The 55,858-nt window shown below is 49.8% G+C and carries 53 protein-coding genes, 17 tRNA genes and 1 other annotated feature (1 of these 71 cut by a window edge); of the genes, 21 read left to right on the top strand and 49 right to left on the bottom strand.

Annotation, left to right across the window (positions count from 1 at the left end; genetic code table 11):
• Positions 1 to 118: 118 nt before the first annotated feature.
• Positions 119 to 754 carry a ribonuclease H gene (gene rnhA, locus AR333_RS03250; RefSeq protein WP_068773884.1) on the bottom strand — a complete coding sequence of 212 codons (636 nt, stop codon included), beginning with the start codon at positions 752 to 754 and terminating at the stop codon, positions 119 to 121.
• A gap of 280 nt (positions 755 to 1,034) precedes the next feature.
• Here rnhA and AR333_RS03245 point away from each other — a divergent pair, with 280 nt between their 5' ends.
• A complete protein-coding gene (locus tag AR333_RS03245) occupies positions 1,035 to 1,262 on the top strand; it encodes an alpha/beta-type small acid-soluble spore protein (RefSeq protein ID WP_068773883.1) in 228 nt (75 codons plus the stop codon).
• A 159-nt stretch (positions 1,263 to 1,421) separates the two neighbouring features.
• Here AR333_RS03245 and AR333_RS03240 read toward each other — a convergent pair whose 3' ends face one another.
• Entirely contained in the window at positions 1,422 to 1,778 is a 357-nt protein-coding gene (locus AR333_RS03240) for an O-methyltransferase (protein ID WP_068773882.1), read from the bottom strand.
• A gap of 366 nt (positions 1,779 to 2,144) precedes the next feature.
• Between AR333_RS03240 and AR333_RS03235 the strand changes: the two genes are divergently transcribed.
• On the top strand, positions 2,145 to 3,404 hold the full coding sequence (locus tag AR333_RS03235; RefSeq protein ID WP_068773881.1) for a methyl-accepting chemotaxis protein: 1,260 nt from the start codon (positions 2,145 to 2,147) through the stop codon (positions 3,402 to 3,404).
• 114 nt (positions 3,405 to 3,518) lie between these two features.
• On the opposite strand, the gene AR333_RS03230 is transcribed toward AR333_RS03235, so the two are convergent.
• On the bottom strand, positions 3,519 to 5,324 hold the full coding sequence (locus AR333_RS03230; RefSeq protein WP_068773880.1) for a M3 family oligoendopeptidase: 1,806 nt from the start codon (positions 5,322 to 5,324) through the stop codon (positions 3,519 to 3,521).
• A 226-nt stretch (positions 5,325 to 5,550) separates the two neighbouring features.
• Between AR333_RS03230 and AR333_RS24130 the strand changes: the two genes are divergently transcribed.
• From AR333_RS24130 to AR333_RS25255, 4 genes are all read left to right on the top strand, one after another.
• The gene (locus AR333_RS24130; RefSeq protein WP_084783482.1) at positions 5,551 to 5,727 is read left to right on the top strand and encodes a YycC family protein; all 177 of its coding nucleotides are present in this window, start codon (positions 5,551 to 5,553) and stop codon (positions 5,725 to 5,727) included.
• Positions 5,728 to 5,731: 4 nt separating this feature from the next.
• The gene (locus tag AR333_RS03225; RefSeq protein ID WP_068773879.1) at positions 5,732 to 5,968 is read left to right on the top strand and encodes a hypothetical protein; all 237 of its coding nucleotides are present in this window, start codon (positions 5,732 to 5,734) and stop codon (positions 5,966 to 5,968) included.
• A gap of 40 nt (positions 5,969 to 6,008) precedes the next feature.
• The gene (locus AR333_RS25260; protein WP_253735703.1) at positions 6,009 to 6,155 is read left to right on the top strand and encodes a hypothetical protein; all 147 of its coding nucleotides are present in this window, start codon (positions 6,009 to 6,011) and stop codon (positions 6,153 to 6,155) included.
• A gap of 261 nt (positions 6,156 to 6,416) precedes the next feature.
• On the top strand, positions 6,417 to 6,719 hold the full coding sequence (locus tag AR333_RS25255; protein ID WP_301336110.1) for a GGDEF domain-containing protein: 303 nt from the start codon (positions 6,417 to 6,419) through the stop codon (positions 6,717 to 6,719).
• 53 nt (positions 6,720 to 6,772) lie between these two features.
• On the opposite strand, the gene AR333_RS03215 is transcribed toward AR333_RS25255, so the two are convergent.
• On the bottom strand, positions 6,773 to 7,162 hold the full coding sequence (locus AR333_RS03215; protein ID WP_068773877.1) for a globin: 390 nt from the start codon (positions 7,160 to 7,162) through the stop codon (positions 6,773 to 6,775).
• Positions 7,163 to 7,515: 353 nt separating this feature from the next.
• Between AR333_RS03215 and ylbJ the strand changes: the two genes are divergently transcribed.
• The 4 genes from ylbJ to AR333_RS03195 all read left to right on the top strand — a co-directional run bounded on the left by ylbJ (position 7,516) and on the right by AR333_RS03195 (position 11,040).
• The gene (gene ylbJ, locus AR333_RS03210; protein WP_068773876.1) at positions 7,516 to 8,754 is read left to right on the top strand and encodes a sporulation integral membrane protein YlbJ; all 1,239 of its coding nucleotides are present in this window, start codon (positions 7,516 to 7,518) and stop codon (positions 8,752 to 8,754) included.
• 187 nt (positions 8,755 to 8,941) lie between these two features.
• A complete protein-coding gene (locus AR333_RS03205) occupies positions 8,942 to 9,619 on the top strand; it encodes a PilZ domain-containing protein (protein ID WP_253735702.1) in 678 nt (225 codons plus the stop codon).
• Positions 9,620 to 9,630: 11 nt separating this feature from the next.
• Positions 9,631 to 10,443 carry an NAD kinase gene (locus tag AR333_RS03200; RefSeq protein WP_068773874.1) on the top strand — a complete coding sequence of 271 codons (813 nt, stop codon included), beginning with the start codon at positions 9,631 to 9,633 and terminating at the stop codon, positions 10,441 to 10,443.
• A gap of 240 nt (positions 10,444 to 10,683) precedes the next feature.
• On the top strand, positions 10,684 to 11,040 hold the full coding sequence (locus AR333_RS03195; RefSeq protein ID WP_068773873.1) for a DUF3243 domain-containing protein: 357 nt from the start codon (positions 10,684 to 10,686) through the stop codon (positions 11,038 to 11,040).
• Between the two features lie 145 nt (positions 11,041 to 11,185).
• On the opposite strand, the gene AR333_RS03190 is transcribed toward AR333_RS03195, so the two are convergent.
• Both AR333_RS03190 and lipA read right to left on the bottom strand, forming a co-directional pair.
• On the bottom strand, positions 11,186 to 12,004 hold the full coding sequence (locus AR333_RS03190; RefSeq protein ID WP_068773872.1) for a YutD family protein: 819 nt from the start codon (positions 12,002 to 12,004) through the stop codon (positions 11,186 to 11,188).
• Positions 12,005 to 12,034: 30 nt separating this feature from the next.
• Positions 12,035 to 12,919, bottom strand: a complete 885-nt coding sequence (gene lipA / locus AR333_RS03185; RefSeq protein ID WP_068773871.1) for a lipoyl synthase — start codon at positions 12,917 to 12,919, stop codon at positions 12,035 to 12,037.
• 271 nt (positions 12,920 to 13,190) lie between these two features.
• On the opposite strand from lipA, the gene AR333_RS03180 reads away from it, so the two are divergent.
• Positions 13,191 to 14,231, top strand: a complete 1,041-nt coding sequence (locus AR333_RS03180; RefSeq protein WP_068773870.1) for a M23 family metallopeptidase — start codon at positions 13,191 to 13,193, stop codon at positions 14,229 to 14,231.
• A 197-nt stretch (positions 14,232 to 14,428) separates the two neighbouring features.
• On the opposite strand, the gene yunB is transcribed toward AR333_RS03180, so the two are convergent.
• On the bottom strand, positions 14,429 to 15,244 hold the full coding sequence (gene yunB / locus AR333_RS03175; RefSeq protein WP_068773869.1) for a sporulation protein YunB: 816 nt from the start codon (positions 15,242 to 15,244) through the stop codon (positions 14,429 to 14,431).
• Positions 15,245 to 15,433: 189 nt separating this feature from the next.
• On the opposite strand from yunB, the gene AR333_RS03170 reads away from it, so the two are divergent.
• On the top strand, positions 15,434 to 15,931 hold the full coding sequence (locus AR333_RS03170) for a hypothetical protein (RefSeq protein ID WP_068773868.1): 498 nt from the start codon (positions 15,434 to 15,436) through the stop codon (positions 15,929 to 15,931).
• A 139-nt stretch (positions 15,932 to 16,070) separates the two neighbouring features.
• Here the strand turns inward: AR333_RS03170 and AR333_RS03165 are convergent, their stop codons facing one another.
• From AR333_RS03165 to AR333_RS03150, 4 genes are all read right to left on the bottom strand, one after another.
• The gene (locus AR333_RS03165) at positions 16,071 to 17,462 is read right to left on the bottom strand and encodes a DUF5050 domain-containing protein (RefSeq protein WP_068773867.1); all 1,392 of its coding nucleotides are present in this window, start codon (positions 17,460 to 17,462) and stop codon (positions 16,071 to 16,073) included.
• A gap of 234 nt (positions 17,463 to 17,696) precedes the next feature.
• Positions 17,697 to 18,533 carry a carbohydrate ABC transporter permease gene (locus AR333_RS03160; RefSeq protein WP_068773866.1) on the bottom strand — a complete coding sequence of 279 codons (837 nt, stop codon included), beginning with the start codon at positions 18,531 to 18,533 and terminating at the stop codon, positions 17,697 to 17,699.
• A gap of 30 nt (positions 18,534 to 18,563) precedes the next feature.
• Positions 18,564 to 19,505 carry a carbohydrate ABC transporter permease gene (locus AR333_RS03155; protein ID WP_253735701.1) on the bottom strand — a complete coding sequence of 314 codons (942 nt, stop codon included), beginning with the start codon at positions 19,503 to 19,505 and terminating at the stop codon, positions 18,564 to 18,566.
• A gap of 66 nt (positions 19,506 to 19,571) precedes the next feature.
• A complete protein-coding gene (locus AR333_RS03150; RefSeq protein ID WP_068775102.1) occupies positions 19,572 to 21,008 on the bottom strand; it encodes an ABC transporter substrate-binding protein in 1,437 nt (478 codons plus the stop codon).
• A gap of 415 nt (positions 21,009 to 21,423) precedes the next feature.
• Here AR333_RS03150 and AR333_RS03145 point away from each other — a divergent pair, with 415 nt between their 5' ends.
• Positions 21,424 to 22,599 (top strand): ROK family transcriptional regulator, encoded by a 1,176-nt coding sequence (locus AR333_RS03145; RefSeq protein ID WP_068773864.1) that lies wholly within the window; start codon positions 21,424 to 21,426, stop codon positions 22,597 to 22,599.
• Between the two features lie 214 nt (positions 22,600 to 22,813).
• On the opposite strand, the gene AR333_RS03140 is transcribed toward AR333_RS03145, so the two are convergent.
• Positions 22,814 to 23,623, bottom strand: a complete 810-nt coding sequence (locus AR333_RS03140; RefSeq protein ID WP_068773863.1) for an RNA methyltransferase — start codon at positions 23,621 to 23,623, stop codon at positions 22,814 to 22,816.
• A 13-nt stretch (positions 23,624 to 23,636) separates the two neighbouring features.
• On the bottom strand, positions 23,637 to 24,296 hold the full coding sequence (locus AR333_RS03135; RefSeq protein ID WP_068773862.1) for a TrkA family potassium uptake protein: 660 nt from the start codon (positions 24,294 to 24,296) through the stop codon (positions 23,637 to 23,639).
• 113 nt (positions 24,297 to 24,409) lie between these two features.
• On the opposite strand from AR333_RS03135, the gene sspI reads away from it, so the two are divergent.
• Positions 24,410 to 24,613 carry a small acid-soluble spore protein SspI gene (gene sspI / locus AR333_RS03130; protein ID WP_068773861.1) on the top strand — a complete coding sequence of 68 codons (204 nt, stop codon included), beginning with the start codon at positions 24,410 to 24,412 and terminating at the stop codon, positions 24,611 to 24,613.
• A gap of 205 nt (positions 24,614 to 24,818) precedes the next feature.
• On the opposite strand, the gene AR333_RS03125 is transcribed toward sspI, so the two are convergent.
• Positions 24,819 to 25,556: an MtnX-like HAD-IB family phosphatase gene (locus AR333_RS03125; RefSeq protein ID WP_068775101.1), complete on the bottom strand. Its 738-nt coding sequence runs from the start codon at positions 25,554 to 25,556 to the stop codon at positions 24,819 to 24,821.
• Positions 25,557 to 25,689: 133 nt separating this feature from the next.
• Positions 25,690 to 26,736 carry a LacI family DNA-binding transcriptional regulator gene (locus AR333_RS03120; protein ID WP_068773860.1) on the bottom strand — a complete coding sequence of 349 codons (1,047 nt, stop codon included), beginning with the start codon at positions 26,734 to 26,736 and terminating at the stop codon, positions 25,690 to 25,692.
• Between the two features lie 299 nt (positions 26,737 to 27,035).
• Here AR333_RS03120 and AR333_RS03115 point away from each other — a divergent pair, with 299 nt between their 5' ends.
• Positions 27,036 to 27,773 carry a winged helix-turn-helix domain-containing protein gene (locus AR333_RS03115; protein WP_367583803.1) on the top strand — a complete coding sequence of 246 codons (738 nt, stop codon included), beginning with the start codon at positions 27,036 to 27,038 and terminating at the stop codon, positions 27,771 to 27,773.
• Between the two features lie 3 nt (positions 27,774 to 27,776).
• Positions 27,777 to 29,252, top strand: coding sequence for a HAMP domain-containing sensor histidine kinase (locus AR333_RS03110; RefSeq protein ID WP_068773859.1), 1,476 nt, complete (start codon positions 27,777 to 27,779; stop codon positions 29,250 to 29,252).
• Between the two features lie 115 nt (positions 29,253 to 29,367).
• On the opposite strand, the gene AR333_RS03105 is transcribed toward AR333_RS03110, so the two are convergent.
• The 8 genes from AR333_RS03105 to zwf form a co-directional block, all read right to left on the bottom strand.
• Positions 29,368 to 30,114 carry a YheC/YheD family protein gene (locus AR333_RS03105; protein WP_068773858.1) on the bottom strand — a complete coding sequence of 249 codons (747 nt, stop codon included), beginning with the start codon at positions 30,112 to 30,114 and terminating at the stop codon, positions 29,368 to 29,370.
• 369 nt (positions 30,115 to 30,483) lie between these two features.
• Positions 30,484 to 32,073 (bottom strand): peptide chain release factor 3, encoded by a 1,590-nt coding sequence (locus AR333_RS03100; protein ID WP_068773857.1) that lies wholly within the window; start codon positions 32,071 to 32,073, stop codon positions 30,484 to 30,486.
• A 70-nt stretch (positions 32,074 to 32,143) separates the two neighbouring features.
• The gene (locus AR333_RS03095) at positions 32,144 to 33,193 is read right to left on the bottom strand and encodes a metallophosphoesterase (RefSeq protein WP_068773856.1); all 1,050 of its coding nucleotides are present in this window, start codon (positions 33,191 to 33,193) and stop codon (positions 32,144 to 32,146) included.
• Between the two features lie 166 nt (positions 33,194 to 33,359).
• Positions 33,360 to 35,297, bottom strand: a complete 1,938-nt coding sequence (locus tag AR333_RS03090) for an ABC transporter permease (RefSeq protein ID WP_068773855.1) — start codon at positions 35,295 to 35,297, stop codon at positions 33,360 to 33,362.
• Positions 35,272 to 36,048: an ABC transporter ATP-binding protein gene (locus AR333_RS03085; protein WP_068773854.1), complete on the bottom strand. Its 777-nt coding sequence runs from the start codon at positions 36,046 to 36,048 to the stop codon at positions 35,272 to 35,274. The genes AR333_RS03090 and AR333_RS03085 overlap by 26 nt, the downstream gene beginning before the upstream one ends.
• A gap of 116 nt (positions 36,049 to 36,164) precedes the next feature.
• The gene (locus tag AR333_RS03080; RefSeq protein ID WP_068773853.1) at positions 36,165 to 37,268 is read right to left on the bottom strand and encodes a HAMP domain-containing sensor histidine kinase; all 1,104 of its coding nucleotides are present in this window, start codon (positions 37,266 to 37,268) and stop codon (positions 36,165 to 36,167) included.
• Positions 37,261 to 37,971 (bottom strand): response regulator transcription factor, encoded by a 711-nt coding sequence (locus AR333_RS03075; protein ID WP_068773852.1) that lies wholly within the window; start codon positions 37,969 to 37,971, stop codon positions 37,261 to 37,263. Before AR333_RS03075 ends, AR333_RS03080 begins: the two co-directional genes overlap by 8 nt.
• Positions 37,972 to 38,044: 73 nt before the next feature.
• Positions 38,045 to 39,562 carry a glucose-6-phosphate dehydrogenase gene (gene zwf, locus AR333_RS03070; protein WP_068773851.1) on the bottom strand — a complete coding sequence of 506 codons (1,518 nt, stop codon included), beginning with the start codon at positions 39,560 to 39,562 and terminating at the stop codon, positions 38,045 to 38,047.
• A gap of 158 nt (positions 39,563 to 39,720) precedes the next feature.
• Here zwf and AR333_RS03065 point away from each other — a divergent pair, with 158 nt between their 5' ends.
• Complete coding sequence (locus AR333_RS03065) at positions 39,721 to 40,059, top strand: hypothetical protein (protein ID WP_068773850.1); 339 nt, start codon at positions 39,721 to 39,723, stop codon at positions 40,057 to 40,059.
• 101 nt (positions 40,060 to 40,160) lie between these two features.
• Here the strand turns inward: AR333_RS03065 and AR333_RS03060 are convergent, their stop codons facing one another.
• The gene (locus tag AR333_RS03060) at positions 40,161 to 40,601 is read right to left on the bottom strand and encodes an N-acetyltransferase (protein WP_068773849.1); all 441 of its coding nucleotides are present in this window, start codon (positions 40,599 to 40,601) and stop codon (positions 40,161 to 40,163) included.
• A 403-nt stretch (positions 40,602 to 41,004) separates the two neighbouring features.
• Here AR333_RS03060 and AR333_RS03055 point away from each other — a divergent pair, with 403 nt between their 5' ends.
• Positions 41,005 to 41,463: a hypothetical protein gene (locus tag AR333_RS03055; protein ID WP_068773848.1), complete on the top strand. Its 459-nt coding sequence runs from the start codon at positions 41,005 to 41,007 to the stop codon at positions 41,461 to 41,463.
• Positions 41,464 to 41,606: 143 nt separating this feature from the next.
• Here the strand turns inward: AR333_RS03055 and AR333_RS03050 are convergent, their stop codons facing one another.
• The 3 genes from AR333_RS03050 to liaF form a co-directional block, all read right to left on the bottom strand.
• Positions 41,607 to 42,251, bottom strand: coding sequence for a response regulator transcription factor (locus AR333_RS03050; RefSeq protein ID WP_157338239.1), 645 nt, complete (start codon positions 42,249 to 42,251; stop codon positions 41,607 to 41,609).
• Entirely contained in the window at positions 42,251 to 43,309 is a 1,059-nt protein-coding gene (locus tag AR333_RS03045; RefSeq protein WP_068773846.1) for a sensor histidine kinase, read from the bottom strand. The genes AR333_RS03050 and AR333_RS03045 overlap by 1 nt, the downstream gene beginning before the upstream one ends.
• 71 nt (positions 43,310 to 43,380) lie before the next feature.
• On the bottom strand, positions 43,381 to 44,046 hold the full coding sequence (gene liaF / locus AR333_RS03040; RefSeq protein ID WP_068773845.1) for a cell wall-active antibiotics response protein LiaF: 666 nt from the start codon (positions 44,044 to 44,046) through the stop codon (positions 43,381 to 43,383).
• A gap of 420 nt (positions 44,047 to 44,466) precedes the next feature.
• On the opposite strand from liaF, the gene AR333_RS03035 reads away from it, so the two are divergent.
• Positions 44,467 to 45,006 (top strand): hypothetical protein, encoded by a 540-nt coding sequence (locus tag AR333_RS03035; protein ID WP_253735700.1) that lies wholly within the window; start codon positions 44,467 to 44,469, stop codon positions 45,004 to 45,006.
• Positions 45,007 to 45,105: 99 nt separating this feature from the next.
• Positions 45,106 to 46,044 (top strand): hypothetical protein, encoded by a 939-nt coding sequence (locus AR333_RS03030; protein ID WP_068773844.1) that lies wholly within the window; start codon positions 45,106 to 45,108, stop codon positions 46,042 to 46,044.
• 208 nt (positions 46,045 to 46,252) lie between these two features.
• Here AR333_RS03030 and eis read toward each other — a convergent pair whose 3' ends face one another.
• From eis to AR333_RS03005, 5 genes are all read right to left on the bottom strand, one after another.
• Positions 46,253 to 47,452: an enhanced intracellular survival protein Eis gene (eis, locus tag AR333_RS03025; RefSeq protein WP_068775099.1), complete on the bottom strand. Its 1,200-nt coding sequence runs from the start codon at positions 47,450 to 47,452 to the stop codon at positions 46,253 to 46,255.
• Positions 47,453 to 47,492: 40 nt separating this feature from the next.
• On the bottom strand, positions 47,493 to 48,503 hold the full coding sequence (gene moaA / locus AR333_RS03020) for a GTP 3',8-cyclase MoaA (protein WP_068773843.1): 1,011 nt from the start codon (positions 48,501 to 48,503) through the stop codon (positions 47,493 to 47,495).
• The gene (locus AR333_RS03015; protein WP_068773842.1) at positions 48,503 to 49,183 is read right to left on the bottom strand and encodes an MOSC domain-containing protein; all 681 of its coding nucleotides are present in this window, start codon (positions 49,181 to 49,183) and stop codon (positions 48,503 to 48,505) included. Before AR333_RS03015 ends, moaA begins: the two co-directional genes overlap by 1 nt.
• Before the next feature lie 111 nt (positions 49,184 to 49,294).
• A complete protein-coding gene (locus AR333_RS03010; RefSeq protein ID WP_068773841.1) occupies positions 49,295 to 49,666 on the bottom strand; it encodes a hypothetical protein in 372 nt (123 codons plus the stop codon).
• Positions 49,667 to 50,095: 429 nt separating this feature from the next.
• Positions 50,096 to 51,046, bottom strand: a complete 951-nt coding sequence (locus tag AR333_RS03005) for a fumarylacetoacetate hydrolase family protein (RefSeq protein ID WP_068773840.1) — start codon at positions 51,044 to 51,046, stop codon at positions 50,096 to 50,098.
• Between the two features lie 706 nt (positions 51,047 to 51,752).
• On the opposite strand from AR333_RS03005, the gene AR333_RS03000 reads away from it, so the two are divergent.
• A complete protein-coding gene (locus tag AR333_RS03000) occupies positions 51,753 to 52,547 on the top strand; it encodes an alpha/beta fold hydrolase (protein WP_068773839.1) in 795 nt (264 codons plus the stop codon).
• A 220-nt stretch (positions 52,548 to 52,767) separates the two neighbouring features.
• On the opposite strand, the gene AR333_RS02995 is transcribed toward AR333_RS03000, so the two are convergent.
• From AR333_RS02995 to AR333_RS02915, 17 genes are all read right to left on the bottom strand, one after another.
• A tRNA-Leu gene (locus tag AR333_RS02995) sits at positions 52,768 to 52,850 on the bottom strand.
• Between the two features lie 9 nt (positions 52,851 to 52,859).
• A tRNA-Arg gene (locus tag AR333_RS02990) sits at positions 52,860 to 52,936 on the bottom strand.
• 18 nt (positions 52,937 to 52,954) lie between these two features.
• Positions 52,955 to 53,043, bottom strand: a tRNA-Leu gene (locus AR333_RS02985).
• 11 nt (positions 53,044 to 53,054) lie between these two features.
• Positions 53,055 to 53,128, bottom strand: a tRNA-Cys gene (locus AR333_RS02980).
• 10 nt (positions 53,129 to 53,138) lie between these two features.
• Positions 53,139 to 53,213, bottom strand: a tRNA-Gly gene (locus AR333_RS02975).
• Between the two features lie 8 nt (positions 53,214 to 53,221).
• Positions 53,222 to 53,293: transfer RNA gene (locus AR333_RS02970), tRNA-Gln, on the bottom strand.
• Positions 53,294 to 53,323: 30 nt separating this feature from the next.
• Positions 53,324 to 53,399: transfer RNA gene (locus tag AR333_RS02965), tRNA-His, on the bottom strand.
• Between the two features lie 15 nt (positions 53,400 to 53,414).
• Positions 53,415 to 53,488, bottom strand: a tRNA-Trp gene (locus AR333_RS02960).
• A gap of 5 nt (positions 53,489 to 53,493) precedes the next feature.
• Positions 53,494 to 53,579, bottom strand: a tRNA-Tyr gene (locus tag AR333_RS02955).
• A 7-nt stretch (positions 53,580 to 53,586) separates the two neighbouring features.
• A tRNA-Thr gene (locus AR333_RS02950) sits at positions 53,587 to 53,662 on the bottom strand.
• A gap of 16 nt (positions 53,663 to 53,678) precedes the next feature.
• A tRNA-Phe gene (locus AR333_RS02945) sits at positions 53,679 to 53,754 on the bottom strand.
• 46 nt (positions 53,755 to 53,800) lie between these two features.
• Positions 53,801 to 53,877 (bottom strand) — tRNA-Asp (locus AR333_RS02940).
• Between the two features lie 10 nt (positions 53,878 to 53,887).
• A tRNA-Met gene (locus AR333_RS02935) sits at positions 53,888 to 53,961 on the bottom strand.
• Between the two features lie 16 nt (positions 53,962 to 53,977).
• Positions 53,978 to 54,053: transfer RNA gene (locus tag AR333_RS02930), tRNA-Val, on the bottom strand.
• A 54-nt stretch (positions 54,054 to 54,107) separates the two neighbouring features.
• Positions 54,108 to 54,179 (bottom strand) — tRNA-Glu (locus tag AR333_RS02925).
• 9 nt (positions 54,180 to 54,188) lie between these two features.
• Positions 54,189 to 54,278 (bottom strand) — tRNA-Ser (locus tag AR333_RS02920).
• A 3-nt stretch (positions 54,279 to 54,281) separates the two neighbouring features.
• A tRNA-Asn gene (locus tag AR333_RS02915) sits at positions 54,282 to 54,357 on the bottom strand.
• A 129-nt stretch (positions 54,358 to 54,486) separates the two neighbouring features.
• Positions 54,487 to 55,858: a sequence feature (mutual gap in cmsearch alignment for this rRNA model is longer than 100), on the bottom strand; it runs 2,573 nt beyond the window's last position.

Here is a 55,858-nt window from a genome sequence, read left to right as displayed (position 1 = left end):
CCAAGTGATCCAGTTGGATTAAAGCATATGATACTGCTGTTCGCTGTTTTCGTCAATTTATTTTTTTGTACAAAAAAACTCTCCCGCGACGATCATCATCATTCGAGGAGAGTTTCTTTTATTTACGGCCGAAATCTGCTTTGATTTCGCCCCATTTTTTAGTATCCCATTTTACTATTTTATTCGGATATGTATTTGTACGAAGCCACTGCAGCGCCCGGTCCACCAGTGTCCAAATCTCTTCGGTAGAAGAATCTCTAACGAGGTTCGAAGCAACTTCCTTCTTGCGGATCCAGCTGAGAGCCGTTATGGAATCCGTATAGATCGTCTTCGAGCTCCCCTGCTGCTTCAAATAGGCCAGAGCGTGAACGATCGCAAGAAACTCGCCCATATTATTCGTACCTTTGGATATCGGTCCCCGGTAGAAAATTACTTCGCCAGTTTGCGTATCTACACCTTTGTATTCTACAATCCCGGGATTGCCGGAACAGCCGACATCTACGGATAGGCTGTTATAATCGATCTCCGGTACCGCTGCAGGTGTAACCGCCGCTCCCGCACTTTTCTTCTTCGCACCGAAGTTAAGCGACTTTTGCCAGCCCCGTTCATAAGCTGCTCTCGCTTCCGCCTCTGAGGGATAAGACTTGTATTTAGCCTGCGGAAAGGCATCCGTCTGCTCTTTACACTGAGCCCAGGTGCTGTAAATGCCCGGAGTTTTTCCTACCCAGACGACATAAAACTTTTTATCGGCCATTCTTTCCATCCTTCCTTACCAAAGGGCTCCATCTCGATTAGCCAGGTCGCGGGACATTCTGCTTCCCCTAACCCCGGCTTATAGTTTAACACAAACCGAAACCCGTATCGAATACGAACACGTTTCTTTTAAAAGTAAGGATCCATCCCGCGCGGGTAGGGAATCAGCCATTTCGACATTGATAATTCCGCTCTTTTCAAAAAAAGAACAATTTTTTTAATTTTACGAGTATTTTTTACAAAACGGTTCATACTACGTTTTACCGGAGGAGGTGATATCAATGGGTGCAGGACAATCCCGCAACAGCAACACACTGGTTGTACCACAAGCTAACCAAGCTTTGGATCAGCTTAAATACGAAGTGGCTCAAGAACTGGGCATTCAAATTCCTCAAGACGGCTATTACGGTTACATGGCTACCCGCGATACAGGTGCGATCGGTGGACACATTACCCGCAGACTGGTTCAAATCGCTGAGCAGCAACTGGCAGGCAAACTGGGACGCTAATCGTCGGCTTCACACATACTTAGGCATGACTAGAAAAGGTGGCTTAAAATGCCATCTTTTTTATTGTGCCGAATAACCTCCAAGTATATAAAAAATCCCCATGCAACCTGACCAGTCACACGAGGTTTTCTAATTTCTATTTAATTCCAATACGTCTATCTAAAGGAGATTCGACATATTATAATTCGACTCAAACATCACGCTTGCGTACAAAGTGTCTTTCTTGACCGTAAAATCGAATGTAATTTCTCCATGCGTCCAGTTGACTTTGTATTTAAGCGAGTCCAAAGCAAGCTGGCGAAACGCCTGCCACTGAGACTCGGCCAGCCCCTCTCCGACCTTGTGAACAAGGCCGTTCCGGCTCTCGAGCGGATTGTGCCGTACGCCAAACTTCCCCACTGAGTTATTACGGATTTGCAGGAACACAGTCCCCGAATTTAATTCCCCCAACTCCTGACGCAATTCTTTAAATACGATTTCAACTTGTCGAACTAAAGATACCGGTTCGATTATCATAAGTGCCCCCCAATAAAGTATACTTCCATTTTTGTTATGGATTTGTATTATTTTATGTAGTAAATCTGGTTTTCTAAGCCTATTATAGTACCCGTTTAATTTAAATACAACAAAATTTTACATATTTTTAAAGTATTCGGAACTTATTTTTACAACGTTCGTCATAAAGGCACATTTCGTATCACCATTTGATAAATTTTAGATCAAGATTCCCTAAAAATAAACGTAAAGGAGTATTTTATTAAGTCGTGCTACCTATATGATTATTCATTAATAAAACTGTAGACCCTATTAAAACCGGATGATATAATGACCGCAGGAAATATGTTACATTTCGGATATATTCCGACAAAAGGAGCATTGAGTATGAACAAATGGACAACCCTCTCCTTCAAGAGTAAACTGCACTATGGCTGCTACGGACTTATAGGGCTTTATACGGCAGTTCTACTCATCCTGCTCTTTATCCCCGATCTAAGCAGGATCACCGTTGTAGTGTTTCTCCTGGTTATGCTTGGCGTAAGTTACCCTCTTGTCCGCTGGTTTGAGAGAACGCTTACAGAGCCGATAGAAAGCATGTCACGCGCTGCTCTTAACATCTCCAAGGGCGATTTTTCCAAAAAGGTTGAAATTACTTCGGATGATGCGCTTGGCGAGCTCGGCCGTTCTTTTAACGGAATGATCGATAAACTGAGAAGCATTCTCGGAGACACCAGCGCCATCACCCGGCAAGTCTCCGACAACAGCCAGAATATTTACAGTCAGAATCAGGAGTTGAAAGTTGTGCTTCAGCAGGTCACAGTCTCTGCACAGGAACTGGCTTCCGGCGCCGGGCAAATCTCCGAAGAAGTGTCTACGATTTCTGTCTCTACCAAAGATATTGAGCATAAAGTAACGAATCTGTCTGCTTCTACACGTTCTATGAACACCCATTCCGATCAGATGCTGGCTCTTGTCGATAAAGGCCGGGATGCCGTCGAAACACAGGGACACGGCATGAAAAGAAATGTCGAAGCGACTGCGCGCGTATCCGACACCATCCGCACACTTGCCGAACAAGCCGCAGGAATATCGACAATTACCAAAGCGATCTCGGAAATTGCCGAACAAACCAATTTATTGTCACTGAACGCTTCGATCGAAGCGGCTAGAGCAGGTGAACAAGGGAGAGGGTTTGCGGTTGTTGCACAAGAGGTAAGAAAGCTTGCGGAGGAATCCACCACGATGACCCGCCAAGTATTCGTGCTGGTGACGAATATTGAGAATGGGATTAAACAAGCGTTATCCCATATCAAAGTGAATGAAGAGGTAGTGCGCAAGCAGACCGAACTGATCGGAGATACAGAAGCGGTTTTTGCCGACATCGTGAATTCAGTCCGTTTTATTTCGGACCAGATCGGTGAATTTGCGGGAGAGAGCGAGCATATGCTGACAGGCGCACGGCAAATATCTGCCACGATGGAGAATATATCGGCCATTACGCAGCAATCGGCCGCAGGCACAGAGCAAGTCTCGTCTTCCATGAATGAACAGATCAGCGGCGTTCTCGAAATTGTTAAACAATGCGAGCAGATGACGCAATCGGTCAGACAACTTCAACAAACCATACAAATTTTCAAATTCTAATCATGTACAAACTGTCCGTTTACAAAAAGAGGAAGCACACGGTTTCATTAACCGTGTGCCTCTTCTTTTTAAAGACTCGGAATTGAACTTAGTTCAATTCTGGGTTCTACAAAGTTAACCTTGTACTTTATCCTTCGTCAGACGCATGAACTCCTCGACATCGGAGATAACGGTGTCCACGGCACGTTGCCAGAATTCCGGCTGTGTCAGATCCGCGCCCAGATGTTTGCTTGCCAGCTCTTCAACCGTCATACTGCCGGTGTCGCGGAGCAGCGCGGCATATTTGTCTTCGAATGCTGCCCCTTCTTCCAGAGCACGGGCATAAATTCCGGCGCTGAATAAGAACCCGAACGTATACGGGAAATTATAGAACGGAACATCCGTTGAATAGAAATGAAGCTTGGCTGCCCAGAAATGCGGGTGATAGGAACTAAGCGAGTCCTGGAAAGCTTCTTTCTGGGCACTCACCATGAGTTCATTCAGGCGATCCACACTTACGAGCCCTTTGCGACGTTCGTCATAAAAGTTCGTCTCAAAAATAAAGCGGGCATGAATGTTCATAAAGAAGGCGACTGCCCGCTGAATTTTATCTTCGAGCAGGACGATTCGCTCCTCATCGTTTGCCGCCGCTTTAACAGCCGCATCTGAGACGATCAGCTCGGCGAATGTAGAAGCCGTCTCTGCTACGTTCATCGCATACTCCTGAGCCAGTGCAGGCATATCGTCCATCAAGTATTGATGATAGCCGTGACCAAGCTCGTGGGCCAGTGTAGATAAATTGTTAAGCGTACCGCTGTATGTCATGAAAATCCGGGTCTGCTTGGCAAGCGGAAAAGAGGTACAGAACCCTCCGGGACGTTTGCCTGCCCGATCCTCGGCCTCGATCCAGCGGTTATCGAAGGCAAGCTTGGCAAATTCAGCTAAACGCGGACTGAAATTGCGGAACTGCTCCACAATCAGCTCAGCTCCCTCATCGTAGCTGACTGTTTTGGTTCCGCCCTCTAACGGAGCTTCCACATCAGCCCATGCCAGCTTCTCTAGACCAAGGAGTTTCGCCTTGCGGTTTAAATAATTAACAAAAATGCCTTTGCTGCGGTCGATAACGTCCCACATGGTATCGAGTGTCTGCTTGGACATGCGGTTGATTTCAAGCGGTTCTTTATGTACGGAATCCCAGCCGCGCTGTTTGTACACCTGAAGCCGGAAACCGGCAAGGTGATTGAGCGCTTCTGCGGCAAAATCAGCCTGCTCCGCCCAAGCTTGCTCCCACTGCTCAAACCGTTCGGTTCGCTTCGCGAAATCAGAGGTATGCAGCTTGTTATAGGCTTGACCGGCGGATAATTCTTGACGCTCTCCGTTCTCCTCTACAACCATCCTGAACTTGCTTATAGTCGTGTTGTAGAGATCATTCCAGCCGTGATAGCCATCCACGGCCAAATCGCTGATCAGCGCTTCCTGCTCGGGTGGAAGCTTCTCCTTCGCCTGCACTCTGCGTTCATTGAGTGCAAACGCGACCTCGTTCAGCGGCTTTGTCTCCAGCAAGGTCTTCCATACGTCGTCCTGAGTGCCTGTAAGAATCGGGTCCAGCCTGGTTAGGGAGGACAAGAAATCGGCGTACAGGCTCTTGACCTTACCGCCTAGTTGTACAGCTTTCTTATCATGCTGATTATCCGCTGCCAGGCACCCCACGAAGGAATCCGCCTCACGGACCCGCTTCAGGATTCCCTGGTACAAGTCTACAAGAGCCTGCAGCCCGGAGGCATCCTCAGCCGATTGAGGCGAAGCCGCGGAATCCAACCGGTTGCGGAAAAGTTGAATATCCTCTCCGAGCTGTTCCAAGAACGCGGCAAACTGCGGAGAATCGCTGCCGCCCGGAAAAAAAACATCCAAATCCCAAGTTTGGTTCAGGGTTTTGTGCACCGTAATCTCACCTTTCCGAATTAGAGAATAAAGCGTAATCTGCTACTTGTCCATTAAACCATAAACAGGATTTAAACAAAAGAAAGGGTCTTCCCTCTTATTGTTAGAGAGCCTGCAATAGGATACAGTAAAAGCGAGGGACGGTTTTCACAGCAATTGCTTCTCCAGCCTAACTATGCTATCAATAGATACAAAGAACTATTTTCTCAAGGAAAGGATAGGTCTAATGAAACCTTTAAATATTTCCGCAGATACTGCCGTTAAGCTAGCTGAACATCTGGGTGTACCGCTCGAACACTTGATGCACATGCCGCAGCACATTCTGCTGCAGAAATTGGCTGAATTAGCCTCTGCCAAGACCGAAGAAGCCAAATCATCCGATCGAACCGAAGAAAGCGACTAAACACGTGATTCCTTTTAATCATACATGGCCCTATGAAACCGTTATGAAAGATATCTATGTATCCGAATGTCCTTTTTGCGGCCAATCGAACGTACTCCTGCCTCTGAGGACCAAAGATTTACTTCCCATTCATGAAGGCAGAAAGAAGCTGCTCGTATTCCCCTGCTGCCATGAGAAAGTCACGATTGTGGATACGGACCAGGATTATTTGCTCGCAGATCGGCCATTCAGACGACGGTAAGAATGGAGCCAGCCATTGCAAGAGCAAGGAGTGGTTCCGCTTGAGTGAATATCCGGTTGCCCTCATCATTGCCTGTACACTGGTCACACTCCGCTATATGGCGCTTAAAATCCAACATATGCGCCTGTTCGAACATATGAACAAATCGCAACACCAATTCTTACGGGAGCCGCTTGCATTCTCTTGATGCAGCAACCGCTCCCGGCAGAGTTCGGCGTCGTAGATCTCCGCTATCTGCCCAGTTATGGACGTCTCCGCTAAGGGTTGACTACGGCTCTTTTGTCACCCTGCTACCCGGTGCTTACAGCGGATGGACTGCGGATCTCTGGTTCTTCCAGGCTCTGCTGAATCTGGTTGTCCCTGCAGTGCTGGGGACATTTACAGGGAGATCAGCTGCTGAGGGAAGCAGGCGGCATGCTCCTAAGCTCTCTCCATACACAGGATTATATTGCGCGACGGCGGGGAAGAATTCGTCTTGATGAGTACTGAAACGGACACGGAACGGCTTCAAGCTTATGCAGAGCCCATGATTGCCCTGATCTCGTCCCACCCGTTCCCGCATGCCGGCGAAACGCCTGTCACGATATCAATCGGCATGACCATCGCTGAAGAGACCGGACTTGATCTGCAGAGTCTCATTAATGAAGCCGACCAGGCTCTCTACACGTCGAAGAATAACGGCAAGAATCGCTGCACAACGTTTGACAGGATAAGCTGCACTTCTGCCGAACAACAACAAAACGCTTATTGAAAAGACCATGCCGGCTGAATGCCTGATCATGAGTGCTTCAATAAGCGTTTTGTTTAGGTAGAAGCTTGATTGACGAAGTGGTGGGCGGGACCCTGCAGACGAGCCAGCATAATTTCTTTCAAATCATCCGGCATTCCGATTTCTTCCGCAGCCTGCTTCATGCAGAAGAGCCAAGCTTCAGCCCGCTCCGGGGTGATCGCGAACGGCATATGGCGGGCACGCATCATCGGATGTCCGTGCTCTTCCGTATAAAGCATAGGTCCTCCGAAGAATTGGGTCAGGAACTGAATTTGCTTCTCCATCACGGGCCGGATATCTTCCGGGAACAAAGGTCCGAGCAGCGGATGCTCCTGCACCCTCGGGTAGAACGCCTCTACAAGCATACGCAGATGCGGCTCTCCGCCTATTAATGCATAAAGGGTTAGCTCGTTGCCAGAAGTCATGTATCTTATCATCCTTTAAGTTCGCCATCTGTCATCTGCAGCCTGCGTTCATGATTCCTGGGGCATGAGGATTGCCAGCCGCTGGAACAGCTGCTCAATATCCTTCCAGATCATCTTCTGCCGCATTGATCAGCGCTTCTCTTATTACGTATACAAAAAAACAAACCAGTAATCCAGAAATAACTCCAGCCATAAGTTTCACTCCCACGGTTACAGGATGAAAACCAGGTTTGGTACCATTGTACCACACGCAAGTTCATATTCCAGTTTTTTTCTCAAAAAAAGTATGCGCTTACAAAGAGAATGATTCCCTTCTTCCTTTCATATACGTTATGGAGGAGGTGTACAACCCCATGTCAAGGCGTTCGTTCATTGTGATGCTGCCTTTAATCACATTTATTCTCGGCCTCCTATTGCTTATGCTGGTTTTCCCAAAAGAGAGCCTGGCAGCAGCCGTACGCGGAGTAGCCATTTGGTGGGATGTGCTTTTTCCTGCCCTCTTCCCGTTTTTTGTAATCTCCGAAGTGCTCCTCGGCTTCGGAATTGTTCACTTCTTCGGTACGATTTTCGATCCCATGATGCGCCCTGTCTTTCGTATTCCGGGCATCGGCGGATTTGTTATGGCCATGGGTTTCGCATCCGGATATCCGGTTGGTGCGAAGCTCACTTCCCAGTTGTGGAAGGAACGGCTCGTGAACCGTGAGGAAGGCGAGCGGCTCGTTTCTTTTACAACAAGTTCCGATCCGATCTTCCTCATCGGAGCTGTATGCGTCGGGTTCTTTCACGACGCTTCCCTAGCCGCCATCATGGCCGCGGCTCACTACGGGGGCGCTGTGCTGGTCGGACTGCTGATGCGCTTCCACGGAAGACATGCCCCTTCCACGCCACCTGTCTCCGCACCAGCGGGATCTAACCGCGTATCTGTCTGGACACGCGCATTCAAAGCCATGCATAAAGCCCGTCTTGAGGATGGCCGGACATTAGGTGTCCTGCTTGCCTACGGGATCAAACAATCCCTCAATCTCGTTTTCCTGCTGGGATGTCTGGTGGTGTTCTTCTCCGTCGTTCTAGAAATGCTTACGGTCAGCGGGATGATCCATGCTTTGAAAGGTATGCTGGGAACGTTCCTCAGCATGATTTATCTTCCTTCTTCTTTAGCGGATCCGCTGATCGGGGGGACGTTCGAAGTAACACTGGGAGCTCAGGCAGCCGGGAATATGAGGGACGCGTCTCTCCTGCCTTTCAAGACGGCGGCAGCGGCTTTCATTTTATCCTGGGGCGGATTATCGGTTCATGCCCAAATTGTCAGTGTACTCAGCCAGACGAATATGCGCTATGCGCCATTTCTGGCAGCACGCTTGCTGCACGGTATTATTGCCTCTGTGCTCGTACTCTTACTATGGAGACCTATGGAGCCTCTGCGTGCCGCCATCACATCTGCTTTACCCGCAAGCGGAATGAGCAGCGCCTATGAACCGGGAGCGGCACTGTGGCTCCGTCTGCTGCCGGCTTCTGCGGCCGTTTTTGCATCTGCTATTTTCATTCTATTCGCGCTTTACTTCCTTCACTCCTTCCTAAAACGGTTATCTTGAATGAATATTCTGTCAATTAAACGAATCAAACTCATACCGAAGCCTCACAGTCATGGAAAAGTTAGGAATTAATACAGGTGAGCATTGTGTTATCTGCTGTAATTGATTATTATGAAAAAGGATGTTTCATTATGAATTATGATTCGACAAACAAATCTGAATGCCGTCGCATGACCGTGGTGATAAGATGAATTGGACATATGCGCTGACTCAACATATTCTCGTTCCGAGAACCGAATGCAAGCTGATCATCGTCGGAGAAACGATGGAAGGTCAGCCGTTTTGCCATGAAGATCGTGTGTTTTTGGAGGAAGCGGACCTTGATGCTTTCTCGGTTTCACTCGAGTTCGAGCTTGTCAATCCTCTTGATCACCTCCAGCGGATCTCTTTTATTGAGTTCTCGTTCCAGGATCAGGGGATTGTTTACTATTCATTCGTTAGCTTTAAAGAGTTGATAACAGAGAGTTCCTCTTGTGTATTGAAATTGCTTTCCCCGCAGGAACTCTATTCTTATCAGAATCGCCGGCACCACCGCAGGCCTCTCCCCTCTTCCACGCCTATTACGTGCAGGGTTGTTGGCGCGCGGCAGCATTTCCATAACGAAACGCCGCTATTCGAAGGTACTATGCTTGAAATTAGCCGCAGTGGAACTTCAATGATAACCGGGCAGCGTCTGGTCCAGTCCCTCATGCTGGAGATTTCTTTCTCTCTCCCTGATGTTCGGGAACCCATTACGCTGAGCGGCGAGGTCAGGAGCAGTATTCCGTTTAGCTGTGAGTCTTTTCGCGTGGGCATTGAGTTCCACGATGTTCCGCCTCAAATTCTGGATCTGATCGATAACTACTGCGAGCAAACATCTTCCTAGGAGGAACCGTGTTGAAATATTTCTTAGTCCAGCGTCAAGATGATGTGTCCGCCCGCTTGGCCGAGCGTTTTCATGAATTGGCAGCGCAGTATGGCATGCAGGTGGATGATAAAGAACCTGAGGTTGTCGTATCTATTGGCGGTGACGGCACAATGCTGATTGCTTTTCATCAGTTTATCGACAAGCTGGACCGGATTTCTTTTGTCGGGATCCATACTGGTCATCTAGGCTTCTTTGCCGATTGGAAGCCCGATCAGCTTGATTATCTCGTTCAGCTTATGCACAGCCGCGAAATTGATCAGGATCTGCGTATTGTCCAATATCCGATCCTGGAAATCGAAATCCGTTCCTCTGAAGGAGTCGAGCGGCGTCTGGCTCTCAATGAATTTACACTCAAAGGGATCGAGAACACCTTAGTAGCACAAGTCGATATTAACGATGAAATGTTCGAAATGTTCCGTGGTGACGGTATTTGCGTATCCACTCCTTCAGGCAGCACCGCATACAATAAAAGTCTTGGCGGAGCAATCGTCCATCCGTCTCTGGCCGCTATACAGATAGCGGAGATTGCCTCCATTAACAATCGTGTATACCGGACTCTCGGATCACCGATGCTGCTGCCTCTGCATCATCATTGCGATATTTATCCGAAATCCAAACATCCTATCTATCTGGCGTTCGATTACCAGTATGTAGAACGTAATGATATCGAGGCGATCCGGTGCCGGGTAAGCCCCGATCTGAAAGTGAAGTTCGCCCGTTACCGTCCGTTCCCTTTCTGGAAAAGGGTCAGAGAGGCGTTTATCGGAAACGATTTCCAATAAATACGGTTATGCGCAGCCTGTTATTTCTACAAGTTATCTCCTATCTTCAAGCCCGTTAATAACGGGCTTATTTTATTTGTCCGCTGACAATTCTTCCGAATAAACGCTGTGCTTTTACAAATACTAAAGACGCAGACCTCAACAACAGAGAGACCGATAAGATTCAAATATGGAATGACAGGGTAATCATCCCTTGTAACATTATACCAACCTTATACAGGTAATAGGAGGCGTTACGAAATGACTGAGAATAACAGACATATGATCGACAGAGAAGGTAATATGGACCCTAACAAAGTCGGAGATGTAATTGACCGGATTGAACCCAGTGAAAAAGATAGAATCCTGAGAAACTTTGACGAATTTAAATCTTACCTCGGCAGCCGTGTCCATGTCGGACAAAGTATCGGCCTCGGAGAAGAACAGCTGGCTGTAACAGCGGAGAAAGTAGCCGGATACTTAGCGGAGCATGAAGAGCCGCGCAACTCCGAAGAGAACCTGCTTAAGGAGCTTTGGAATGTAGGCCGCCAGGAAGAACGTCATGCCCTTGCGCACATGCTCGTTCGTCTTGCGCTTAAAGCGGACAAAGCCAATTAAAGGTCTTAGTTAAACCTCAAGGCATTTATAGGCATCAACCCCCTATCCAACGCGGAATAACCCGCTAATTCATCTTCAACGATGGATTAGCGGGTTATTTGTTGTGGCGCACAAACCTACAGCGATTAATTACTTAGACGAATAATTAAGAAGATTGCGGACCTGTAGGTGCGTTATGGGGGGCTTGTCCCTGATTGGGCTGAGCCGGCTTACCCGAACGGCCCTGTCCTGGAGCGCTTCCGGTTCCAATGGAGGAATTGCCTCCGCCCTGACGAGGAGGTTTACCCTCGGAAGACGCGCGCTCACCGCGCGGTGAATCTCCTCCACGGTTCTGCTGCTCGCCGCGGGGAGGACGGGGAGAACGAGACTTGCCTGGCTTCTGCGAATTATGCCCGTCCTGACGGTTCCCCTCCTGCTGGCGCTGCTGCCTGCCACCCTGGGACGAATGCTCCGCTTTGTCACTCCGTTCACCGCGCTGCTGCTCGGCCTTGCCTTCCTGCTTGGCTTCAGGTCTGCCGCCGCCTTCTTGACGCTCCTGACGCTCATAGCGCTGCTCGCGTGAAGGTCTCTGCCTGTTATCCCGCGGCGGCTCCGCTTCCGAGTCCGCCTTGGAAGCCTGTGGAGATTTGGCGGGCTTAGCCCCGCCTTCTCCCGTTTCCTCTTCAGAAGACAGCTCAGGCGGCTGATGCTTGCCCGGCAGCTTCTCCAGAATGAAATAAGCACATCCGAAATTACAATATTCATTTAAATAGTCTTGAAGATATGCAATGGAAGATTCCTTGGCAGCTTTGGAATGAGATTCGCGGAAAAATCCTCTCAGCCTCAACTGATTATAACCCCAGTCTCCAACAATATAATCGTAGCGTTCAAGGACTTCACTGTAGCGGTCCTTGAATACCTCTTGATTCCATCCGTTGCGGTGTTCGGTCACCAACTCGTAGGCTCTGCCTCCGATGTGAATCATACCTATTCCTCCCCTATGTACCGGTATCGGTCATGGAGCGGACGTCTGCGAGGCAGATCGGACCTGCTCATGCGCATGGTACGAGCTGCGGACGAGCGGGCCGGATTCAACATGTCGGAATCCCCGCTTCATTCCTTCTTCCTTCAACAGAGCGAACTGCTCCGGTGTATAGTACATCTCTACAGCCAAATGTTTTGGAGTCGGCTGCAAATATTGTCCGATTGTCATAATATCGCAGTTGTGTGCGCGGAGATCATCCATCGTGCGCAGAATCTCGTCCCATGTCTCCCCTACACCGATCATAATACTCGATTTAGTCGGAATATCCGGATTCATCTTTTTTGCGCGTGCCAGCAGTTCCAGGGATCGGCTGTATTTAGCCTTGGCACGAACATGATCCGACATTCTTTCCACGGTTTCGATATTGTGATTCAGAATGTCCGGCTTCGCATCCATCACGATACGGAGAGAATCTTCTTCTCCCATAAAGTCAGGGATGAGCACCTCTACGCTGCACAGCGGCATTTTACCGCGGACTGCTTTGATTGTCTCGGCAAAAATCGTAGCGCCGCCGTCCTTCAAATCATCCCTGGCCACCGAGGTGACAACGCAGTGCTGGAGGCCCATTTGCGCGGCAGCGTCTGCCACGCGTTCCGGCTCTTGAAGATCCAGCTCCGTCGGAAGGCCGGTCTTAACGGCACAGAAACGGCAAGCCCTTGTACAAATATCGCCCAGAATCATGAAAGTGGCGGTACGGTTCGCCCAACATTCATGAATATTCGGGCATTTGGCTTCTTCACATACGGTATGAAGGGTCTTAGATCGCATCATATTCTTGATATCTTTAAAATTATCATCCGTATTCAATTTTATTTTCAGCCATTCCGGCTTACGCTGCTGCTGTTTCGTTGCCATCTCATGCTCCACCTTCTATTCGCTCGCGCCGCTTGCGGCCTGCGGTTTCTTTAGACGGTCCAATTCAGGCTCCGGGCGCGGCATTGTAATCCAGCATCAACCGGAGGCCCGGTATCGAAGCCGAGCTTTTTTTATTATAGCACGAATGCCAAAACAATCCACGCCGCTTTTCAATCCTTGCAGATGGCAGGAGTTCTCTGCTCTTCCCCGGATAAAAAACGGCCTGATCTGCGCATCCTATGTTCATTATCCCCAAAAAGAGGGTGGTTGGATGAAAAGAGCAACACGGCGCAATCACCGCTGGCTGGCAGGCTGTATGGTGCTTTGTCTGCTTGCCCTGCCGAATACGTCCGCGGCGGCCGGCGAGTCCAAAGTACCTGAAGCTGATACCCCGCGCAACGCCGATGCCGTACGTAAAGATTTAATGCAGAAGGTAGGGGAGATCACAGGCATCCCCTGGACGCTGCTCGCGGCAGTGGACCGGTATGAACATACGCTCAACAAGAGCGCGAAGAAACCTCCTCCCGCAAACAGGCTGATCGGTATAGATTTCACCGAATTAACCTGGGTAGGGATGATGAACCCGGATCATGAAGATACGGATCCCGGCAGTATCGCATTCTTCGGAGGAGTAGGCAAGGATGGTTCAGGCGACGGCCTGGCCGACCGTTCTAACGACCTCGACCGATTGGCATCCATGGCCACACTGATGCTTCGCAAAGGCAGGACTCCCGAGGACATACGCATTTCCCTGTGGGATTACTACAATAATACACGCAGTGTCCAGCGCATTGATCAATTCACAGCTATCTATGAAAAATTCGGCACTCTCAGTCTCCATCAGCATGCTTTTCCCCTTCCGCTTAAAGCTCAATACTCTTACCGCAGCACGTGGGGGGCCAGCAGAGGATGGGGAGGCTTTCGCATTCATGAGGGAACCGACTTATTCGCCGGATATGGAGTGCCCGTCCGAAGCACGGCTTACGGATATATTGAAGTGAAAGGCTGGAACCCTTACGGCGGATGGAGAGTCGGTATCCGGGACCTGGATAATGTCTATCATTACTACGCGCACCTCTCCGGCTTTGATAAAAAGCTTCAGGAAGGGGATGTCGTGGAGCCCGGCCAAGTTATCGGCTGGGTGGGCAGTTCCGGCTACGGAAAGCCCGGCACATCCGGTAAATTTCCCCCTCACCTTCATTTCGGCATGTATAAGGACAGAGGCTTGACTGACTGGCCTTTCGACCCTTATCCGTCCTTAAAAAAATATGAAAACGAGGACCGTAAAAAGCAGAAGCCTACCCGCAAATAATGCACAAGAATAGTTATCGCGGGCAAGCTCAGCACATCATCTGCTTCATATTGAGGGCCCTGTTCCGCAGCCGACAAAGACCGCCTCAGTTAGACATGGAGGCGGTCTTTGTTCTTAGGGTTCTGCCGGGTTCTGCCGGCCTCTGCGCCCTCAGAGGTGCAGTGCTGGGATTTACTTCACATTGAGTGCAGCGCAGCTTACTCCTTTTTCACGTCCGGCAGGGATTCCTCCGTCTTCGTTGCCCCCTCGGAGTCGTTCTCCGGACGGGTGGTCCCGGTGCTTCCCGGCGCGGCCGGCTGCTTCATATTCGGCAGCGAAATATTCGGAGGCACCGCATCCTTGTTGGCCCCTACGGGGTTGCCTTTGTTATCGAAGTAATACATGGGCACGTCGCCTACAACAAGAGAATACGAAATCGGAATTTCCGTTTCGACAATCTCCGGCTCGGAATCAAACGGAATAATGACTGACACTTCTGCCACAATACGTATATAGACTTCAACTAAGATCATATTGATTCCCGCATTCTCATGCCGTGTGCTCAGATCTACTTTAACCGCCCCGGCAGGTGTCAGCCGGATCGGAATTTTCGGTCCGAACGATGCCAGAATAGCACTTCCCATCGCCTGCCCCAGCGGAATGTGTTCCGGCAGCTCCTTCAGACTGTCCAGCTGCTGCTGTACAGCGCTGCGCGTCTCGGATGTAATCCGCATATGCTCGGAATAATTGAGCAGGAATCCCGTCACTTTACCGCCGCTGTCGGTTTTCCAATCAATCAGCTTCTCGAAATTCGTCCCTTTGGAAACCCGGTCCGAGATTGCTTCATTGATGGATTCCGTTGCCATCTGCTTCACCCGGACTTTGGCCAGGTTCATAAGAGGCGGCTTCAGATTCCGTTCGATCATAATCATCGACTGCAGCGAGATCAGCATGAAAATGAGCAGCGCGATGAACAGCCTTTTTTTCCAGCCTTGCTTGCCGGTAGGTTTGCTCCTCCATCTTCGCCGGATCATCCCCGTTCCTCCCCCGTCCTGCGGCATTATTATTACCGTATGCGGGCCCGGACCGAAAAAGAAGACAAACCGCCGTCAGAAGACGAAGCTGCTGTTCTTAAAGAAGCCGGACAGCGTGCTTCCATTGTTCGAAAGTAAACCGATGTGTTACAATCACATCAAACTAGGTACGGTAAATTGGAGGCAGCTATGCTAAGCTTTGATCAAAAAATCGCGATTCTCGAGTCTTTTCCCGAACTGCAGCGGAAGAACGTTTCCCTCGGGCGTGTAAATTTTCACTACGAAGAAAGTGCCCATGATAAAAAAACCGTTGCCTATCATGTTCACCCCAACGGCAACGGTTATATCTATGCCGCCCTTATCCCGGATTGTCCTGCCGACGATAAAGGCATGGTCAACATCCGGGACTATTCGGAAGACCAGCTTCGCTCCCTCGTAGAGCGGTCCATTCGTTCTTTGTCCGGTACAGCGGCACAGGCTATCGAAGCCGGGGCGGCTCCTTCTGCTGCGGCTAATGAGTCTAAGAACGAACAGTTGTGGCAAGGCCCAGGCAATCAGACGCTTACTCTCCGCATGGAAGATGACTTATGGTTCGTGTATGCCGGACTAAATCTCGATTCGGTATTCGAATCTTTGGAAGAAGCCGAGGAATATTTGAACGAAGAAGGATTCGCTCCCGCCCTGTAAAGCTGCGCACCGGTCCTTGGGCAAGTGCGGACGCACCATCATGCCCGGAATAAGAAAAGGCAGTTCCCGCCAATGTGGAACTGCCTTTTCTTATTCCTATAAAACCTTCAAACTTCTTTCAGAAGAATGATTCCGGCTCTCAGATCTCCAGACCATTCTCTATAGCATTTCTAATAAACTGGATCGCTTCTGCACGCGTAAGCGTATCCTGGCCGGCATAACCTTCGACAGTCGCGCCATTCTTGCCTGAGGAATAACTCATGTCCAGCAAATACTGGACCGCTTGATCACCAAGCACATCTGCTCCGTCCGCTTTGGCCATAATCTCTGCGACCGATTGGCGGGTAATGAATCTGCTCTTGGCATCCGTGCTCGTATCGCCAAGCACCGGATAGTTGCGCTCTGCAGCAAACTCATAGTAGGCATCCGACCAGCGGACAGCCTGGTCTCCAAGCTCATCTTCTACGCCAAAAGCAGCCAGAAACATCTTGAGGAACTCTTCTTCCGAGACATTGCTATCCGGCCGGAAAGTTCCGTCCGGGTAGCCGGAAGATATTTCCCAGGCTTTGGCCCATGCAATCGCATTTTCCGCCCAATGTCCGCTTACATCAGTGAAAGCAGGCGCTGCGGGGTCAGTGGAAGGATCAACTGGAGCCGGCTCTTCCAGACGGGTTTTGCCGGTTCCGTCCCGTTTGATTTTGGTATAGATGAAATCATAGGATTCCGGGTCCATGTCGTAATAGTAAATCCATTCCTCATCGACGGATTCGAGGAAAGATTCCTCATCCGAAATTTTGATTTTGCCGGAGCCATCCAACCGGATGACGTATGAGGCACTGCTCCCGCTCTCTTTTTCTTTGGATCCCGTGTATAGAAGAAGATCATCTTCGATTTGAAGGGTTCCGTACAGGATATTGCTGTATTCATCGGCCAGTCGGGTCTTGCCTGTTCCGTCTGTTTTCACCCGGTAGAGGTGTTCATCGGCTGCGTTGATGTAATAAATCCATCCATCCTTGCCTGCCAGCAGAATGGCGCTATCCTCTGTAAAAGAGGATAGCTCCGTGCCATCCGCTTTCATTCTCATCAGCTTGTTTCCTTCATACTTATCGGTTCCTTCATAGGCACTGTAAACGATCCAATCGCCCTCGACAGCCATCGTATAGATCTTCTCTCGGGAGATCTGCTCCTTGCCGGTTCCGTCCTTTTTGATTCGCATCATATAACTGGGCATCATACCGTCGCCACCCATAAAATCAAGCGGAGCTATAACGGTATAATACACCCAGTCCCCCGTTACATAGATGTCCCCTGTTGTCCACTCGTCCGTAAGTTTAACAACTTCTCCCGTTGCTTCATTCTCTTTGTAAATGCCGCTTTCGGAATCCCCTTCGTCCGCATAACCGTTCAGGTTGTAGTACTCCCATCCGCTGGAGCTGATAATGGAAGCCTGAGCTTCCTGTGCCGGCAAGGCTGCGGTTCCGATCGTAACAGCCAGAGCGGCAGGCAGAATCATTTTCATCCATTTTTTCATGTTCGCATTCCCCTTGTTCGTATGTAGGTAACAGGCACGTATTGTGCCCTACTTGCATTGTACTTGGTATTAGCTTTTTTGGGGATAAAAAAAGTAAAAATCAGCAGCGCAATATCCTCAACTCTCCAGCCAAACAGCTGCTTGTCCACCTGCTCGAAGTTGTATATGTCAGGTTTTCCTGCAAGAATGTCAAATAAAAAGAGCCTGCCCCCGGCAAGCTCTCTTATCGTATATTTATCCTTTGACTGCTCCCATGGTGGCTCCTTCCATAATAAGCCGCTGAAACAGAACGAAAATAATGATGGACGGGATCATGGCAATCGTAACGCCTGCAAATAATGTGACCCAATCGGCGCTGAACTCCATTAATTTGTTAGCCTGATACATTTGAACGGCGATCGGATATTTGTCCGGATCACTCAAATATATGAACGGTCCCATGAAATTATTGTAGTACCCCATGAATTTGAAAATAGCTACGGTCACAATACCGGGTGTGGAGAGAGGTACAATGACACGCCAGAAGATTTGAAACAAGGAAGCCCCATCCATGGTGGCGCTCTCCTCCAGATCCTTAGGCAAGGATTTCATAAATCCTCCGAGGAGCATCAAGTAAAACACGCTTTCGCCCAGACTCGACAGAATGATCAAGCCGGTTAAGCTGTTCGTCAAGCCGAGCTCACGCATCACGACATATTGGGGAACGAGTGCATTAACCCCCGGCAGGAACAAAGACAGCATAATCAGACTCCAGATCAGATTTCTGCCTTTAAACTGCATCCGGGTCAGCGCATACGCATTAATCGTGGTAAAGAACAGAGAGACAATCAGGCTTCCCCCGACATAATACAGAGTGTTAAGCAGAGCGCGTCCGAAGCCGTATTCATTCCATGCATTGGAGTAGTTCTGCCACTGAATTTGGCTGGGAAGCGCCCATATATTTTGAAAAAATTCAGGATTGGTCTTGAGGGATTCATAGATGACCCAAACCAAGGGAAACAGAATGCAAAGCGCCCACCCATACAACACAGCACGCCAGAGCAAGTCGGCAAACGTCCGTTTTTCAGTCAAATTGTATCGCTCCTTGAAACTAAAGAGTAATTAAAACTCAACACCGCGATTAGGCACGAACTTATCCATGAGCAGTTTCGCCGTCACCAGGATAACAAACAAAATCATTCCGACGGCAGAAGCATAGCCGTAGTTGTGGTACTCGTTGCCGAACGCAAGGTTAAACATATACAAGCCGATAATATCCGTTGCACCGGAAGGACCGCCGTTAGTGAGAATAAGCACCATTTCAAAACCTTTCAGCGTTCCTACAATCAGGAACAAGGCACTTACCCGCACGACCGGCATAACCAGCGGCATTGTAATTTTGAACAGCCTCGTCATATGTCCTGCACCTTCGAGCATCGCCGCTTCATACAGCGACTTCGGGATCGCCATCATGGCGTTCGCGAATACGATCGCGTATAAGCCGACTCCTCCCCATACCCACGGAGGAATAAGCGCCCACAATGCGGTTCGCTCGTCTCCAAGCCAGTAGAAGTTATCCAGATTCAGGCCGGTCAGACTGAGCAATTCATTCAACAGTCCGTAAGAACCGTCGTAAATAAAGGCCCATAGCAGGGCAACGACGACCGTGGACAATACATTCGGAAAAAAGAACAGAATCTTGAGAAAGCCGCTCTCTTTGTAGCCCTTGTTCGTTATTAAGTAAGCCAGCAGCAGCGAAATAAGAACTACAAGAACCGGGATGAACAGCATAAGAAGCAGATTGTGCCAGAGTGCCCGCCATACGAACGGGTCCTGGAAGGCACTGACGAAATTATCGAATCCGACGAAAGTCGAATCCGTAAGCCCGTCCCAGTCTAACAGGGAATAGTAGACAGATAGAATATTCGGGAATAGGGTCAGAACAAGATACCCTCCGAAGGGCGGGACGATAGCCAGCAGCAGAAAAATCGCTTTTTGAGTTGCGGCTTTGTCCAGGCCGAGTTTCTGCATCGCAGTCCGTTTGGCCGGTACGGTAGTGGACATTAACATTCACGACTCCTCTCGCAAAAGGAAAGCAAGGGGAATCTCCGTCCCCCTGCTGACTCCGCTTTACTTTTTCATCTTATCGAGCGATTTCTTCAGCAGTTCCTCTGCTTGCTGGAGGACCGGAAGCGGATCCTGCTTGCCCAGGAAGATCTTCGTCGTCGCTTCATCAATCAGCTTCGTCGCCTGCTTATAAGAAGGATCCGAAATCGATACGGACCGGCTTGCCTTGTAGGCGCGGGCCTTATTCTCTTTGATGTACTTAAGCACGGCACGGGCCGAACTTTGCAGCTTCTCCGCACGCTCGGGATTCTCAACGAGATCTTTGCGCAGAGGCAGAGCGCCGGCTTTTTCCGCTGTAAACTGCTGCACGTCCAGCGTCATTTGCCAGAGGATAAATTCACGCGCCCACTTCTTGTTCAGGTCCGGTTTGCCCGCCCAGATGAAGTTTCCGTTGGTTGTGCCGCTTCGTACCCAGATCGTCTGGTCTGACTTCTCTACAAAAGGAACCGCCATATAGCCCCACTCAAAATCAGCAGGTGCTGATTTCTTCATTTCGTTCTCTACGTGGCTGCCGGTTGAAACCATTGCCGCTTCACCCTGAATCACCTGCATTTGGGACTGGGTATGGGTCAGGGCCGGCAAACCTTCAGGGAAGTAACCCTTCTTGCCAAGCTCATAGATCCGGTTCCATCTCTCGATACTTTCCGGGCTGAGATACTCCGGCAGTGTGTAGTTTTGATAGTTCTTGTTAAAGGCATCGAACGTCCCTTTGGCATCCGCCAGTTCAAACAGCTTGCTTGTGCCGAAAGCCCAGTCAAAATAATTCGGATAGACGCCCGGGAAGGTAACCGGGATAACCCCGTCCGATTTGATATCGGCCAGCAGACTGTTGAATTCGCCCCATGTCTTCGGATTCTGGTTCCAGCCGTTCTTCTCGAACAGTTTCTTGTTAAAGAAAAGCCCGCCGAAACTTCCCGAAGTCGAAATTTCATACGTCTTGCCGTCCACCCGGTTAGCGGATTCGAAAAATCCGTCCATCAGACTGTCTTTTACCGTTTTGTCCGGCAAGTCGGGCAGTTTACGCTCCCACAGATCATCCAGCGGCTCCAGCTTCCCTGCTTTGGCTAATGCCACAATGCCGCCGGAAGGTTCGCGGTTGAACAAGTCGAACATATCGTCATCTTTGCCGGCAGACATTTTGGTAGACAAAATGTTCGCAATATCCGGCGAAGCCGTCATATCAATCTTTACATTCGGGTACTTCTCGGTGAACGTCTTGATCGCGTAATCCATATATTCACGCCCGAGTCCGCCTTGGAAAAAGCCATACTTAAGCGTTACCTGCTGGTCTTTGGGCAGGCCGTTCTCATACACTTCCGCAGAAGATAACGGTTTGTCCGCTGCCGTTTCTTTGTCGCCGCCGCAGGCGGTAAGGAGCATCGAAGCAGTCACCACCGCCGCTAAACCAAGGGCCGTACTTCTTGATAGGATTGATCTCATAAACATGTCAGCCTCCACATATTAAAATGATGTCATCCGCCTTGAAGGCAGATGATTAGACCCGTTTTCTTGCTTTAGTAAAAACCCAGCAGACGCTTGCTTCCTTCAGGCAATTTCAGGCAATTTCAGGCAACCTCGGGCAACTTCAGGAAATTTCAGGCAACCTCAGTCAAACTCCTTTCTGCAAAGTTAAGACGGTCGTGAATGCGCTTACATTAAGCTGTGGTTTCCCGTGCTTTTTATCCCTTAGGAGTCATCACACCGATTACCCTCCACCCTTAAACCATCATTTTGTGTTTGGAATAACTTCGGTTATAATTAATAAATCAAATTGATTTATTAATAGAATACACAAAGAATCTGCCGAGTTCAACAGAAAGTTTGTTAAGTATTAGTAAAAGGAGGCTTGTTATTCTTGTCGACTGCTAAAAGCTCCAGCAGCACTTTACTCAAATCCATTAATCAGCAAAAGGTGTTGTTTCTTATATTCTCCGAAGGACCTATCTCCCGCGTCGAGCTTGCCCAAAGAACGGGATTAAGCCATCAAACCGTGGCCAATATTGCAGGCCGGCTGCTGGAGGAGCATGCGATCACCGAAACTCAGCCTTCCTCTTCCGAAGCAGGCAGTATCGGCAGAAAACGCGTACCGCTTTCTATTCACGCCTCTTACTTTCATATGATCGGAATCGAACTCGCAGCCAAGTCCATCCGCGGTTCTGTCTACAACCTGAAAGGCGAACAGATAATCCGGGCGGTAGAGCGGACCGAGAGATACGAGAATGAAGAACATCTGCTTCTGCTGCTCCATGGTGTCATCGGGGAGCTGCTGAAGACCATGCCGGATGAGCACAAAGTCAAAGGAATCGGCATCAGTGTGAAGGGACTGGTCGATTCACGCACCGGCTGCCTCCTCCGTACGCCCGGCCTCGGGTGGCAGCGCATTCCGCTCAAAGACTTGCTTGAGGATAAGCATGGCCTCCCGGTATATCTGGAAAACGACGTTAACCTGCTCGCGGTCAATGAGAACATGAAAGGCACGCTCCGCGAATCCGTGAACAATGTCACCCTGATGTTGGATTACGGGATCGGCGGTGCCATTGTCCTGGACAAGAAACTTATCACCGGTTCTACCTTTGTAGCCGGCGAATTCGGACATTATAAAGGATTCCATGGAGCGGACGCCCTGGAATGCTTCTGCGGCGGGCAAGGCTGCCTCACCACACTGGCTTCGATCAGCGGCCTTGCTCACAATACAGCGTACACCCTGGATTCACTGAAGGCCGATCTGGCTGACGGCATGCCGGAAGTAATTGAACTAGCCGACAAAATCATCGAGTCGGTATCCGCCGCTATCGCAAACGTCATCACCATTCTGAATCCGGACCGCATTCTTCTGTGCGGCCGGATTCTAGACATGCTGGGCAGTGAAAGAAGAAACGCTCTGACCGTGAGCATTCTCAGGAACATTCCCCAGACATGCCGCGGGCTCACCTTCGATTATCTGGAGCAGCTGCCGGACGGCACGGAGTTAGCGGCGGGGATCGTGCTTAAACACGCGTTCGAAGTTTCTTTCGACACGTTATCGCTGTAAAAAGCAATTCCTCACGTATTTTGTGTGAAGGAAAGAAACTTCCATGGCCAGATGATTGAACGGATTAAAGCTGCATAAGCGCAACAAAAAAACGACCGGTGGCTTGCCGATCGTTTTTTGTCGGTCCTAGTCAACTGAGCTTACAGAACCGCTCCTCCCCTGCACTGAGCCGCCTGAAGGGCCGGCTTCGCACAAGAGGCCCGGCGTTGCCGTCTCACAACAACCGCTGCCGTGAGGCCTCGAACAGCAGCACCGTCGTCGCCATCGCCACGTTGAGCGACTCCGCCTGCCCCTGCATCGGGATAATGACCCGATGCGTGGCATGCGCCGCGGACGCGTCCGACACGCCGCGGCCTTCATTGCCCACCACGAGCCACGTCGGACGCGTCAGATCGAGCTCATAACAGCTCAACTGCGCCTGAAGGCTCGTGACGACGATCTGCCGGCCGGCTTCCCGCGCGGCCGGCAGAAGCTCCTGCAGATCCGCCTCCACGATCGGCAGATGAAACAACGATCCCATCGTCGAGCGGATCGTCTTGGGGTTGTACAGGTCGACCGTCCCGCGGCCGAGCACGACTGCTGCGGCTCCGACGGCATCGGCGCTGCGGATGATCGTGCCGAGGTTGCCGGGGTCCTGGACGCCGTCGACCGCGACGACGAGACCCGCGCCGCCCTCAGCCAGCAGCGCTTCCGCCGGCGCAGCCGGCTTGTCCACCACCGCAAAGACGCCTTGCGGTGTTTCCGTATCGGTGCAGCGCTCCATAATGGCGCGCGTCACCGACACGGTCTCAATGCCGGCGTCAGCAGCGCCGGCAGCCAGCTTTGGAGGCAGACCTTTGTCTGCCTCGTAGACGATCGTGCGGACAGCCGCTCCCGCCCGCACGGCTTCCTCGACGAGATGATTGCCCTCGATAAGGTACATGCCTGTTTTCTGCCTGCCTTTACGGTCCAGCAGCTGGGCCCATTCTTTGACCCTCGAATTTTGAACGGATGCGAGATCCGGTAATCCATTTTCTTTTGCCATGGCTATAGCTCCATTACTCTGAATATGCGACTTCAAATCGTTTTAAATCTTTGTTGCTGCCCAGCACAATGAGAATGTCATTCTCCTTGACCGGTTCTTCGACCGGGGGCGGAATGACAAGCTGACCGTCCTGCTTGACAGCGATCACGTTGCAGTTGTAATGCGACCGCATGTTCAGCTCGCGCAAATTTTTGCCGACCATTCTCCGGTTCGCTTTCATTTCGAGAATACTGTGCTCGCTGGATAATTCGATGTAGTCCAGAATATTCGGTGATATAAGATGATGCGCCACACGCTGCCCCATATCTCTTTCAGGGAAAATAATTTTGTCCGCACCGATCTTACGGAGCACTTTGCCGTGAAGTTCATTGGCTGCCTTGACGACAATCATCGGGATTCCCATATCTTTTAACTGAAGGGTGGCCAGTATGCTGGCTTGTATATTCTCGCCGATGGCTACAACGACGACGTCAAAATTACGTAAACCTAGAGCCCGCAGCGCTTCTTCGTCTGTACAGTCCACTTGAACGGCATGAGTAACGACTGTTGAAATTTCCTGAATGCGCTCCTCGCTGTGATCCAAAGCAAGTACCTCAAAACCTAATCCAATCAAATTGATGGCCACCGAGGAACCAAATCGTCCCATACCAATGACCGCAAACTGTTTTTTCATGGGCAACCATCCTTACGATATAGGATACCTGTTCTGTCGTTTATTATAGCATGATTAGACCCGTTTTCGAGCATATTAAAGGCGACCATAAAGGGAAGAGAGGCGATGAGTGCATGATTCTAAGCTTAAGACAAGCCATCGTACAGCGTGTAGAAGGCAAGTCAGATCAAGAACTTCAGGAAATCATCAATGATTCCATCGACGGCCAGGAGCAGGCGCTTCCAGGTCTGGGTGTTCTGTTTGAAGTGATTTGGAAGAACATTACGCCGCAGACTCAGACCGAGCTTGTCACTACGCTTCGCGAACATTTAACCTGACCTTCGTAACCTGTTACGGGAAGAAGCATGGACGTTTGCATCCGGCATTTCTGCAATGACATATGTACGTCTATCCGTATGAACCGGGAATAAAACAGCAGGCGGCAGCCGCTGTAACGAACCAGCTGTGCTGCCGCCCTTTATTATCGTAATCCGTACAAATCGCTTATTTAACTGGTTAGACGCTGAAGCCGCATACGCACGATTACTCCGCCGCAAACTTGCAAAAAGCATGTGGAATCTCGCTTCTTTGGTCGGCCTGTCCATTATGGAACTTCTCCAGCTGCGGCTCCAGAACTTCCATAACATCATGAAAAGTCGCAAATGGATAGAACGGAATTTGTTCCTGTTCCAGATAACGGGCCAGACTGCTGCGGGCAAATACCCAATCGGCAAAACCGGAGCCGTAAATATCGCTGCTTCCGTCTCCAATATAGATCACCCGGTATCCTTGTGCCTTCAAGGATCGGACTACGCCAGCTTTACAGCAGCCGCACCAGGAACAGGCCCCGTTCTTATTCTGAACCTGAAGTGTATAGTTGCCCTGCTCGTCGTATTGAATCGGATTAGCAATAATCCGGTCGACCTCGACACCGAATCTCTTAAGGATGCGATGAATGTAATATTCCATTCCGTCACTCAGGATCGTGACCGGAATTCCGCCGCTTTTACAAAAATCAAGGAACTTCTCCGCACCTTCACGAAGTGAAACCCGGTCTGCAATGGCGTTCACTTCCTGCTGCCGTCCGGCTAGCTGGCCGTAGGATTCATGAATCCATTCCCGGGAACCGATTTCCTTGTTCAGGAATTTAGCCAGCATCCCTTTGGTCTCCGGCTTCTCCTCCACACCGAGCTCACGCATCAGCATAGCACCTACATCTTCATGCATCAAAGTTCCATCAAAGTCTGTTACCACTACCAGCTGTCCTTGCTTTTTATCCATATCTTCCCCCAGAAGCATATTTTGATCCATGCAGCTGCCATTTCCCGCACGAATCGCTATGTTTGTAGGTTCAATTATAGCATACCCGTCCCGTAAGCGGCCCGGTGTGGAAGTATGGATGCAGGCAGAGGACCTATATTAACAGCGGCAGACTGGATTGGCGGACCACAAGACGTGTGGAGAGTCTTTGGTGTACCGGGGCATCCCTATCGCTGCCGCCTGGCTCGGTCGAGCCATCAATCTGCTTCAGCAGACCTTCCGCCGCCCGCAGTCCCATTTCAAAGAACGGAACATACACGGACGTCAGCGGGGGATCGCTCAGTTTGGCAGCCTCTGAATCATCATAACCGACGATTGCCAGATCGCGGCCGGGCACGATTCCGAGTTCCTTGAGTCCCTGCATGAGTCCTACGGCCATGCGGTCGTTGGAAGAGAATACAGCATCAACCTCACGGCCGAGCGCAGCGATCTTCTGTGCGGCCGCGTAACCGCTGGTCCGGCTGTAATTACCGTCCAGTATGCGTTCCTGCTTCACATCTATTCCCGCCTCTGCCAGAGCATTCATGTAGCCGCGCAGCCGGTCGCTGCTGTTGGAATACTCCGGTGACCCGTTTAGAAAAGCAATGCGGCGGAAACCGCCATCGATCAGATGCTTGACGGCTTCATAGCAGCCCGCTTCATGATCGGCATCCACCACGCTGTACGGCTCATTGTCGTAATGCTGGTTAATCAGGACGAAAGGCATGTTCTGCCCGTGAAGCTCGCGGAATCCTTCCCGCTGGGCCGGCACATCCAGTGCGCCAAGAAAAATACACCCGTCCACCTTACGTGAACGATACGGTTCTGTATAATCGGTCCGCTCATCGGGAGACCGGAACATAACCAGCATGTCACAGCCCTGCCTGCGCACTCCTTCTCCGATTCCGCTCAAGATTTCAGAGAAATAATAAGTAGAGAATAAGTGCACTTTAGGCACATAGGGCAGAATAACGCCGATATGCCCGCTCTTGCCGAGCGCAAAGCTTCTCGCCACCGCATTCGGATGGTAATTCAATTCTTTAGCCGCAGCCAGCACCTTTTGTCTGGTGTTCTCCTTCATCGGCCCGACCCCATTGAATACGCGGGAGACGGTCGCCTCGGAGACTCCGGCCATTTTAGCCACATCTTTTCTGGTAACCATACTACACCTCTACCTGATTAATTCGAAGCTGTTTATTAGGTCTATAATCCCACGAATCCGGGATTCAGTCTATCTTTAGCCGGGGCAACAAATTAATGTACACGCGTACATTTTCTCATAGTGCTTCACTTCTTGTCAAACCAACCTAGGGCTCGGATGCCGGGCTCTTCCTAGCTGCTTGCACAAGCACAGGCAACGGATTATGCTTAAATGAGAAAGGCCACTCCGAGAAACCATACGATTTGTATCCTGGCGATTATTAATAAACCTACTGCCTCGAAGGAGTTGAACAGTGGAGCATGATGAATCTGCTCGTCGTTGAAGATGACCGCTCCGTTTGCGAGATGCTGCGCCCTTTTCTGGAAAGAGAAGCACAGGTTACTTTCGTACATACCGGAAACGAAGCTGAGACTATGATTGATGCGGAGCAATGGGATTTGATTATTCTGGACTGGATGCTGCCAAACCGCAGCGGGATTGAGCTCTGCCGGATGATTAGAAGCACCCGCGAAACCCCCATCATTCTACTGACGGCACGCGGTGAAGAAAATGACCGGCTGCTCGGACTTGAATCCGGGGCCGATGATTACATAACCAAGCCGTTCAGCCCCCTCGAACTGTTGGCCCGGATTAAGGCCATTATGCGCCGCTACCGGCTTGGAACAGGTAAAGCCGCAGACAGCCAGTCCGCTGCTGCACCGGAATCCGGCTCACCCGATGGTTCTGACATAAATGCCGAGGAGAGATTTCACTACAAGGATATCCGGGTCGACACCCGGACGCGCGAGGTCAGCGTCGGCGGAAGCACCTTCACGAATCTCACCCCGCGTGAGTTCGATCTGATCTCTCTTCTCGTGCGCAATCCCAAGCGGGTGTTTACGAGAGAACAGCTCCTGGAATCCGTCTGGGGCTACGATTTTTATGGAGACGAGCGTACAGTCGATGTTCATATCAAGAGACTCCGCACCAAAATCGGCACACCCGAGCGGATTTTAATCGCAACGGTATGGGGTGTCGGCTACAAGCTGGAGGAATAGACTATGAAGTTTATCCCGACCCGTCAGCGTTTCACTTTTTTTCAGCGGCAGTTTCTCAGCCTTCTCTTCCTGTCGCTATTTGTGCTTGTGCTGGTCAGCTTCATCTTTGTGTACCTGTTTAAGCTGCACATTTATGACGAGAAGACGGAGGAGCTGGAAAGTGCCGGTGATACAATATCCCGGCTTTTGCTGCGCGAAGAGGTTCCGGATCTGACCCTCAGTGCGTACCGGACTATGCTCCGGGAGCGTAACATCTCTTTTGTCGCCATGAACGCCAAAGGGCAGCTTTACTTCAAAGACCAGCGTAATGCCCCACCGACTTTCCGCTCCAAAACATTCATGGAGAGCCTGCTCGCTCAGATTCCAAAACTGGAGAGCGGAAAAGCCCTAATCGTGGAAGAAAGCGGTCCCGATCCGTATCTAGTCTACCCGCACGAATTTAAGATCAAGAATCAGGACGGCAATAATTATTTATTCGTCATGTCGCCTGTTAAAGGAATTACACAAACGATCTCACGGGTATACGAGACCGTTATGCTGGCAGGCCTGCTCGTACTCGTACTTGCGATGGCCATCGCCCTGGTCGTCTCACGCAATATGAGCCGGGGGGTGCAGTCGATCCGCAGAGCGACCCGGCTTATCGCCGACGGCCACTACGATGCCCGGTCCGATTTGAAGCGGACCGATGAGCTCGGCGATCTTGCGCGTGATTTCAACCGGATGGCGGAGCAGCTCGAAGCCGCTTCCCGCAAGCTGGAGAGCAACGAGATCAAACGGCAGCGGTTTATTACGGATGTTACGCACGAGCTTAGAACCCCCTTGACCTCCATCCGCGGCATAGTGGAAGGGCTGCGAAGCGATTACATTACCGGGCAGGAGCAGCAGGCCAAATACTACGGAATTATTGAGGATGAGACGCTTCGTCTGATCCGTCTTATTAATGAACTTCTGGATATGGAGAAGATTCAGCACGGCCTCATCACTCTGCGCAAAGAGGAATATCCGCTTCACGATTTGCTTGAAGTGCTTGCGGAATCCTTCGGTTTCCTGATTGACGACAAACCGATCAAGCTTGAAATCGACTGCCAGCCGGATACAGTGATCTACGGGGACTATGACCGGTTGACGCAAATCCTGATTAATCTCATTAAGAACAGCATCCAGTTCACCTCTTACGGCACCATCCGTTTAACGGGGGCCATGACGGCTTCTGCGACGGAACTGAGCATAACGGATACCGGCCGGGGTATGTCTGCTGAAGAAATGGAGCAGATCTGGGACCGGTTCTACAAAGCCGATCCTTCCCGATCCAAAGACCGCAGTGAAACCGGTTTAGGCTTGTCCATCGTAAAAAGACTCGTAGAGGCTCACGATGCACAAATTCACGTAACCAGCTCTCCGGGAAGCGGAACGACTTTCCTGCTGCGGTTTCCGCTCCAAGAGGCTTCTGCGTCTAAAGACGTGAACCGCCCGGAATAGACAGCATGACTGATCGGCTGGGCAGGCACACCGAGCTTGCAATCCCCCATAAAAGGCAGGACAGCCACCTTCGGCTGCCTGCCTTTTAATTGTGTATCAGCGAAAAACATCCATGCTACAACCGGTTATTCCTCCGGTACCGGAGAACCTTGGCAAATATTCTTTTATCCTTCAGTGCCCGGAAAATGTAAGGATCCGGCCGTGTATTGACTTCAAGAACCCAAGGATGAAGCTGATGATCCACCGCCACATCAACGCCAACTTCAACAATTCCGGGGTACCGCGCTTTCATCGCCTTGGCTATATCCAGCCCAAGCTTACTGAGTCTGGCTTCGAACCGCAGTCTCTCTTCTTTTTTCAAATAAGGGGACAGCAGTGCTTCCACGGAACGCAGCTTGCCCCCATTGTGATAGTTGGTCACAATCTTAGTCGGGTGGGCTACCCGTCCGATAATACCGGTCGTTTCCCAATTCCCCGATAAATTGGTCTGAACCATCACCCGTAAATCGAACGGGTTGTTATGATGCTTCAGCATCCGTATCCCTTTCTGAACCAGATACTTGCGTCCTCTTGTTTCTGCTTTGAGTGAAATATACAGATCATCGAAACGGGCAAATTTGCGCACCTTGGTGCGGTGGTGGTACCGGTATGCCTGCACCTTCCCTGCCTCGTAGTCTACCCTCATAACCCCGTTGCCGAACGTGCCGTTATCCGGCTTGACATACACCATCTTATACTTGCTCAGCATCGCCAGAAGAGAGTCTTTGGTCATCACACGAGTTGCAGGGATATATGGGCGCACGACGGAGCTGCGGAGGACCGCCACTGTTTTGGCCCATTTGCTCAGCACGAATCTTCTCATTAATCTGCTGCCTCCTCCATGGGGTCTGAACATGGCGGGACACTCCCCGCCGATCACGCGGTGATTGACCGGCCTGTGTGTACCGGCTCACCCTGATTTCCTAGCAGATACGCCTTCTTCATGTTGGTTCACGGCCGTACTGCTATATTGATTTCGTACGGGTTATTGTATGAGAACCGCATTTGACCTGCAACGGACAAATTCCTACCCGGTGTCTATTTTAAATCTTGCTGCTGCATGAAAATCACTTAATTTCCGTTCACGATCCGGAACTTCAAGCCGATTGGAGAAGATTAGCCACGCTGCGCAGACAGCAAAAAAGCCATCCCGTACTTGAAACCGGGATGGCTTGAGGTTTGCCTGTATAACTTACGGAGCATTCGTCAGGAATTGCGCCGTCGGATTCTTCTCCATAGCGGAACGAAGTGCATATTCACTCTCGAATAAAGCGACGTAATTGCCCTTCTTATCCGTCACGAGCTGCGAGTTAATGCGGAAGCGGGAAGGATCGATCTTCTCATCGATGATCCAGCGTGCAAATTGATAGTTCATCCGCTGCAGCTGAATATCGACACCGTACTCCGCCTTCATCCGGTGCTCTAACACCTCGAATTGGAGCTGGCCGACCACACCGAGAATGGTATCATCGAACACACCTGTCGTGTGGAACACTTGAATGGTTCCCTCTTCGGTGAGCTGATCGATCCCCTTCTGGTACTGTTTATGCTTCAGTGCATTCTTGACGGTGACTTTGCTGAACAGTTCAGGCGAGAAGGTCGGCAGTTCATCGAATACGATCTCTTCCTTCTGGCTGAGCGAATCCCCAATCCGGAAGATTCCGGGATCGAACAGGCCGATAATATCTCCGGGATAAGCCTCTTCCACGATATCGCGGTCTTGTGCCAGGAACTGCTGAGGCTGGGACAGCTTGATTTCTTTGCCGGCCCGTACGTGCTTGACCGTCATGCCGCGTTGGAATTTACCGGATACAATGCGTAAGAATGCAATCCGGTCTCTGTGCGCCGGGTTCATGTTCGCCTGAATTTTGAACACATATCCAGAGAAATTCTCGTGTGTAGGTTCGATGGCATCGCCATTCGTGCTTTTACGGGGCTCCGGTTTCGGTGCAAGCTCCAAGAAATTCTCCAGGAAGGTCTGAACACCGAAATTGTTGACGGCACTGCCGAAGAATACAGGTGTAAGCTCTCCTTTCATGACCTTATCGAAGTCAAAAGGATCGCCCGCCACATCCAGAAGCTCCAGCTCCTGACCCAGCTGCTCAAAAAGATGCTCGCCGGCAATTTCTTTGATCACTGGATCTTCGTAGCCTTCTACTTTACGTACGGCGACCTGCTTATGATCGTTCCCCTGGAACAGCTCAATCTGGGTACGCTGGCGGTCGTAGACGCCGCAGAAGCGCTTGCCCATTCCGATCGGCCAGTTCATCGGGTACGAGCGGATACCCAGTACCTGCTCCAGCTCTTCAAGCAGCTCAAAAGGGTCGCGTCCTTCACGGTCCAGCTTGTTAATGAAGGTGAAAATCGGAATCCCCCTCAGCCGGCATACCTGGAAGAGTTTGATCGTCTGCGCCTCGACACCTTTGGCTACGTCAATCAGCATGACTGCGCTGTCTGCCGCTGTCAGCGTCCGGTAAGTATCTTCACTGAAGTCCTGGTGACCCGGCGTATCCAGAATATTAACCTTGTGGCCAAGGTAATCGAACTGCATCACAGATGACGTAACCGAGATTCCTCTCTGCTTCTCAATCTCCATCCAGTCTGAGGTTGCATATTTGCCCACCTTGCGTCCTTTAACCGTTCCGGCAAGACGGATCGCTCCCCCGAATAAGAGAAGCTTCTCTGTCAGTGTAGTTTTACCCGCATCCGGGTGAGAAATAATCGCAAACGTGCGCCGCTTGGCGGCTTCCGCCTGAAGTTCTTTTTGTAGTGGTGTGCTCATTGTTTATTCCTTCCTGCTTTCCCTATAATTCATCCTATGTGGTTCAACGCATCCGGTGCCGACATGCTTCTTACACTTTACCTGTATCGAGAGGAATAGTCCAGTCCGCTTCAGCCAGCCATTGTTTGGTGCCGTAGTCACGTCCCCGCACAACGACCTTGTCCGCAAAAACTTGGATATACAAACCCTGCGTCTTAATTTTATTCACCTGAGGAATACTTTTGTTTAAAGTACGGCCGACCGATGAGTTGTGGAAGTAGTGGAAAGGCTCTTGCAAGTAATGGGCCGCTCCATTCTGGAAATCCTGGTGCCGGTGTCCGCAGAATACGAATACATTCTTATACGGCTTCACCAACTCGCGAATTTCCTCCCCCCTTACAATCTGATGATTGCCTCCCGTACGCCCTTTCATAGGCAGCGGTTGATGGATCATGATAAAAATCGGGGCCGACTTCTCCAGACCGGCCAGCTGCGTTTTGAGCCACTCCATCTGGGCATCCGTATACCAGGCCCCTTCGCCTGCTTCCGGCTTTTCCTGCATATACCCCTCTTGGGACAGGAGCAGAACGGCGGCGCCTCCTATATCCATGCGGTTGTAAGGCTGTTTATAGCCGAAAAATTTCATGAACCTGCTCCGGGCCATCGAATCCGTCTTCCCGTTAGGCATCCCTTCCCGGTTAAACGAACCCTCAGCATCCAGCCACAGGTCATAATATTCGTGATTTCCCATATTGGCATGCACAGGAGGAAGCTTGTACCCCTGCATGAGCTTCCGCAATTCTTTGTAATCTCTTTCGCGCCCGTAATCTGTTACATCCCCTGTGAAAAAAATAGCATCCACAGAATGACCGAATGTGGTCACATCCGTCAAAGCGGATTTAGCGTGCTGAATCGTCAGCGGATCATCCGGCGTGACATGCATGTCACTCAGAATGGCAAATGAAGCCAGCGCCTTCCCGTCCTCGGAACTGGATGGCGATTCCGCTTTGGCCACTGCTGGTTCTACTACTTCTGGAATACCTGAACTGCGCCTCCATGCGCTGATTGCTGTTCCCGTACCCGCTCCGACAGCTAAAGCAATAAAGGCCGTCATCCATTTGAGAAACGAGCGTCTGTTCATTTCTGCCAGCTCCTTCCGGTTAAGCTTTCCTTATTATATCGTTTTTTCGGCAGATCTGCATCCAGTTGTTGGCTGCTCAATCATGAACAGATGCCTGCTTCAGCCCGAGGCAAAAGATAAAATAAAAGCTTCTCTTCCGCAAGACGGGAGAGAAGCTGCTAAGATCTTATTGCGCGGCACCTTGCAGGATCCGCTTGATGTAAGAACGGCGTGCAGCCAGATAATATACGGTCTGCATCACCACGAAAATCAGGAGCACAACAGCTGCATAAGACCAGATATCGGATACCAGGATATTTCCCAGCGCCTTCATCGCAAATACCGTATGGAGTATCCCTACCAACATCGGAAGAAAGAAAATGATACCGACCTGCTTGGATATCGTCCGCTTCATTTCCTCATCCGACATTCCAATCCGGTTAAGCGCGCGGAACTGTTCCTGATCCTCTTCAATTTCGGTAAACAGCTTGAAATAGATCATGCTGCCTGAAGCGATAAAGAACAGGAAGGAGATGAAAATACCGATGAACAGAGTAAGAGACATTAATTGTTTGGTTTCCTGATATTGTTCGACCCGGGCGGTGAAGTTGAATTCCTTCGATTCCGGCACCAAAGCTTTCAGTTTTTTGACCGCTCCCAAAGACGATTCCCAGTTTTTTAACTCATAGCCGTAAATAACACTTTTCTCCTCGTCCGGTGTCTCACTCATGAGCTTCTTATGGGCATCTTTATCCATGACAAGTAAATTTGAAATTTCATACTGGGCGGGATAAGGCGAACCGTTCAGCTGCTGCCTCACCACAAACGACTCTGTCTTGCCCTTAAGTCTTGCTTGGATTTGCTCGTCTTCCTTAAAGATTTTATCGTTATTTTCCTTGTAGGGAAATACATAGGCAGCGTTCCCGGGATCTACGGACAGTTCCTGTTTATTCATCCGCTTTGCTTGCACGTTGTAATCCTCTTCGGACACCAGGAATAAGGTGTCTTCCACAACCTTGCCGAACCTGAGTACATCCGTTGTTACGGGTATACCGGCCAGCCGTATCTCGTACTCGATTTCTTGATTCTCCTGCTTCAGCGTGCGCTTCAAGATTTCGGGATCAATCACGCGGTGGCTGTTCAAGCCTACTTCGGTAAACGTAATCGATTGAGGGTAGTGCTCCAAGATCTGATTACGGGTATCCTTAAGAAACACATACACCGTTCCTGAAGCAGACAGAACCACCGCAGAGAGAATCGAGACCATGAACAGCAGTCTTGCGTTATCCTTCAGTTTGAAGACGAGCTGAGCGACAGTGAGCAGATTCGTCTGTTTGTAATAGAAGCTTTTGTTTTTCTGAAGCCGCCCCAAGATGAACACACTTCCTTGTGTATACAAGAAATACGTCCCTAATACGGTCAAGAATACGACTGGCATGAAGTATACGATAAAGCTTCTTATCGTAACCTGGTAAGCCATATAATAGGCTGCCCCCAGACAGCAGAAGGCCAGAAGAGCAAGCCAGATCGAGTAAACCGGCGGTTTCTTGGGCTGTTTCGATGCTTTCAGCAGATCAATAATTTGGGACCTTCCTACCTTTACTAGCGTCAGCAGCGTAATGCTCAGAAAGAGCAGGAAAAAACCGGCTGCCGTAAACAGCAGGGCGGGAAGCGGAATGACGAATGCGATAGGCGAATCCACTTTAAGCAGCTGGGTCAGTCCCATGAAGAATAGTTTGCTGAACAAAGCTCCAATCCCGATACCTGCCGAAATAGCCAGAATAGAGATAATCACATTCTCATACAGCACCATCCAGCGGATCTGGCCTTTGGTCATACCGAACAACGTCAGCAGGCCGAACTCCTTTTTGCGTGATTTAAAAAAAGCGGACATCGAATACAAAATAAAGAAAAACGAGAAGATCATAATCACATAATCGCAGACGATCATAATCTCCCGGATCTGGGAGGCACCCGGCATCTTCCCGTTTATCACATCCGGGTGAAAGATAAAGGACGAATACATATAGAAGATCATGACGGAGAATACACTGCTCCAGAAAAAGGCCCCGTACTGATGCCAGTTGCCCCGGATATTCTTAAGAGCGAGTTGTCGAAAATTCATCGAAATTCCCTCCAAGAACACTCAAAGAATCGAGGATTTGCTGGAAAAAAGCTTGCCGGTTAGCACCTCTGCGGAGCTCTGAGAAGAACTTCCCGTCTTTAATGAATACGATTCGCTTGCAATAGCTCGCCGCAAAAGGATCATGAGTAACCATCATAATCGTTGCATTCAGCTGTTCATTCAGCTCTTTGAGCGATTCCATCACATCTTTGGCTGCTTTGGAATCCAGATTGCCCGTCAGCTCATCGGCCAGAAGGATCGACGGCTTGTGAATAATCGCACGGGCAATAGCGGCCCGCTGCTTCTGCCCGCCGGATATTTCGTACGTCCGTTTATCGAGAATACGGGTAATACCCAGCAGCTCCGCGCAAGGCAGCAGCCTTTTCTCAATCTCAGCTGCCGGAATTTTATCCAGTGCCAGAGGCAGGATGATGTTCTCGCGTACGGATAAAGTGTCCAGCAGATTGAAGTCCTGGAAGATAAATCCCAATTCTCTGCGGCGGAACAAGGCAAGCTGCTTGCCGGACAACGCTGCGGGATTCGTCCCGTTGATCTCGACATGTCCGCTTGTCGGCTTATCAATCGTCGCCAGTATATTGAGCAGAGTTGTTTTTCCGCTGCCGGACGGACCCATAATACCCACGAACTCGCCTTCTTTTATTTCCAGACGGACATCCTCAAGCGCTTTATACGTTAAGTTGCTCTTCGTTCCGTAAATTTTTGTAACCTGTTCGGCTTTCAAAACCGTCATATTGCTTTCCTCCATCCATGTTGTGGCTATGTATTCAGTATAGGCCACAGCAGTGGAGTTACCCATCGAATTACCTTTCAGTTAAGGCCGTGAACCTTACATTTGTGTCACCTTTCTTACCGGGTGTCCGTGAATTGATGAATACCTTCACTCTGAAACATGAGATGGACGGTAGTTCCCTCCCCCGGGACCGATTCAATACGAATACGGTGGCCTAGCTTGGATACAACCTGTCTGGCTAGATACAGGCCCATTCCCGTGGATTCCGTAACGACCCCTCTCCCGTTCTCCCCTGTGAAGAACGCATCGAAGACCCGCGGCAAATCTTCCTCCGCGATTCCCACTCCCTTGTCCTGAATGGACAATGCCGCGCCGTGCGCGAGCTGCTCGATCCGGATGGTAAGGGGCTTCGCTCCAGGCTGTTTGCGGGAATATTTGATGGCATTACTGACAACTTGATGAAGGACAAAAGCCAGCCACTTCTCATCTGTTTCGACTTCAACAGACTCGGAATCCGCTTCAATCTTCGGGAAAATGGAAGCCCGGATGCACGCTTTCTTATGCTCGTTGATCACCCGGCGAACCACTGTCGTAAGATCGACCCGGCGGGGATGAAGATCAAGCTCGAATTTCTCGAGTCTGGCGGTGTAGAGCATCATTTGAAGCCCGTAAGCGATTTTCTCATTCTCTTCCTGAATACTTGCGATGGCGTCCAGCAGCTCCGGAATACTATCCGGGTCCGATTTACCGGCAGACTGCTGAGCGAGCAGATCTATGACGGAGACCGGAGTCTTTAATTGATGGACCCATTGATTGGTAAAATGCAAATGCTGCTCCTGGGCGGCTTTGTAACTTGCCAGCGTGTTCATATAGTCTCTCTGCTGCAATCGCAGCACTTCCGACACGGCCTGCTGTTCCCGGGTAACACCCGTATGAATAGCCGATGAATGGTCTATACCGGAGGCTCCCTCCGCCAGGCGCCGGTTCAGAGCCTCGGCATACTGGCGCTGCCTGATGTAATCATAGGCCAGTGTGCCGGTCAATACGCCGGCTGCAAGCAGGAGCAAATAGAACAGGCTGCTTGATTTAATCCGCAGCCCCGATTCCAGGAGATCCAGCCAGATGACGAGCAGCATCAGTGCCGTGGATAGCAGGAATGCGCCGATGTACAGCAGCCGGTCGAGCAGGAAGCTCCTCCATGTCCACGCATGGTCATTCATGAACAGGACTCCCCCACTTGGTACTCAAACGGTAACCCTGTCCGCGGACCGTCTCAATAACACCGGGCAGACCCAGCTCCTCCAGCTTTCGGCGGACGCGCGTTACGTTCACGGTAAGCGTATTGTCATCGACGAAATCAACATCGTCCCAGAGCGCTTCGAGCAGCTCTTCCCGGCTTACAATACTTCCGGGCCTCGATGCCAGACAGTCCAGCAGCAAAGCTTCGTTCTTGGTCAATTCTACACGCTTATCGGTATACACCAGACTATTTTTACTCCGGTCCAGCCGTAGTCCGCCTAGCTCCCATTCATCTCGCGCGGACGGTGCTTGCGCATACTCCCCGTATGCGCGGCGCAGAGCTCCCTTGATCTTGGCCAATACCACATCCAGATGAAACGGCTTCGTCAAATAATCATCTCCGCCATTTTCAATCGCCATGACCTGATCCATATCCCCCGTACGCGCCGACAAAAAAATAATCGGAACATTCGAGCACGTCCGGATTTGTCTGCACCAGTAGAAGCCATCGAAACGAGGCAAATTGATGTCAAGCAGAATCAGATCCGGCTTCCACTGCATTCCTTCGTTCTTGATATCGTGGAACCGCTGCGCACGGCCCACCTCGTATCCGTATTTTATCAATGTTTCTTTTAAAATGCCCGCGATTTTGTCATCATCCTCGACAATAAAAATACGGTACATAATTCAGCCTCCTAGCAAAGAAGCATCCGCCAGCAAAATGCCGCAGATGCTTCGTAAATCGTACAAAACTAATTTAGGATTGGCTTGCCCAGGCAACTTCGCCCTCAAGCTGACCGTTTACAGGCCACCATTTGAATCCGTCTGCCGCAAGCAGTTCATTGGCTTGAGCGGGACCCCAGGATCCGGCAGGGTAGTGAGCAAGATCGTCCCCGCTTACTTTCCAGGCTGCCGCAATTTGATCCACGAACTGCCACGCATGGGCGACTTCATCCCAGCGGGTGAAATACGTGGAATCTCCGCGCAGCGCATCGAAGAGCAGTCGCTCGTACGCTTCCGGCGTATTCAGGCCGACCTGGCAGCTCTGACAGAAATCCATCGCGATAGGAATGATGACCCCTTCGGAGCCAGGCTGCTTCGCATTCATCTTCAGGTAGATCCCTTCCATCGGGTTAACCCGGAACACAAGCAGGTTCGGCTGCAGCTTGTGTTTGTTAGACAAGTACACATTGTCCGGCACGTTCTTGAACTCCACGACCACTTCCGTGGATTTCACCGGCAGGCGTTTGCCTGTACGAATGTAGAAGGGTACGCCTGCCCAGCGGAAGTTGTCCACATAGACACGGGCAGCCAGGTAGGTCTCCGTGTTCGATTCAGGATTCACCTTATCTTCGCTGCGGTAGGCAGGAAGCTCTTTGCCCTTGTGGCTGCCCGCACTGTACTGCCCGCGGACCACGTTGCGCTGCACGTCTTCTGCATTCTCCAAAGGACGCAGCGAGCGCAGAACTTTTACCTTCTCATCACGGATGTCCTCCGGGTGAAGACGGCTTGGCGGCTCCATTGCCATCATTGCAAGCATCTGTAGCATGTGATTCTGGGCCATGTCACGTAAAGCACCGGAATGATCGTAATATCCGCCGCGGTCTTCGACTCCGACCGTTTCGCCTAACGTAATCTGGATGTTGGCTATGTATTTATTGTTCCACAGCGGTTCGAAGAATGCGTTCGCGAAACGGACGATCTCAATGTTCTGAACCATTTCTTTGCCGAGATAGTGGTCAATCCGGTAAATATCCTTCTCTTCGAACACTTGACGAAGCTGCTGGTTAAGTTCTCCTGCGGATTCCAGATCATAACCGAACGGCTTCTCGATCACAAGACGGTGCCAGCCGGTTGTTTCAAGCAGGCCGCCTTCGCGCAAATTGTACGACACGTTACCGAACAGTTCGGGAGCAAGCGCCAGATAGAACAGACGGTTTCCACCGGTTTGGAACTTGCTGTCCAGCTCGTTGGTTAGTGTGTTCAGTTCCCGGAACCCGTCCACATTATTGATATCGAGCGGCAAATATTCGAAATGTTCGGCAAACTTAGCCCAGTCCTCGTTGTCTTCTACATTATAGCGGGCGAATTCGTTGATCGAATGCCGCACATCTTCACGAAATTGTTCATTTGTCCGTGGACGTCGAGCAAGTCCGATCACAGCAAAGTTTTCTTTCAGCTTGCCCTCGCGATACAAACTGTAAAACGCAGGGAAAAGCTTTCTCTTTGCCAAGTCTCCTGTAGCTCCGAAAATCAGAAAAACAGCACCATTCATTGTCGCATCATTCTTTCTCTGAGGTTTTAGATTAGCATAAGCATACCGAAATTGCCTTTGGGATTCAACTATTTTTCCATAACCGGGCATATGTCCAGTCATTATGTGCCTTTATGCCATAGCCTATAGCAGAAAAGTTTCCTTGGAGGTGCATGACCGTGCAGCGGATTTTCCCTGTTAACGAGCAGCAGTTAAAACCCTATATTGGCCATCCTGTTCTAGTCTATCTTAGAGACGGAGGCGAAATTTTTGGAATGTTCACCAGAATGAAGGACGGCAATCTTTTTTTAAATGAAGATCCTTCTCAGTATGTCCCTGCTGCAAGTAAAAACAAGAATTTAAAAATTGCAGGCAAAACCGCCAAAGCCAAATTAAAACAAAACGCATCCGAAATCGTCCAGGAGCAAAAAACAAGCGCAGCAGCCGGAACCTATACCGGTTATGCCCCGCTCATTCTTAGCCAGGATATGATATTCGCTTTGTTCATACTTCCTTAACCATTCAGGCGGTTAATCATTCATTACCTTAACTGACCAGGGCGAATCGTCCTGGTTTATTTATTATATCAACCTGCAAGGCTTAAGAAACCTTCCTGCGATTACAGCTTTTTCTGCATCAGTTGAACGCCCAGTTTCGGCAGATAACGGGTTGTCTCATATCCTTTATTCTGATAAAAAGAAATGGCTTTCTGATTCACACGATCCACATACAACGAAGAAAGCCTGCATTTCTTGCTGCGGCCATACTTCTCCGCCCGTTCCATCAATAATGTACCCAGTCCTCTGCCATGGAACTTGCTGTCAACGGCGAGCATATCCACAAACAGGTGGGTACCCGACACCTGCACACTAACAAAACCGGCAACAGCTTGAGCTCCGGACTCGGCAACATATGTTTTCCCTAGAGCAAACCGTTTCTGTAAATCCGGGAGCTTCACTTCCGCCTCAGGCGTCGTCAGACGGGTGAAAGGAAGAAGCTCACTTTGAGTGAGACGGACAATCGCGGCATCGTCTTTACTTGAATTTCGATTTCGAATCATGAAGCATCGCCTCCACCTCATGCAGATACTGCATGTTATGCGGCTTCGGCAGGTTTGCTCCGAAAATGAGTATTTAGAGGAGTTTACTTCCTATACTTTTTAGAAATAGCCCATGTAAATAATAAACTAATCACAAGAAATGCAACGATAATACCTATCTTCATGTCTGCAGTACTCCTCCGGTCCCTGACAACCCATATTCCTGAATGTATTCCTTCATTGTAAGTCGCGGCTGTAGACCACGTCAAACCAGTGGTTTCTTCCTAATAAATCTTTCTCATTTTGCTGTTCTTCGCTTTCAAATATTCAGAATCGTGGTAATATGAGTGATAACTGGATTGTAACTATATGGAAGCTGTTATGAGAATACATATAATTTCTAGGCTAAAAGGAGGTTAACTTCATGTTTGTAGTGACTCCGCAATACGTCAACGATACGTACCGAAGTCATTCCAGTTTGTTCCGGATCCAGGCCATAAGGCGAATGAACGCTATGGCGCCGACAGGACGCAGAGAAGCTTTTGCCGAAACGCTCTTTCCCCAAACCAAGAATCCGGGCAGGTCAGGCGCTCCAACTGAAGAAGCCGAACGCAGCCGTACCCGCTCGTCCCAGCTATCGCAGGCAAACAGCGCCTCCGGCTTTATGGATTCAGGTGCTCCTGCCCTGCTCCGCAGGCTGGGTGAGACGAATGAATGGAAGAGGCCCAGGCAAGCACAGGAAGACGCTCCGGTTGAATCTTCCGAAGGAATGTACCCCGCGGAAGAATTCCGTCCAGACATGCTGCCGCTGAAGTTCGCGCATGCTCTCCGGGCTTACCGCCCTTTCTCAGGGCGTCAATCCTCCCTGGATACCGCCATGTAAATAAAGAAAGTCCGTCCCGCTTCGATCTGGAGCGTGACGGACTTTCTTTATTTAGCTAGTCTTTGACACAGAACGATTCCCGGCTAAAGACAACCAGTTAAGTACTCTTCCCGCTTGGAAGGATTATCTATACAACGGCTTGGTCATTCAGCCAATCCGTGCTTAAATGCATAAATAGCCGCCTGAGTCCGATCCTCGACACCCAGTTTAGCTAAGACGTTCGTAACATGGAATTTAACCGTCTTAATTCCGATAAAGAGATCGTCCGCAACTTCCTGATTGGACTTACCGGTCGCAATAAGACGGAGTACTTCCATCTCGCGCTCAGTCAAGTCTTCATGAGGGGCAGCAGCCGGCTTGGGCTGACGGAACCGGTTCATGAGTTTGGACGCTACTTGTGATTCCAGGATCGACTGTCCTTTGCCCGCAGCTCTGATAGCCTGCGCAATCTCGGTAGCCCGGGATGTTTTGAGCAAGTAACTGAATGCTCCAGCCTCAAGCACCGGATACATTTTCTCATCATCCAAAAAGCTGGTCAGCACAATGACTTTGCAGTCCGGATAGAGCTGAAGCAGCTTTCTAGTCGTTTCGATTCCATCCATCCCCTCCATGACAAGGTCCATCAGGACTACGTCCGGTTTATATTCCTGCGCAAGGCGAATGCCCTCTTCCCCGTTGCTCGCTTCACCGACGACCTCAATCCCGTCCTCGGTTCCGAGTACAGCTGCAAGCCCGATTCGCACCATTTCATGATCGTCTACGAGGAGCACTTTAATTAACGTTTCCATTATTCGTTGTCTCCCTCCATTATAATCGGTACCCGGATTTCGATCCTTGTGCCGCTGCCCGGTGCTGTCACCAGTTGAAGCGACCCGCCGATTTCGTTCACCCGCTCCCGCATCGTCGATATGCCATAGGAAGTCTGTTTCTCCTCATCCAGATCAAATCCGATTCCATTATCGCGGAATAGCAGGCGGAGCCACCCCGCCTTCTGCTGCATCCTCAGTTCCAGCTTGGTTGCCTTAGAATGCCGCAGCGCATTGGACATGGCTTCCTGAACAATCCGGAACAGATGATCCTCAATCCCTTTAGTAAGGGTGATATTTTCATCAACTTCCCACATAATTTCCATCGGAACTTTTGCCTTTAACTCTTCCAGGAGCCGGTTAAGACCTTCGGACAACTGCTTGCCTTCGAGATGAACCGGACGCAAATGGAGCAGCAGCGCTCTCATTTCAGACTGCGCTACCGATGACATTTCTTCTATCAAATGGATTTGGCGCTGGGCGCGCCCAAAATCTTTATCCAGCGTCCGGAGCGCAGCCGTTGCCGTCATTGAAATCGCAAAAAGCTGCTGGCTGACGGCATCGTGAAGCTCGCGGGCCAGGCGCTGTCTTTCCTCGATAATAGCGGACACTCTGGCTTTCTCCGCAAGCTGTGCATTATTGTTGGATAGCCGCTGCAACGACGCAACCTGCTCCTCCCACTTCTTCACGACACGTCCGAGCTGCTCACCCAGACGGCCGATTTCATCTTCGCCAAGCGGAGGCAGTGTAGAACGGGACAAGCTGCCAATTTCAAGAAGCTGCATCGTCTCCATGAGAAGCTCCAGCCGCCGCGTCGTCCGGTTACTGTTCCAATATCCGTAAGCGGCACCGAGCACAATGGCTCCGCCGATTAGCATAGAGCCAATTCTGAGACCCTCTCCCCATGAAGTAATAGGCACGATAAATTTGGCGGAATAAAGCAAATAAATGACGAAAGAAAGCACCGCTAAGCATAGAACGATCGATTCTGCCATGCTCCGCCAGATCATGTTGGTCAATCTTTTTTTGTAGCTTTCCATGGCTTATCTCCCTTCCGCCTAATCTAGCGGTACACTGATTTCATTCTCCTGATGTGAAGTACAGGTCTGATTTACAACAACCTCACATCTACATCCCCTACGATAAAAGAAACGATTAGTTTCACCTGATTTTCTCTTGTGTCATAATTCGGAGATTGCCAGACCAGTTTGTTCATAACTCCCGATTCCTTCTGGGAAGGGGAGCTGACTTGCCCGATCGTAACCGATGACTCAATCGAGACTCCGATTTCCTCCGGGACGATCAGCCTTACATCTCCAATGATTCCCTGGAGTACGAGCGTTGTTTCTTTTTTGTCGAGAATAGCGTAGGAAAAGTCCATATGAACCTCTCCCATGACAAACCAGATACTGCTGTCTTTAAGAACCCATGGTTCTTTGCCGGGACGGATAGTATCGATCAGATGCTGCCGCTGGACAAATTCATCCCCCGGTTGAAATTTCCTCGAACGAATATAAAACACTCCGAGTGAAATGAGAATAATGGCCAGCACCAATGAGAAATCATTGCCAAGCAGAATGACAGCGCCGATGCTCATAATAATGATGCCTTTTTTCTGGGATTCATACTTGACCTTATAGAAACCAAACAGCATGAGCACAAGCGCAATTACGACAAAAATGCCGAACCAGCGCTCTAGAATCAGGAAAATACCCACTGCAATTAACAGCAGTGCTGTATTACGATGGCGATTGTTGTTGTTTGTTTGCTGTTCCATGGGGCACCTCCTACTTCTGCTCTTGCTGGCGTTATAGTTATAACAAAGTTTATATTAAAACTATCCGTTCTGTTTAAGATCCCTAACCTTTAGCTGGCAAGCCAATCCATAGTCTTCAGCCTTTCATAGCATATCATAATCAATAAACCTCTCCAAGATAAGAAATGTATACGTTTATTGTACTCCCCCTTTCCTTAACCGGACACCGTCCCCCGGCGGTATCCCACCTGGACCAAGGTCGGGGCAGATAATCCGTGCGGTAAGGCGACCGCGCCACCTCTTTCTCCCATTAAAGCGCAGCGTATAAATTAAGGAGTGCTTTCCTAAACTAAACCAATCACCAACAGATCCTGCGATATGCGCTATCCCATCTTAATCCCTGTATATATCTTGTCTTCGACCAAAAGAGAGGTGTAGTTCATGATGTTAATTCCATTAAAAATGTACCTTCGATCTGCCGCTCTGCTGCTCTTTGCCGCTTCGTTCTGCTTCCTTGCCCCCTCAGCTGCTCTTGCGGACGGTATTCAAGCATCCCCCGTCCACGCCGTCCCGCCATCTGCCGGAAGTCCTACACAAGAAATCCGCGCCCAACTGTATGATGTGGATGAGCAAAAAGTCGTGCAAACCCTTTTAGTAACGGAAGAGATGCGGTCCGAAGCGCTCAAGTGGATTGGCGGTATCAAAGAAGTCGCCGTCCAGTCCAAAATCGATGCGGTACAGGGTGTCGTCCTCAAGCTTCCGCTTGATCCTCCGCTCGCAGTGAATAACCGCTGGCTGCAGGCCAGCACCAACGAGCTTTTTCTTTTCCTGGATCCGGCCAAATTGAATGAGCCTCTGCTGCTTGTCTTTACAACTCCGGGCAAGCCCTATTTGTTTAAAACTTCCGTACAGATCAAACCTTTTCTTGAACAAGAACGGCTGCTTCGCTATTTGAAGCCCATCCCGTCTTCGGAATCCTGACCTTCTATTCTTCATTTCCAGTCGATGATAAGTGCAACCCTTTTTTTCCGCCATGCGTAATAGCTTCCATAGGGTATATAAACTGGAGAGGTGATTACCATGCGGGAAGACTGGAAAGAGCGATATGAAGAAACCCTGGGCAAGGAAAGCGAATTGGATCATTTGAGCCGCCGGCTCACCAAGGTGATTTCAGAACTGGAACATGCTAGGCGTAACCGGATCGCGGCAGAAGCCATATTTGCAGAGGAAAGCCGCGACGTACAGCAGCTCGAGAATCCTTCCTTTCGCAATATGTGGTACACGATTCTAGGACGCAAAGAACAGAAGCTCGAAGAAGAAGAGGCCGAAGCTCTGCAAGCCCGTGTCCGATTGGAAGAAACCAGTACAGCCGAAGAACAGCTCATTTACGAGAAAGAACAGCTCGATATAGCCATCGCCAATACGAGGTCATGGGAACAAGAGGCTGTGCAGTTATTAAGGGAGAAAGAAGACTGGCTGCGCGAGCAAGACCCGGAGATCCGCAGCGAGCTCAATGATTTGTACGCCCGCCGAAAAACAGTGCTAAACGAATCCAAAGAGCTCGCCGAAGCCGTGACGGCAGGACGAAGAGTGATTGACTCTTTAGCGGAAGCACTGGAGCTCCTCAAGTCCGCCAAAAATTGGGGAACTTACGATATGCTCGGAGGCGGAATGATCGCTACTCATATAAAGCGCAGCCGGGCGGATGAGGCCAAGAATAAGATAGAAGCGGCGCAGTCTAATATGCGTAAGTTCAAACGGGAATTGGAGGATGTCGGGAGGCAGTCGGATATGAACCTGGATTATGGCGGGTTTCTGGGCTTTGCCGATTACTTTATGGACGGGTTTGTTTTCGATTGGATCGTGCAGGGACGCATATCCACTCTACAGGAGAAGGTCGAGCAGACCCTCACCCATTTGAAGCCCTTACTGGCCGAGCTGCAGAAGAACCAGCAAGCCGCTGTCGGAGAAGAAGCGCAGTTGTCCAGGCGTATCAGTTCCCTTATTCATCACGCTTAATAAATCGTAAGACTAGGAAACCATCCGGTTCTAAAACGATCTTGCTTCTGCCGGCCCAAACATTATGTCAAAAGCTCTTTCACCCCCGTGCACCTTCCGGCCGTGTTATCATGGGAACCACACGCGCTCCGAAGCTCGCACGGTACGACAAAAGCCGCACAGACGGGGCAACGCTCCCGTTCTGTGCGGCTTTTGGTACGGAGCCGGACTAGAAAAAGTCCGGCAAATAACACGCTCGGCGCGGCAGTGCCGCCTGCAGCAGCTCCACGGCACTGCCATGGCCCTGCAGGCGGCCGAGCCGGTGCAGCTCCGCGGCGCTCTTACTGCCGAGCAGCAGGACAGTCAGCGTGCGAATATCGCACGCCAGCTCGTCAGCTGCCGCTCCGTCTGCGCTGCCGGGTTCCTCCGCGGTCTTGGTAACGACCGCGGTACCCTCAGGCCCGTTCAGACGCAGCTCGAACGTGCCGTGATTCCAAGGCGCCTGCTCGTCACGTACGTGCAGGCTTAGAGCCGTATCTGCCGGCAGGCACGCATGCCGCAGCTCCAGCTGGTTCAAGAAGCCCTCCACGTCAACGATCCGGGCAGAGAAATAAGCTCCGATCTCCTGCTTGATCCGCGGATCTTCGAGCTCGAATGGGAGATCATCGTCCGGAGGTGCCTGCAGAGTTAATTTGCGGAACATGGAATCATGGTCACTTATAAATTTCCACAGACCGCTTTTCGAATCCTGATCCAGATAGACCAGCTCGTGAATCGTGCATTCATAGTTCTCGATCTGATAATGCAAATACCCGCGAGGCTCGCCAGCCGCATTCAGATAAACGCCAACGTGCCCCTTCTTCTTAAATATGCGGGAGTCCCACCAATCCTGCGTACGTTCGATCGGTCCGTTAAACTGCTTCGCATATGCTTCATAGATCGGGTTAAGGACAGCGGCACTCGGCGTGACCCGGATGATGCTTCCTCCCGCCTGCTGCATTCTCGGCAGCTGACTTGTTTGCAGCTCGTATCTCTTATAAGTCATGGACAATTCCCAGCCAAACTTACGGTAAAACGCGACAGCAAAAGGATGCAGATAAGAGATCGTCTGTCCTCTTTCTTTCATAACCTGCAGGGCTTTCGATAGCAGTTGGCTGACCATTCCCTGGCGGCGGTGCTCCGGCAAGCTGGCCACTCCAGCTACGCCTCCCATTTTAAACGGTTTATCATAAATCCATGTCGTCATATCAAAAATAGTCAGCTTCGCTGCTAATTTGCCGTCAATAAAAAAGCCCCAGGTCTGCTCCGGGTCAGCTTCCGCGAGACGTTCCACAATCTCCTCTTCAGGCAGCACATATTGAAAAGCGTACATCGACAAATTCAAGCTGTCCCGAAGTTCTTCCTGGCGCAGCGTTCTAATTTCAATCATAATTTCCTCCTTATTTTGCGCAAAAGAATTACTCGGCTCATCAGCCTCCAATTTGAGACATCCTGCGAAGAGTGGGTTCGTGTGAGGGTGATTCTCCGGCAAGCGCTTTAGCCATTTCATGGCTTTCAGGCTTGATGGCAAGAGCCTTGAAGAACAGTTCTTTCAACGCATTCTCATCACCCAGATAAGAGCGGACATTATATTCATGAGACCAATAGAGACACGGCTTGATATTACCGTCCGCCGTTAAGCGAAGCCGGTTGCATGAGGCGCAGAAATGATCGCTTACCGGGTGGATCAGACCAAAGGAACCTCTTGCTCCACGTATGCGGTAATTTTGTGAAGGCCCATTTCCCGTGAGATTCCCGGCCGCTTCATATGCCCAGCCCTTATGCTTGCACCTTTCCAGCACACGAGAAAGCGGGACATAACGCTCTTTCCAGCTCACATCTTGATGACCGATCGGCATATATTCGATAAACCGCACCTGGATGTCCTTCTCGATTGTCATTTGCAGAAAATCGTCAATCTCATCCTCATTAAGCCCCTTCATCAGGACTACATTCAGCTTAACGGGCTCAAGTCCAATCTTGTACGCGGCATCTAGGCTCGCCAGAACCCGCTTTAAGTCCCCGCCTCGGGTAATCGTTCTGAAGCGGTCCTCCCGTAAAGAGTCCAGGCTAATATTCAAGCGGGTTAATCCCGCTTTCTTGAACTTCTCCGCGTGCGGAGCAAAAAAAATACCATTCGTGGTAAGTCCAATATCTTGAATGCCCGGTATGGCGGCCAGATCAGCTATAAGAAGATGTAAGTTTTTACGGACTAACGGTTCTCCCCCCGTAATTCTCAGTTTGCACACCCCGAGCCCGGCAAGAACGCGCACCACTTCGGTAATTTCATCAAAACGGAGCAGACGGTCATCCGGTTCAAATGCTAACCCTTCTTCCGGCATACAGTAGACGCAGCGTAAATTGCACCGGTCCGTTACTGAAATCCGTAAATAGTCGTGCAGCCTTCCGAACCTGTCTTCCAGCTTAGCAGGAAAGTTCATCATCCCTGCCCCCTGTCGGCATCTGCACTTAAGGTCTGATCCGCCACTGCCAGTTTTTTCTCAAATGAGCCTCGCCAACTCTCGGCTAGAGCCTCATTCGACAGAATGGTCCGATAACCTTCAAGGTTATCTGTTTTGCCGTATTTACATACGTTAACAAAATCAACCGAGAGTCCTAGAGGATGACGCTGAACGAGAGTAAATGCCGGTTGTACCGTTATCCATCCTTCTCTGAGAACGCGCAGATAGAACCCTGTATAGCCTGTTTCCTGCACTATCAACGGGAGCTTGGGATTGTCATGCAAGTAGCCCAATTTGAAGCAGGGGCGTCTGGGTTGAGAGACCTGCACAAGGGCCTCCCCCAGTTCATAGATGTCCCCTATGCAGGTATCCTTTTCAGTGAGCCCTTCAACGCTTATATTTTCACCGAATGCCCCGAATGAAAGAGGACCAAGAAGCTCCTCCCAGTAGGGATAATGATCGGTGCTGTAGACACAAAGTGCTTTGTCCGGACCGCCATGAACGGCAAGATCGGCTTGTCCATCGCCGTCCAATTGAACTTTTGACAAGTACAGCGGGATGCTGACCGGATTTTTGTAAATACCTGTTTCCAGATGTTTATCGCGATATGGAACTGTCTTCGGTTTCCCGACATTTACAGAAACAATTTTGGGTGACATGGGACCTCTCCTCCCTACTCTTTTAACCAATATAGCAAAAAAAGATGGAGAAGTCGCATGAAGGCAAAAAAAAGAATCCCCTTGCAGAATGTTCTTCTGTACGAGAATTACTTAGCCGCCTAATTTAATTTTCCGGTACGTATCTATGAAAGACAAAACGTCTACCCGCTTCCCTTGCTTCTTAGCCACACTGGCCATGGATAGCAGCGTTGTCCAAAATTCATTTAGAACCTGAGCTTCTTCGGTCATCTCTTCTCTATTTCTACGGGGAAGTTCGCCCCTGTTATCATTGGAAATCAACATCTGAACCTGCTTGCGCTTCCATTCATCCCCTTTAACGTATGACACGCCAATCTCTCGCAGCTTCTTCCGCACGGAAGTAACTGGTCTGGATAATTCCTTGGCAATAACCGACGGCGGACAATCTTTTGACAGCGTACAAAGTCTGTCCATTTCCTGGGTCGACCAAGATTTTTTAGCCATGTACAACAACTCCGTTTCTTTATTTATTTAAGACCCGGCTTTATCTAAACTTAATGTTTACAAGATTAGGATAGCAAACAATTGTTAAAGAAGTTTTAGGAAAATGTAATACTACCCCCAAAAAGAAATAATGTTCTTCGAATTACCTCATTTTCTTTTAAATTCTCAATTTTAAACCTGACATCTCCTTTTTTTAATTAGAAAATAAGCTTGTTTACTTTATCCCCCTAAAACTAGTTATCCGTTTGGATTAATATGATTTAAAAGAATATAAAAAAAGAAGCATTCGCTGCGGCGAATACTTCTCTGCTGTTTTTAACAAAAATACCACTCTGCATCCTATGTTCCATAGAGCTTCAGTGACCTTCATATACCCAAAACCCACATGTTCATTTGAACCTTATAGGAGGCTCCGTCACTTCCCTGCTCTTACACGCCTAAAGTATGGCCCACAGGTTTTCCGTCTTGAAGTTTCTTCTCCGTAACCAGCTTGTTCGTCAGAGACCCCAATTGCTCAATCTCAACCGTTACCTGGTCTCCATCCTTCAAATAAACTCGGCTTTCACGCGGGTATCCCACTATAACTCCTTCCGGGGTTCCAGTAAGAATCACATCCCCCGGCATCAACGTCATATGGTGAGAAATATAGCTGACTAATTCCTCTACGTTAAAAATCATATCCGATGTATTGGAATCCTGGCGCACTTCGCCATTTACAAGAGAGCGGATTTTGAGACGATTCGGGTCGCCCACTTCTCCGGGAGTTACCAGATACGGCCCCAGAGGTGCAAAACCGTCACAAGATTTACCGATCATCCATTGGTTTGTTCTTCTTTGCAAATCCCTTGCAGACAAATCATTCGCACACGTATATCCGAAGATATAAGAGGATACCTCTTCCTTACGGACATCTTTCGCCTTTTTACCGATAACGATAGCTAGCTCGGCTTCATAATCGATCTCTTTAGCCACTTCCGGCAGAGGCACATCACAATTATGACCCGTCAACGCATTCTTAAATTTGTTGAATAGTATCGGATGTTCCGGCACTGCAGCTTTGGTCTCCTCCGCGTGCTTCTGATAATTCAGTCCTACACAGATAATTTTATCCGGATTGGGTACGCTGGAACAGAACATCAGTGAGGACTCTTCCAATAAATAAGGCTCATTAGCTGAAGACTCAGGAAGAGCATCAACCAGTTTTTGAAGTGCCTCCACTGCCTCTTCTCCGCCTTCTATTAAAGCATGAGTATGTGTGGGAACTGATCCATCGTCACAATCCGGCAGGTTTTTAACAGCTTCCGCAACATCCAGCACTCCCTGTTTAAGTTTAATCCCCAAACGTGGTCCTTCTTCGCCCATAAACGTTACAAATTTCATGCATAACCCCTCCTATATTACTGGCACTATGTTGATCCAGGAAAGTATCTGTTCTTATGTTCTTAATCTAATTTTACAAACTACTTATATATCTGAACAAGTGCGCATTAATAATTAATTCCAATTTCGAACAGTTAATTCTTTCAGCAAATTAAATAACTTTGGTGCCTTCCCTGATTATCAACTTACATTCCTTGCAACTTATTGTACCTATTCACAGTTCATTGTCGCTTTTTCACCTTAACTTCTTATATCCACATCTTCTTATTTACCCACGCACAAAACTCGACAAACATTCCTGTTTTTTTTGGTCTGTCTATTCTGCCTAATAACCTAAAGCTTCAACAAACATAATAACTTAAGACTTCGATCAAAACCTAAAATGAGAGGATTCAACTTTTAAATTCATGGGTATAAGTGTAAGAATCCCTTTTATACGTTTTTTTGCGGACTTCCGTATAGATTCTACAGATAATGATAAACAATTTCCGAGGAAATAATTTAAAGGCAGAGAGCCTGTCGAAGCCTGCAGCACCTTTATCAATAATGAAAAGTTACTACAGTTCTATAGTCTACAGAATGGCTGGTTAGCTATATACATTAATTTTCCTGACATGTTCGACACGATTTTATGAAATAAAATTCAGTCAATCATAAGAAGGCTTATATAAAATAAATATGGCTGCACTAAAAGGAGAGAATATTGATGTTTACAACAATTCACGGGCTACAAACCTACTATGAGGAACAAGGCTCCGGGCCTGCTCTACTCCTCTTACACGGATTCCCTTTAGATCACCGGATGTGGCAGGACCAAATTGATTATTTTAAAAACACCCATCGTGTAATCGCCCCTGACCTTAGAGGCTTTGGACAATCAGATCCACATAAGGATTTGATTACCTTGGATCATTTGGCAGACGAATTATTACTTTTACTAGACCAACTTCAAGTTGAAAAAGCCGTACTAGCCGGATTTTCAATGGGTGGCTATGTGGCATTCAGTTTAATGCGTAAAGCCCCGCAACGCTTTGCAGGACTGGTTCTGGCTAATACAAGACCTGATGCCGATCCTCTTGAAGGGCAAATTAACCGTATGAAAATGGCGGCTTCTCTACTTGAGAAAGGAACGAATGCTGCTGCTGACGCTATGATTCCCAAACTTTTAACAGAGGACACTCGGGCAAGCCGTCCGTCACTCGCAGAGGAACTCAACCAACAAATCCTCGACATGGATGCTTTAGGTCTCGTTCATGCCACACTCGCTATGGCATTCAGAAAAGATTCCACCGAATTATTAGCTGATATTGAGGTTCCTACATTAGTTATCGCAGGTCAAAAAGATACCATCACAACTCCTGAGCTCATGCGTGCAATGGCCTCACAACTTCCACAAGCGGAGTATATTCAAATTGAAGGAGCCGCACACCTGACAACACGTGAAAATTCCCAAGCATTTAACCAACATCTAGAGCAGTTTCTTAATCGCATTTCTTTATAAAAGTCTCATGATATAACTGCCCAGCATATGACTAACCATAAATGCAAAGGAGCCTATAATTCCACTTCAAAAGTGTATTATAGGCTCTTTTGAGTATCTCCTTATCTGATACCTCATTTAAGTTCCCATCTGCAATTACTTACAAAATCGTCTCACATCGGTTTTCATATAAAAGGGAAAAACCCGATGTTATCTATTGATAACATCGGGTTTTTAATTATGCCGGTGAAGGGACTTGAACCCCCACTCCCTTGCGAGAAACGGATTTTGAGTCCGTCGCGTCTGCCATTCCGCCACACCGGCAGGTGTATATGGCGTGCCCTAAGAGATTCGAACTCCTGGCCTTTTGATTCGTAGTCAAACGCTCTATCCAGCTGAGCTAAGGGCACAAACTGTTAAATCACTTTTGGTGCCGAAGACCAGACTTGAACTGGTACGGTAGTCACCTACCGCAGGATTTTAAGTCCTGTGCGTCTGCCGATTCCGCCACTCCGGCAAGAAGAATAGTGGAGGCGCCACCCAGACTCGAACTGGGGGTAAAGCTTTTGCAGAGCTCTGCCTTACCACTTGGCTATGGCGCCTTAAGAAATATGGAGCGGAAGACGGGAATCGAACCCGCGACCCTCGCCTTGGCAAGGCGATGCTCTACCGCTGAGCCACTTCCGCATAATGTACTGGGGGTATAGGATTTGAACCTATGCATGACGGAGTCAAAGTCCGTTGCCTTACCGCTTGGCTAACCCCCAACATCAGTTGTTTAACTAGCTAGTAAGAAATGGGGCGGACGAGGGGAATTGAACCCCCGAATGTCGGATCCACAAACCGATGCGTTAACCACTTCGCCACGACCGCCATACAGTATTTAATTGGCAGGGGCAGCAGGAATTGAACCCACACTAACGGTTTTGGAGACCGCTGTTCTACCTTTAAACTATGCCCCTAAAACTGGTGGAGGCTGATGGATTCGAACCACCGAACTCGTCAGAGAACAGATTTACAGTCTGCTGCGTTTGGCCACTTCGCTAAGCCTCCATGAAACTGGTGCCGTCGAGAGGACTTGAACCCCCAACCTACTGATTACAAGTCAGTTGCTCTACCAATTGAGCTACAACGGCATATGAAATTCATAAATGGTGGCTCGGGACGGAATCGAACCGCCGACACGAGGATTTTCAGTCCTCTGCTCTACCGACTGAGCTACCGAGCCTTATTATATGTTGACCGACCATTTATATACTTGGTTTTGTAAAAAATGGCGGAGCTGACGGGATTCGAACCCGCGGTCTCCTGCGTGACAGGCAGGCATGTTAGGCCTCTACACCACAGCTCCAGGTAATTAATTGCGGGGGCAGGATTTGAACCTGCGGCCTTCGGGTTATGAGCCCGACGAGCTACCGGGCTGCTCCACCCCGCGTCAGTTAAAACTTATATGGTGGACGCTGACGGGATCGAACCGCCGACCCTCTGCTTGTAAGGCAGATGCTCTCCCAGCTGAGCTAAGCGTCCATAGATTTACATTATAATCATAAACCTTAAACTTGTCAAAGTTTATTTATATGATGACCCGTAGGGGATTCGAACCCCTGTTACCTCCGTGAAAGGGAGGTGTCTTAACCCCTTGACCAACGGGCCATATATAGATGGCGGAGAGAGAGGGATTCGAACCCTCGAGACGATTTCTCGCCTACACGATTTCCAATCGTGCTCCTTCGACCACTCGGACACCTCTCCATATGGCTCCCCGAACAGGACTCGAACCTGTGACAACTCGATTAACAGTCGAGTGCTCTACCAACTGAGCTATCAGGGAATAAAAACTTACCAGGGTTGTACCCTGAAAACTAGCAGCGAAAGATGTACTAAGATCCATCCAAAGATCTTGTGGTGCACGGCCATAGGCCATGCTTCCGATGTTGGCCTCTACTCGCGTAAAGACCTGTAGGTCAAGCCCTCGACCGATTAGTATTGGTCAGCTCCACACATTGCTGTGCTTCCACCTCCAACCTATCTACCTCGTCGTCTTCAAGGGGTCTTACATACTGGGAAATCTCATCTTGAGGGGGGCTTCACGCTTAGATGCTTTCAGCGCTTATCCCTTCCGTACATAGCTACCCAGCTATGCCTCTGGCGAGACAACTGGTACACCAGCGGTACGTCCATCCCGGTCCTCTCGTACTAAGGACAGCTCCTCTCAAATTTCCTGCGCCCGCGACAGATAGGGACCGAACTGTCTCACGACGTTCTGAACCCAGCTCGCGTACCGCTTTAATGGGCGAACAGCCCAACCCTTGGGACCTACTTCAGCCCCAGGATGCGATGAGCCGACATCGAGGTGCCAAACCTCCCCGTCGATGTGGACTCTTGGGGGAGATAAGCCTGTTATCCCCAGGGTAGCTTTTATCCGTTGAGCGATGGCCCTTCCATGCGGTACCACCGGATCACTAAGCCCGACTTTCGTCCCTGCTCGACCTGTATGTCTCGCAGTCAAGCTCCCTTATGCCTTTGCACTCTTCGAATGATTTCCAACCATTCTGAGGGAACCTTTGGGCGCCTCCGTTACTCTTTAGGAGGCGACCGCCCCAGTCAAACTGCCCACCTGACACGGTCCCTCTACCGGTTAGACGGTAGCAGGTTAGAACTCCGATACGATCAGGGTGGTATCCCAACGGCACCTCCACCCAAGCTGGCGCTCAGGCTTCAAAGGCTCCCACCTATCCTGTACAGATCGTACCAAAGTCCAATATCAAGCTGCAGTAAAGCTCCATGGGGTCTTTCCGTCTTGTCGCGGGTAACCTGCATCTTCACAGGTATTAAAATTTCACCGGATCTCTCGTTGAGACAGCGCCCAAGTCGTTACGCCATTCGTGCGGGTCAGAATTTACCTGACAAGGAATTTCGCTACCTTAGGACCGTTATAGTTACGGCCGCCGTTTACTGGGGCTTCGGTTCACAGCTTCGGGTTACCCCTAACCGCTCCCCTTAACCTTCCAGCACCGGGCAGGCGTCAGCCCATATACTTCGCCTTGCGGCTTCGCATAGACCTGTGTTTTTGCTAAACAGTCGCTTGGGCCTTTTCACTGCGGCCCCCTCGTGCTATTCACACTACCGGGGCACCCCTTCTCCCGAAGTTACGGGGTCATTTTGCCGAGTTCCTTAACGAGAGTTCTTCCGCGCGCCTTAGAATTCTCTTCTCGCCCACCTGTGTCGGTTTGCGGTACGGGCACCTTCGCCTGGCTAGAAGCTTTTCTTGGCAGTGTGAGATCAAGACCTTCGCTACTGTAATTTTCGCTCCCCATCACAGCCCAGCCTTA

Origin of the sequence: Paenibacillus sp. FJAT-26967 (assembly GCF_001541095.1) — a bacterium.
Taxonomy (GTDB): Bacteria; Bacillota; Bacilli; order Paenibacillales; family NBRC-103111; genus Paenibacillus_F.
The sequence above is the reverse complement of the archived record's forward strand: the minus strand, read 5'-3'. Positions and strand labels throughout refer to the sequence as shown.

Excerpts from the sequence above, each read along its gene's own strand:
- rnhA (WP_068773884.1), bottom strand. The coding sequence starts at position 754 with ATGGCCGATAAAAAGTTTTATGTCGTCTGGGTAGGAAAAACTCCGGGC.
- AR333_RS03245 (WP_068773883.1), top strand. The coding sequence starts at position 1,035 with ATGGGTGCAGGACAATCCCGCAACAGCAACACACTGGTTGTACCACAA.
- AR333_RS03240 (WP_068773882.1), bottom strand. The coding sequence starts at position 1,778 with ATGATAATCGAACCGGTATCTTTAGTTCGACAAGTTGAAATCGTATTT.
- AR333_RS03235 (WP_068773881.1), top strand. The coding sequence starts at position 2,145 with ATGAACAAATGGACAACCCTCTCCTTCAAGAGTAAACTGCACTATGGC.
- AR333_RS24130 (WP_084783482.1), top strand. The coding sequence starts at position 5,551 with ATGAAACCTTTAAATATTTCCGCAGATACTGCCGTTAAGCTAGCTGAA.
- AR333_RS03215 (WP_068773877.1), bottom strand. The coding sequence starts at position 7,162 with ATGACTTCTGGCAACGAGCTAACCCTTTATGCATTAATAGGCGGAGAG.
- ylbJ (WP_068773876.1), top strand. The coding sequence starts at position 7,516 with ATGTCAAGGCGTTCGTTCATTGTGATGCTGCCTTTAATCACATTTATT.
- AR333_RS03205 (WP_253735702.1), top strand. The coding sequence starts at position 8,942 with ATGAATTGGACATATGCGCTGACTCAACATATTCTCGTTCCGAGAACC.
- AR333_RS03195 (WP_068773873.1), top strand. The coding sequence starts at position 10,684 with ATGACTGAGAATAACAGACATATGATCGACAGAGAAGGTAATATGGAC.
- AR333_RS03190 (WP_068773872.1), bottom strand. The coding sequence starts at position 12,004 with ATGATTCACATCGGAGGCAGAGCCTACGAGTTGGTGACCGAACACCGC.
- lipA (WP_068773871.1), bottom strand. The coding sequence starts at position 12,919 with ATGGCAACGAAACAGCAGCAGCGTAAGCCGGAATGGCTGAAAATAAAA.
- AR333_RS03180 (WP_068773870.1), top strand. The coding sequence starts at position 13,191 with ATGAAAAGAGCAACACGGCGCAATCACCGCTGGCTGGCAGGCTGTATG.
- yunB (WP_068773869.1), bottom strand. The coding sequence starts at position 15,244 with ATGATCCGGCGAAGATGGAGGAGCAAACCTACCGGCAAGCAAGGCTGG.
- AR333_RS03170 (WP_068773868.1), top strand. The coding sequence starts at position 15,434 with ATGCTAAGCTTTGATCAAAAAATCGCGATTCTCGAGTCTTTTCCCGAA.
- AR333_RS03165 (WP_068773867.1), bottom strand. The coding sequence starts at position 17,462 with ATGAAAAAATGGATGAAAATGATTCTGCCTGCCGCTCTGGCTGTTACG.
- AR333_RS03155 (WP_253735701.1), bottom strand. The coding sequence starts at position 19,505 with ATGTCCACTACCGTACCGGCCAAACGGACTGCGATGCAGAAACTCGGC.
- AR333_RS03150 (WP_068775102.1), bottom strand. The coding sequence starts at position 21,008 with ATGAGATCAATCCTATCAAGAAGTACGGCCCTTGGTTTAGCGGCGGTG.
- AR333_RS03140 (WP_068773863.1), bottom strand. The coding sequence starts at position 23,623 with ATGGCAAAAGAAAATGGATTACCGGATCTCGCATCCGTTCAAAATTCG.
- AR333_RS03135 (WP_068773862.1), bottom strand. The coding sequence starts at position 24,296 with ATGAAAAAACAGTTTGCGGTCATTGGTATGGGACGATTTGGTTCCTCG.
- sspI (WP_068773861.1), top strand. The coding sequence starts at position 24,410 with ATGATTCTAAGCTTAAGACAAGCCATCGTACAGCGTGTAGAAGGCAAG.
- AR333_RS03125 (WP_068775101.1), bottom strand. The coding sequence starts at position 25,556 with ATGGATAAAAAGCAAGGACAGCTGGTAGTGGTAACAGACTTTGATGGA.
- AR333_RS03120 (WP_068773860.1), bottom strand. The coding sequence starts at position 26,736 with ATGGTTACCAGAAAAGATGTGGCTAAAATGGCCGGAGTCTCCGAGGCG.
- AR333_RS03115 (WP_367583803.1), top strand. The coding sequence starts at position 27,036 with ATGATGAATCTGCTCGTCGTTGAAGATGACCGCTCCGTTTGCGAGATG.
- AR333_RS03110 (WP_068773859.1), top strand. The coding sequence starts at position 27,777 with ATGAAGTTTATCCCGACCCGTCAGCGTTTCACTTTTTTTCAGCGGCAG.
- AR333_RS03105 (WP_068773858.1), bottom strand. The coding sequence starts at position 30,114 with ATGAGAAGATTCGTGCTGAGCAAATGGGCCAAAACAGTGGCGGTCCTC.
- AR333_RS03100 (WP_068773857.1), bottom strand. The coding sequence starts at position 32,073 with ATGAGCACACCACTACAAAAAGAACTTCAGGCGGAAGCCGCCAAGCGG.
- AR333_RS03095 (WP_068773856.1), bottom strand. The coding sequence starts at position 33,193 with ATGAACAGACGCTCGTTTCTCAAATGGATGACGGCCTTTATTGCTTTA.
- AR333_RS03090 (WP_068773855.1), bottom strand. The coding sequence starts at position 35,297 with ATGAATTTTCGACAACTCGCTCTTAAGAATATCCGGGGCAACTGGCAT.
- AR333_RS03085 (WP_068773854.1), bottom strand. The coding sequence starts at position 36,048 with ATGACGGTTTTGAAAGCCGAACAGGTTACAAAAATTTACGGAACGAAG.
- AR333_RS03080 (WP_068773853.1), bottom strand. The coding sequence starts at position 37,268 with ATGAATGACCATGCGTGGACATGGAGGAGCTTCCTGCTCGACCGGCTG.
- AR333_RS03075 (WP_068773852.1), bottom strand. The coding sequence starts at position 37,971 with ATGTACCGTATTTTTATTGTCGAGGATGATGACAAAATCGCGGGCATT.
- zwf (WP_068773851.1), bottom strand. The coding sequence starts at position 39,562 with ATGAATGGTGCTGTTTTTCTGATTTTCGGAGCTACAGGAGACTTGGCA.
- AR333_RS03060 (WP_068773849.1), bottom strand. The coding sequence starts at position 40,601 with ATGATTCGAAATCGAAATTCAAGTAAAGACGATGCCGCGATTGTCCGT.
- AR333_RS03055 (WP_068773848.1), top strand. The coding sequence starts at position 41,005 with ATGTTTGTAGTGACTCCGCAATACGTCAACGATACGTACCGAAGTCAT.
- AR333_RS03050 (WP_157338239.1), bottom strand. The coding sequence starts at position 42,251 with ATGGAAACGTTAATTAAAGTGCTCCTCGTAGACGATCATGAAATGGTG.
- AR333_RS03045 (WP_068773846.1), bottom strand. The coding sequence starts at position 43,309 with ATGGAAAGCTACAAAAAAAGATTGACCAACATGATCTGGCGGAGCATG.
- liaF (WP_068773845.1), bottom strand. The coding sequence starts at position 44,046 with ATGGAACAGCAAACAAACAACAACAATCGCCATCGTAATACAGCACTG.
- AR333_RS03035 (WP_253735700.1), top strand. The coding sequence starts at position 44,467 with ATGATGTTAATTCCATTAAAAATGTACCTTCGATCTGCCGCTCTGCTG.
- AR333_RS03030 (WP_068773844.1), top strand. The coding sequence starts at position 45,106 with ATGCGGGAAGACTGGAAAGAGCGATATGAAGAAACCCTGGGCAAGGAA.
- eis (WP_068775099.1), bottom strand. The coding sequence starts at position 47,452 with ATGATTGAAATTAGAACGCTGCGCCAGGAAGAACTTCGGGACAGCTTG.
- moaA (WP_068773843.1), bottom strand. The coding sequence starts at position 48,503 with ATGAACTTTCCTGCTAAGCTGGAAGACAGGTTCGGAAGGCTGCACGAC.
- AR333_RS03015 (WP_068773842.1), bottom strand. The coding sequence starts at position 49,183 with ATGTCACCCAAAATTGTTTCTGTAAATGTCGGGAAACCGAAGACAGTT.
- AR333_RS03010 (WP_068773841.1), bottom strand. The coding sequence starts at position 49,666 with ATGGCTAAAAAATCTTGGTCGACCCAGGAAATGGACAGACTTTGTACG.
- AR333_RS03005 (WP_068773840.1), bottom strand. The coding sequence starts at position 51,046 with ATGAAATTTGTAACGTTTATGGGCGAAGAAGGACCACGTTTGGGGATT.
- AR333_RS03000 (WP_068773839.1), top strand. The coding sequence starts at position 51,753 with ATGTTTACAACAATTCACGGGCTACAAACCTACTATGAGGAACAAGGC.